This window comes from Idiomarina sp. (assembly GCF_048265525.1).
Classification (GTDB): domain Bacteria; phylum Pseudomonadota; class Gammaproteobacteria; order Enterobacterales; family Alteromonadaceae; genus Idiomarina.
Map to the genome: position 1 here is coordinate 400,123 of NZ_JBLXBI010000002.1, position 56,977 is coordinate 457,099.

Annotated in this window: 50 protein-coding genes and 1 tRNA gene (1 of these 51 cut by a window edge); 32 read left to right on the forward strand and 19 right to left on the reverse strand. The window is 47.1% G+C overall.

The genetic code is table 11. The features are described 5' to 3' along the window. From ACN0TF_RS07390 to ACN0TF_RS07405, 4 genes are all read left to right on the forward strand, one after another. Window positions 1-728: the 3' portion of a metallophosphoesterase family protein gene (locus ACN0TF_RS07390; RefSeq protein ID WP_417441388.1), read on the forward strand. It extends 118 nt beyond the left edge of the window; 728 of the gene's 846 nt are visible here — the last part of the coding sequence; the start codon falls outside the window, past its left edge; its stop codon occupies window positions 726-728. Between the two features lie 185 nt (window positions 729-913). Further along, the gene (locus ACN0TF_RS07395; protein ID WP_417441389.1) at window positions 914-1,318 is read left to right on the forward strand and encodes a hypothetical protein; all 405 of its coding nucleotides are present in this window, start codon (window positions 914-916) and stop codon (window positions 1,316-1,318) included. A gap of 39 nt (window positions 1,319-1,357) precedes the next feature. Continuing rightward, window positions 1,358-1,768: a nucleotide triphosphate diphosphatase NUDT15 gene (locus ACN0TF_RS07400; protein ID WP_417441390.1), complete on the forward strand. Its 411-nt coding sequence runs from the start codon at window positions 1,358-1,360 to the stop codon at window positions 1,766-1,768. A gap of 33 nt (window positions 1,769-1,801) precedes the next feature. Next, entirely contained in the window at window positions 1,802-2,323 is a 522-nt protein-coding gene (locus ACN0TF_RS07405; protein WP_417441391.1) for a GrpB family protein, read from the forward strand. 72 nt (window positions 2,324-2,395) lie between these two features. Here ACN0TF_RS07405 and ACN0TF_RS07410 read toward each other — a convergent pair whose 3' ends face one another. The 3 genes from ACN0TF_RS07410 to ACN0TF_RS07420 form a co-directional block, all read right to left on the reverse strand. Next, window positions 2,396-5,239 (reverse strand): TonB-dependent receptor, encoded by a 2,844-nt coding sequence (locus ACN0TF_RS07410; RefSeq protein ID WP_417441392.1) that lies wholly within the window; start codon window positions 5,237-5,239, stop codon window positions 2,396-2,398. A 106-nt stretch (window positions 5,240-5,345) separates the two neighbouring features. Beyond that, window positions 5,346-7,115, reverse strand: coding sequence for a family 43 glycosylhydrolase (locus ACN0TF_RS07415; RefSeq protein ID WP_417441393.1), 1,770 nt, complete (start codon window positions 7,113-7,115; stop codon window positions 5,346-5,348). 252 nt (window positions 7,116-7,367) lie between these two features. After that, window positions 7,368-8,402, reverse strand: a complete 1,035-nt coding sequence (locus ACN0TF_RS07420) for an arabinan endo-1,5-alpha-L-arabinosidase (protein ID WP_417441394.1) — start codon at window positions 8,400-8,402, stop codon at window positions 7,368-7,370. A 173-nt stretch (window positions 8,403-8,575) separates the two neighbouring features. Between ACN0TF_RS07420 and ACN0TF_RS07425 the strand changes: the two genes are divergently transcribed. The 3 genes from ACN0TF_RS07425 (at window position 8,576) to ACN0TF_RS07435 (ending at window position 13,349) form a co-directional block, all read left to right on the forward strand. After that, window positions 8,576-9,952: an MFS transporter gene (locus ACN0TF_RS07425; RefSeq protein WP_417441395.1), complete on the forward strand. Its 1,377-nt coding sequence runs from the start codon at window positions 8,576-8,578 to the stop codon at window positions 9,950-9,952. Between the two features lie 27 nt (window positions 9,953-9,979). Beyond that, the gene (locus ACN0TF_RS07430; RefSeq protein ID WP_417441396.1) at window positions 9,980-10,927 is read left to right on the forward strand and encodes a family 43 glycosylhydrolase; all 948 of its coding nucleotides are present in this window, start codon (window positions 9,980-9,982) and stop codon (window positions 10,925-10,927) included. A 61-nt stretch (window positions 10,928-10,988) separates the two neighbouring features. Continuing rightward, the gene (locus ACN0TF_RS07435; protein WP_417441397.1) at window positions 10,989-13,349 is read left to right on the forward strand and encodes a beta-L-arabinofuranosidase domain-containing protein; all 2,361 of its coding nucleotides are present in this window, start codon (window positions 10,989-10,991) and stop codon (window positions 13,347-13,349) included. Between the two features lie 10 nt (window positions 13,350-13,359). Here ACN0TF_RS07435 and ACN0TF_RS07440 read toward each other — a convergent pair whose 3' ends face one another. From ACN0TF_RS07440 to ACN0TF_RS07485, 10 genes are all read right to left on the reverse strand, one after another. Further along, the gene (locus ACN0TF_RS07440; RefSeq protein ID WP_417441398.1) at window positions 13,360-14,340 is read right to left on the reverse strand and encodes a family 43 glycosylhydrolase; all 981 of its coding nucleotides are present in this window, start codon (window positions 14,338-14,340) and stop codon (window positions 13,360-13,362) included. Further along, the gene (locus ACN0TF_RS07445) at window positions 14,333-15,214 is read right to left on the reverse strand and encodes an SMP-30/gluconolactonase/LRE family protein (RefSeq protein ID WP_417441399.1); all 882 of its coding nucleotides are present in this window, start codon (window positions 15,212-15,214) and stop codon (window positions 14,333-14,335) included. Before ACN0TF_RS07445 ends, ACN0TF_RS07440 begins: the two co-directional genes overlap by 8 nt. Next, window positions 15,207-16,166, reverse strand: a complete 960-nt coding sequence (gene yjfF, locus ACN0TF_RS07450; RefSeq protein ID WP_110014185.1) for a galactofuranose ABC transporter, permease protein YjfF — start codon at window positions 16,164-16,166, stop codon at window positions 15,207-15,209. The genes ACN0TF_RS07445 and yjfF overlap by 8 nt, the downstream gene beginning before the upstream one ends. Next, a complete protein-coding gene (locus ACN0TF_RS07455; RefSeq protein ID WP_417441400.1) occupies window positions 16,163-17,185 on the reverse strand; it encodes an ABC transporter permease in 1,023 nt (340 codons plus the stop codon). Before ACN0TF_RS07455 ends, yjfF begins: the two co-directional genes overlap by 4 nt. Before the next feature lie 4 nt (window positions 17,186-17,189). After that, window positions 17,190-18,701, reverse strand: coding sequence for a sugar ABC transporter ATP-binding protein (locus ACN0TF_RS07460; RefSeq protein WP_417441401.1), 1,512 nt, complete (start codon window positions 18,699-18,701; stop codon window positions 17,190-17,192). A gap of 26 nt (window positions 18,702-18,727) precedes the next feature. Next, window positions 18,728-19,660, reverse strand: a complete 933-nt coding sequence (locus tag ACN0TF_RS07465; protein WP_417441402.1) for an ABC transporter substrate-binding protein — start codon at window positions 19,658-19,660, stop codon at window positions 18,728-18,730. Window positions 19,661-19,733: 73 nt separating this feature from the next. Continuing rightward, on the reverse strand, window positions 19,734-20,774 hold the full coding sequence (locus ACN0TF_RS07470) for an aldose epimerase family protein (RefSeq protein WP_417441403.1): 1,041 nt from the start codon (window positions 20,772-20,774) through the stop codon (window positions 19,734-19,736). A gap of 3 nt (window positions 20,775-20,777) precedes the next feature. Continuing rightward, entirely contained in the window at window positions 20,778-22,379 is a 1,602-nt protein-coding gene (locus ACN0TF_RS07475) for an aldehyde dehydrogenase (NADP(+)) (RefSeq protein ID WP_417441404.1), read from the reverse strand. Window positions 22,380-22,437: 58 nt separating this feature from the next. Further along, window positions 22,438-23,220, reverse strand: a complete 783-nt coding sequence (locus ACN0TF_RS07480; RefSeq protein WP_417441405.1) for an SDR family NAD(P)-dependent oxidoreductase — start codon at window positions 23,218-23,220, stop codon at window positions 22,438-22,440. A gap of 11 nt (window positions 23,221-23,231) precedes the next feature. Then, a complete protein-coding gene (locus tag ACN0TF_RS07485; protein WP_417441406.1) occupies window positions 23,232-24,971 on the reverse strand; it encodes an IlvD/Edd family dehydratase in 1,740 nt (579 codons plus the stop codon). Window positions 24,972-25,164: 193 nt separating this feature from the next. Here ACN0TF_RS07485 and araD1 point away from each other — a divergent pair, with 193 nt between their 5' ends. Next, complete coding sequence (araD1, locus tag ACN0TF_RS07490) at window positions 25,165-26,160, forward strand: AraD1 family protein (protein WP_417441407.1); 996 nt, start codon at window positions 25,165-25,167, stop codon at window positions 26,158-26,160. Between the two features lie 2 nt (window positions 26,161-26,162). On the opposite strand, the gene ACN0TF_RS07495 is transcribed toward araD1, so the two are convergent. Next, on the reverse strand, window positions 26,163-26,894 hold the full coding sequence (locus ACN0TF_RS07495; RefSeq protein ID WP_417441408.1) for a FadR/GntR family transcriptional regulator: 732 nt from the start codon (window positions 26,892-26,894) through the stop codon (window positions 26,163-26,165). A 228-nt stretch (window positions 26,895-27,122) separates the two neighbouring features. On the opposite strand from ACN0TF_RS07495, the gene ACN0TF_RS07500 reads away from it, so the two are divergent. Further along, window positions 27,123-27,563 (forward strand): hypothetical protein, encoded by a 441-nt coding sequence (locus tag ACN0TF_RS07500; protein WP_417441409.1) that lies wholly within the window; start codon window positions 27,123-27,125, stop codon window positions 27,561-27,563. A gap of 337 nt (window positions 27,564-27,900) precedes the next feature. Continuing rightward, window positions 27,901-28,323 carry a DUF3617 domain-containing protein gene (locus tag ACN0TF_RS07505; RefSeq protein WP_417441410.1) on the forward strand — a complete coding sequence of 141 codons (423 nt, stop codon included), beginning with the start codon at window positions 27,901-27,903 and terminating at the stop codon, window positions 28,321-28,323. Between the two features lie 29 nt (window positions 28,324-28,352). Here ACN0TF_RS07505 and ACN0TF_RS07510 read toward each other — a convergent pair whose 3' ends face one another. Then, window positions 28,353-30,347 (reverse strand): methyl-accepting chemotaxis protein, encoded by a 1,995-nt coding sequence (locus ACN0TF_RS07510; RefSeq protein WP_417441411.1) that lies wholly within the window; start codon window positions 30,345-30,347, stop codon window positions 28,353-28,355. Between the two features lie 146 nt (window positions 30,348-30,493). On the opposite strand from ACN0TF_RS07510, the gene ybaK reads away from it, so the two are divergent. The 3 genes from ybaK (at window position 30,494) to ACN0TF_RS07525 (ending at window position 33,248) form a co-directional block, all read left to right on the forward strand. After that, a complete protein-coding gene (gene ybaK, locus ACN0TF_RS07515) occupies window positions 30,494-30,958 on the forward strand; it encodes a Cys-tRNA(Pro) deacylase (RefSeq protein ID WP_417441412.1) in 465 nt (154 codons plus the stop codon). 9 nt (window positions 30,959-30,967) lie between these two features. Then, the gene (locus tag ACN0TF_RS07520; RefSeq protein WP_417441413.1) at window positions 30,968-31,300 is read left to right on the forward strand and encodes a hypothetical protein; all 333 of its coding nucleotides are present in this window, start codon (window positions 30,968-30,970) and stop codon (window positions 31,298-31,300) included. A 100-nt stretch (window positions 31,301-31,400) separates the two neighbouring features. Then, complete coding sequence (locus ACN0TF_RS07525; protein ID WP_417441414.1) at window positions 31,401-33,248, forward strand: hypothetical protein; 1,848 nt, start codon at window positions 31,401-31,403, stop codon at window positions 33,246-33,248. 81 nt (window positions 33,249-33,329) lie between these two features. On the opposite strand, the gene ACN0TF_RS07530 is transcribed toward ACN0TF_RS07525, so the two are convergent. Continuing rightward, window positions 33,330-34,328: an NADP-dependent oxidoreductase gene (locus ACN0TF_RS07530; protein ID WP_110014166.1), complete on the reverse strand. Its 999-nt coding sequence runs from the start codon at window positions 34,326-34,328 to the stop codon at window positions 33,330-33,332. A gap of 255 nt (window positions 34,329-34,583) precedes the next feature. On the opposite strand from ACN0TF_RS07530, the gene ACN0TF_RS07535 reads away from it, so the two are divergent. From ACN0TF_RS07535 to envZ, 5 genes are all read left to right on the forward strand, one after another. After that, window positions 34,584-34,838, forward strand: coding sequence for a DUF4282 domain-containing protein (locus tag ACN0TF_RS07535; RefSeq protein WP_110014165.1), 255 nt, complete (start codon window positions 34,584-34,586; stop codon window positions 34,836-34,838). A gap of 155 nt (window positions 34,839-34,993) precedes the next feature. Beyond that, entirely contained in the window at window positions 34,994-37,546 is a 2,553-nt protein-coding gene (locus ACN0TF_RS07540; RefSeq protein ID WP_417441415.1) for an EAL domain-containing protein, read from the forward strand. A 3-nt stretch (window positions 37,547-37,549) separates the two neighbouring features. Further along, the gene (locus ACN0TF_RS07545) at window positions 37,550-37,972 is read left to right on the forward strand and encodes a potassium channel family protein (RefSeq protein ID WP_417441416.1); all 423 of its coding nucleotides are present in this window, start codon (window positions 37,550-37,552) and stop codon (window positions 37,970-37,972) included. Window positions 37,973-38,064: 92 nt separating this feature from the next. Further along, window positions 38,065-38,790 (forward strand): two-component system response regulator OmpR, encoded by a 726-nt coding sequence (gene ompR, locus ACN0TF_RS07550; RefSeq protein WP_146203639.1) that lies wholly within the window; start codon window positions 38,065-38,067, stop codon window positions 38,788-38,790. Next, on the forward strand, window positions 38,790-40,100 hold the full coding sequence (gene envZ, locus ACN0TF_RS07555; protein WP_417441417.1) for a two-component system sensor histidine kinase EnvZ: 1,311 nt from the start codon (window positions 38,790-38,792) through the stop codon (window positions 40,098-40,100). Before ompR ends, envZ begins: the two co-directional genes overlap by 1 nt. Window positions 40,101-40,106: 6 nt before the next feature. Here the strand turns inward: envZ and sthA are convergent, their stop codons facing one another. Continuing rightward, a complete protein-coding gene (sthA, locus tag ACN0TF_RS07560; RefSeq protein WP_417441418.1) occupies window positions 40,107-41,525 on the reverse strand; it encodes a Si-specific NAD(P)(+) transhydrogenase in 1,419 nt (472 codons plus the stop codon). A gap of 127 nt (window positions 41,526-41,652) precedes the next feature. Here sthA and nudE point away from each other — a divergent pair, with 127 nt between their 5' ends. Together nudE and cysQ are read left to right on the forward strand one after the other, a co-directional pair. Next, on the forward strand, window positions 41,653-42,210 hold the full coding sequence (nudE, locus tag ACN0TF_RS07565) for an ADP compounds hydrolase NudE (RefSeq protein WP_417441419.1): 558 nt from the start codon (window positions 41,653-41,655) through the stop codon (window positions 42,208-42,210). An 11-nt stretch (window positions 42,211-42,221) separates the two neighbouring features. Then, entirely contained in the window at window positions 42,222-43,034 is an 813-nt protein-coding gene (cysQ, locus tag ACN0TF_RS07570) for a 3'(2'),5'-bisphosphate nucleotidase CysQ (RefSeq protein WP_417441435.1), read from the forward strand. Here cysQ and ACN0TF_RS07575 read toward each other — a convergent pair. Both ACN0TF_RS07575 and abc-f read right to left on the reverse strand, forming a co-directional pair. Further along, entirely contained in the window at window positions 43,006-43,242 is a 237-nt protein-coding gene (locus ACN0TF_RS07575) for a YheU family protein (protein WP_417441420.1), read from the reverse strand. The genes cysQ and ACN0TF_RS07575 overlap by 29 nt on opposite strands. Beyond that, window positions 43,239-45,152 carry a ribosomal protection-like ABC-F family protein gene (abc-f, locus tag ACN0TF_RS07580; RefSeq protein ID WP_417441421.1) on the reverse strand — a complete coding sequence of 638 codons (1,914 nt, stop codon included), beginning with the start codon at window positions 45,150-45,152 and terminating at the stop codon, window positions 43,239-43,241. Before abc-f ends, ACN0TF_RS07575 begins: the two co-directional genes overlap by 4 nt. A gap of 81 nt (window positions 45,153-45,233) precedes the next feature. Here abc-f and ACN0TF_RS07585 point away from each other — a divergent pair, with 81 nt between their 5' ends. The 12 genes from ACN0TF_RS07585 (at window position 45,234) to ACN0TF_RS07640 (ending at window position 56,881) form a co-directional block, all read left to right on the forward strand. Next, complete coding sequence (locus tag ACN0TF_RS07585; RefSeq protein ID WP_011233589.1) at window positions 45,234-45,437, forward strand: YheV family putative zinc ribbon protein; 204 nt, start codon at window positions 45,234-45,236, stop codon at window positions 45,435-45,437. A 20-nt stretch (window positions 45,438-45,457) separates the two neighbouring features. After that, on the forward strand, window positions 45,458-46,978 hold the full coding sequence (locus tag ACN0TF_RS07590; RefSeq protein ID WP_417441422.1) for an NAD(P)H-hydrate dehydratase: 1,521 nt from the start codon (window positions 45,458-45,460) through the stop codon (window positions 46,976-46,978). Beyond that, window positions 46,971-47,429 (forward strand): tRNA (adenosine(37)-N6)-threonylcarbamoyltransferase complex ATPase subunit type 1 TsaE, encoded by a 459-nt coding sequence (gene tsaE, locus ACN0TF_RS07595; protein WP_417441436.1) that lies wholly within the window; start codon window positions 46,971-46,973, stop codon window positions 47,427-47,429. The genes ACN0TF_RS07590 and tsaE overlap by 8 nt, the downstream gene beginning before the upstream one ends. Next, a complete protein-coding gene (locus tag ACN0TF_RS07600) occupies window positions 47,426-48,736 on the forward strand; it encodes an N-acetylmuramoyl-L-alanine amidase (RefSeq protein WP_417441423.1) in 1,311 nt (436 codons plus the stop codon). Before tsaE ends, ACN0TF_RS07600 begins: the two co-directional genes overlap by 4 nt. Next, on the forward strand, window positions 48,736-50,469 hold the full coding sequence (gene mutL / locus ACN0TF_RS07605; protein WP_417441424.1) for a DNA mismatch repair endonuclease MutL: 1,734 nt from the start codon (window positions 48,736-48,738) through the stop codon (window positions 50,467-50,469). The genes ACN0TF_RS07600 and mutL overlap by 1 nt, the downstream gene beginning before the upstream one ends. Continuing rightward, window positions 50,462-51,412 (forward strand): tRNA (adenosine(37)-N6)-dimethylallyltransferase MiaA, encoded by a 951-nt coding sequence (gene miaA, locus ACN0TF_RS07610; protein ID WP_417441425.1) that lies wholly within the window; start codon window positions 50,462-50,464, stop codon window positions 51,410-51,412. The genes mutL and miaA overlap by 8 nt, the downstream gene beginning before the upstream one ends. Before the next feature lie 177 nt (window positions 51,413-51,589). Next, entirely contained in the window at window positions 51,590-51,847 is a 258-nt protein-coding gene (gene hfq, locus ACN0TF_RS07615) for an RNA chaperone Hfq (protein WP_011233595.1), read from the forward strand. Window positions 51,848-51,871: 24 nt separating this feature from the next. Further along, window positions 51,872-53,161, forward strand: a complete 1,290-nt coding sequence (hflX, locus tag ACN0TF_RS07620) for a ribosome rescue GTPase HflX (RefSeq protein WP_034818792.1) — start codon at window positions 51,872-51,874, stop codon at window positions 53,159-53,161. A gap of 44 nt (window positions 53,162-53,205) precedes the next feature. Beyond that, window positions 53,206-54,360 carry an FtsH protease activity modulator HflK gene (hflK, locus tag ACN0TF_RS07625; protein WP_417441426.1) on the forward strand — a complete coding sequence of 385 codons (1,155 nt, stop codon included), beginning with the start codon at window positions 53,206-53,208 and terminating at the stop codon, window positions 54,358-54,360. After that, window positions 54,360-55,253: a protease modulator HflC gene (hflC, locus tag ACN0TF_RS07630; protein ID WP_417441427.1), complete on the forward strand. Its 894-nt coding sequence runs from the start codon at window positions 54,360-54,362 to the stop codon at window positions 55,251-55,253. The genes hflK and hflC overlap by 1 nt, the downstream gene beginning before the upstream one ends. A gap of 102 nt (window positions 55,254-55,355) precedes the next feature. Next, window positions 55,356-56,654 carry an adenylosuccinate synthase gene (locus ACN0TF_RS07635; RefSeq protein ID WP_417441428.1) on the forward strand — a complete coding sequence of 433 codons (1,299 nt, stop codon included), beginning with the start codon at window positions 55,356-55,358 and terminating at the stop codon, window positions 56,652-56,654. Between the two features lie 151 nt (window positions 56,655-56,805). Then, a tRNA-Thr gene (locus ACN0TF_RS07640) sits at window positions 56,806-56,881 on the forward strand. Window positions 56,882-56,977 lie beyond the last annotated feature (96 nt).

The following is a 56,977-nucleotide window of genomic DNA, read 5'->3' on the forward strand; positions in this document are numbered from 1 at the left end:
GTGTGTCGGCCGCCGTTGATGATGTAAACAAATTGGCGGAAGACGGCACTATGGATTTTGTTGTTGGCGTGGGTGACATTGCGCATAAAGGCACGGTGATTCAATACGAAAATGTGACGCCGGTGCTGCAACGCCTGAGCCTGCCGTTCTATCCTATTATGGGCAACGAGGAGCATGGGGATACAGTAGAGCGCTACCTGAAATATGCGAACTTGTGGAATGACGGTAAAATTTCTATAGAGAAACCAAGCTACGTTCTGGAGCAGGACTCTGTTGCTTTGGTGTTCGCTTCTCCGGATTTCGGTCGGGATTTTGGCGACGAGGGTATTGCCTGGATGCGGAAGCAGGTGGAGCGCCTGGCTCCGAAACCGGTACTGTTAGTTGTTCACGGGGCACAAACGGGTGTGTATCCTGAAAATGCGGACAAAGGTATTACTCACAAGGGCTTTGAAGACATTGTTGCGCAACCGAATTTAGCAGCAGTGATATCGGGCGATTTGCATATGGATATGGAACGGGTTAACCACTCTAAGCAAATTGATGGTGTTCATTATTTACATATGCCCGCACTGGAACGTACAAAAATACCGGACGAAACTCGTCACACGCCAATGTTTCGTGTATTCAGTATTTTTGATGACGGACAGGTACTGGTAGAAACCTACCAGGTAGACGTTGGAAAGCCGCTGGCGCGTCACGAATATCGGTTTGAACTTCCTGGTAAATAATGTTTTCAAAAAGCCTGTCGGAATAACTACCGGCAGGTTTTTCTTCCTTGTTTCTGCATTGCCTCTGCCCATCAAATAGCGTTTCTGATAAGTTGTAAAGATAAAGCAAACCTTCTCAACAAGTGTTTGAAGTATCGATAATATAAACAGCTTCTACTATCTGATTAGACGTACAAGGGAATGTAATGACAGACTTCAAAACGGATGAAAATCTACCCAACTCTCTGCGATGGTTTTTGAGCCAAAACCTGCACAACTTTTCTCCCTGGACTCTGTTGGGCAGGAATTCCCAATACGAATTTATTACCGAAGGTGTTGGGGGAGGAGGAGCTGGCACTGGGAAAGTTTATGTTTTCGCTCGCCGAGAAGATAACGGCAATTTTGCGGGGTTAGAAATAGTCGGGAATAAAATTACTGATAGAGTGGTTTGTTTTCATCCATATGCTTTGGCCGGTGAATCGGAATTAAGCTGGAACGTTGTTAACGCAGTATACGAGGATGTATTCGTATTTGTGGGGAAGCAAGTTATGCCGGACATGCAAGCGATGGCCAGAGAGAAAGACGCCGCTGATTTATTCTGGAAAGAATAAAAATGAGCTAACGCATTAATCCACAAGGAGGTTTTATTTATGTCTTCACCGCAGGTTGGAGTGGGTGTTCTTATCATTCGAAATGATCGTGTACTTCTGGGCAAAAGGAAAGGCGCTCACGGTGCTGGTACCTGGTCTGCGCCAGGCGGACATCTTGAATTTGGCGAGTCGATTGAAGACTGTGCTCGACGCGAAGTTTTGGAAGAAACAGGGCTGGAACTCACAAATGTTCGGAACGGGCCTTTCACCAATAACGTGTTCCAGGCAGATAATAAGCACTATGTAACCATTTTTGCGCTGGCGGAGCCTTTGAGCGGCGAAGCTAAAGCTCTGGAGCCGGATAAGTGTGAAGGTTGGGACTGGTTTGACTGGAACGAGCTTCCGCAGCCGCTATTTCCGCCATTACAAACGCTTATCCGTCAGGGGTACACTCTTACCAACTGGCTTTGAACCTATAAGCTGTATACCGCTGAGGTTGAGTTTATGAAAATAGTAAAATATGAAAAAGTCCCCGCCGATTTTAAGCCATGGACGAGTACCTATTTATTAGTGGCCCGCGAGCTTATTCAATTAATTCAAACCGAAGATATTGACGTTATGCACTTTGGTTCAACGTCTGCGAAGGTCGGTGGAAAAGGTATTATCGATTTGTCGGTGCTTTACGAAAAAGGCCAAATTGATTTAGCGATAGACCGATTGAAGTCTTTAGGCTTTCAGGAGCAAATTGCAGCAAAGCCTTTTCCTCCTGAGCGCCCCCGAAAAGACGGTGCAGTAATTTATGAAGGCGAAAAGTACCTCGTTCATGCCCATGTGATTGAAAAAGGCTCTGAGGAACACGTTAGACAAAAAGACTATAGAGATTATTTGCTCTCCAACCCTTCGGCTCGAGAAGAGTATGAGCTGTCAAAAAAGTCGATTTTGGAGCAGGGCATTAAAGAACAAGACGCATACGGCAAGCTCAAATCACCCTTTGTTAAATCTGTGCTCAATAAGCTAAAGGCTTGATGACTCGAATAAAAAAAGCTACCAATAATTGGTAGCTTTTTTGTTTTAGTCTGACTTATTCTGTAATCTAAATTAGAACGAGTAACGCACGCCCAATGCGAATGTGCGAGAGTAAACACCGTTACTAAAGTTGAACAGATTATCGTTACCTTCGCCATAATAGCTTTGGAAAACGTCATCAAGAATGTTAGTAGCATCAAATGTAACTACAAAGTCATCAGTAACGTCGTAGCTAAACTGGAAGTCTAAACTTTGTTCTGGACGATTCCAGAATTGTAATGGGTTAGCAAATATAGCTGCTTCATTACCCGTGTAGAACTCTGAACGCCATACATACGATAAACGCATGTCGAATGAGTCACGCTCGTAAATACCGACAATGCTGTACGACTCATCAGAAACACCAGCCATGTTTGAATCAATATAATTAGAGATATTACCTTCTTCATCATAATCTGGGGTATTTTGTGATGAATCAAGTAAAGTGAAGCTGGCCTGCACGCCTAACCCGTCGAGCATAGATGGTAAGTTTTCAGGGAAGTAAACTGCCCCTAATTCAAAACCAGATAACTCGCCGTTAGACGCATTCACAGGTGCACTTAAGACATAAGGACGGGTTACACCATCATTGCCTTCACGAACAACGGTTTTACGACCCGGTACTACAAGCCCTTCGATTTCCCGCTTAAAGTAAGCACCATAAATTGAACTAGAGTCTGCAAAATACCACTCTAACGACAAGTCATAGTTTTTCGATTCAGTTGGTTCAAGATCTGGATTACCGCCGGTACCTTCACCATAAGTAGCACCTTCGGTGAGAGGGTCAGTCCAATATTGAAGTGCATTTAAGTCAGCAAAGGCAGGCATACGTAAGGTTTCTGTATAAGCAACACGCCCAACAACGTCATCAGTAATATTCCAATTTAACATTAAACTTGGCAGTACTTTGCTTGCGTCAGCTTTAGCTGAGCTTGACTCAAACACATTAGTATTTGTGCCTGTTTCAGCTGTAAATGCCATATCTTGTTTGTATTCAACGTAACGAACACCAAGTTCGCCACTGATATTCTCTGTTAAAAAGAAATTTGTTGTAGCGTATAACGCATAAGATTCCTCTTGAATATCAAAGGTTTTATATACATCTTCGGCTTCAAGGCCATAAATGTCGCGTATTACACTGGCATTGTTAAGTAAGTAGCCGCCGTCAGTAGTAATAAAGCTGTCAAATACATCTGCCCGACCATCGAGGTAGTCGTCAACTTGATACACTACGCCCGAACCATCATCCGATGCGCCGCCCTCCGCCAGTTGTTCAATTAAACTGGCTACGGATGTATTTGCAATACCGCTTTCTTGAGTACGAGTGAACGCTTCAGCGGTGCGGTCTTCATAACGCCCGCCAAACTTCACTTTGTTAATATAGGCATTACCAACTAAATACTCGGCATCAAAGGTAAATGCTAAAGAGTCACCCCGGTTACCGTCGCCGTTATCATACAGAGTGCCTGCGTTCCAGTTCTCAACCGCCGCCATATCGGCTTCGTTTACAGCAGTATCTGGGTCATCCCAAAATGAGATTCCAGGGATACCATCATTATTATTGAAATCAACATCCAGGCCCGGTGCTACACGGTCAAAACGCATAGCAAAAAAGTCACTTTCATATTCACTTTCTTGGTACACAACTTCAGTATTAATAGTCAAGTAATCATTAGGTAGCCACTCGGCACCTAAAGCATATAAGTAGCTATCAGTTTTTTCTGCGTTAGAATCACCACTTTGAAAACCTCCCGCACCAATCGCTTGCTTTTCTTTTACGACATTCGTGCCGTCGAAAATGACGGGCGCATCAATACTGCCATTGCCATTTTCAAAAGTGTTTGAAAACCATAAAGCATTTTGAGAGTTATTTTCATACCCTGTGTAAAAACCTTCGGCTGTAATTTCTAGTGTCTCATCAAGTGCCCACTGTAATGAAACAGAAGCTGCCGGACGTTTACGGAGACCTGTAAAAGAAGTGCCAAATATGGCATCACGGGCGACTAAATACTCTGTCGGTACGCCATCAACATTGAGCGTTGATCCCGGCTCTGTAGGCAATCCGTCTTCTCGACCTCCCTGCCAGATCAGATTCCCTTGTGAATCTCTATTTGGAATACGCGAGTAAGGTGAATAACCTGTTGCTGGTTGATCTGTAAAAAATGGAAATGCTGCTCCTGCAGTAATAGTATCATCGCGGTAATGAGTTTCTGCGTAAGACACATTAAGCAATGCCCCGAACTCTCCTGCACCATCGAGATCCCAGCGATTACTGACCAGCGCACTGATATTTGGATCTATTTCATCCGGTTGATCTGAATAAATACCACGAGCAGCTAAAACGACTTTCTCACCTTCGAAATTGAATGGGCGATGAGTTTTTATGTCGATTGAACCTGCAATACCACGTTCAACGTGATCAGCTGAACGAGTTTTATAAACGGTAACACCAGACAGTAAACTTGCTGGAATATCTTGCAGAGACACATCTCGACCAGAGCCTGTAAAGATATTACGTCCGTTCACTGTGGTATGCACATCTGTTAAACCGCGGATTGATACAGTGGTAACTTCACCTGCACCCCGTCCTGTAGTTTGCACCCCGGTTACGCGCTGTAATGCTTCAACCACGTTATTATCAGGGAACTTACCAATATCTTCAGCAATAATCGCATCGACAATTTGCACACTGCCGCGCTTTTCAGCTAGTCCCTTGTTTAAACTGCCGCGTATACCTGATACCTGAATAACTTCCATAGCATCGGAGGATTCTTCTTGTTGCGCCGCATTTTCGTCTTCAGCTTGTTGCTGGGCTAAAGCCATTCCTGGCATTAAAGCCAGCATAATTGACGTTGCTAGTAATTTTTTCTTAAACATGAAAATTTCCCTTCCTATCTTGCCGCTAACTTTTTTTGTTTTATTGATAGTGGCGTTTATTATTCGAATAAAACCCGAAGGTAACCTACTGCTATAAGTTATTGTTCTACTGCACTTGTCTTATAAAAAAATGCTGACATAAGGTGTCATTAGCGGGAGCCTGGTTAATGGACATCCCCTCCTTAAGTCCGCAGCTTGCTAAATCGAGCGTTAAGCCAGAATGACGTGAAATAATCTCCATGGCGCCGCTACTGTGAAGCTGTAATTGCCACTGACCGGCATCGCTAGCACATTCGCCTGTGGTTACAGTTGCGCCTGCGGCCAGTGAGTTATTTTCAATAGCCAGACACTTTTCGTTTGCTGTATTCACCAGGTTTACAAACCCATGTTCCGCGTTGCGAATATGCCAGTGCTGCGAAGCGTCATTGACCCAGTTCTGTTGTACTAGTTGGTTGTCTTCCAGGCTTGCGACTTTGCCGCTTTGACGACTCTGCATTACGACCGGCTCATTCGTGCTTAACTGCCACTGGCCCTGCAATGATTCGTTCGACTCAAGGTTAATAAAAGACAAGTAGCCGTTGTCGTCGGTGCTGACTTGCCATTTCTGGCAGCTTTTATTTTCCCAGGCGCTATTATCAGTGCCGCATGTGGCTGCTGTCAGGTACTCGCCCTCAGCATTAGCCAAACGAAATTCGCCATCACCAATTGGGTCTATAACCCACTGGTTGTCATTGGTGCATTCAGCGGTCGAGTCTGCATCAGCTAAACATTGATTGTCTGCGGCACTGCGAATAGCAAAAGACGCACCTTGTGGGGTAACCTTGAACGGACCGTCTTCGCCCGAAGGTACGTTTACGGGTTCTCCTTCCGGTACAGGCTCACCAAAGTTCGGGGTACCATCGTCGTTCCAGGTAAATGGTTGGGCTCGCAATGAACGAGTCGCGCTGCACCCATCCGTTTCTTTGCTATTGCCGTGATAAATGATCCAGTCTTCGGTACCGTCAGGAGAAGAAAAGAAGCCGTTATGTCCGGGACCATACACACCATTGCCGCGTTCAAAAACGGGCTCAGGATTTTTCTCCCAATGGTTCGGGTTAAGAGGGTCGTTCCCGGTTAGCTCAATAAGTCCCAATTTATAGTCCGGCGTGTCGCAATAACTGCCGGAATAAATAACAAAGGTTCTACCGTCTTTCTGTAAGGTTTCGGCTCCTTCAGTTACTGGGCGACCAGATCGCTCCCAGTCGTATTCGGGGCGGGTTAATACCTTGCGCTCGCCGGTTATGGTCCATGGGTTTTTCATTTCAGCAATCCAGTTCAACTGAGCTTCGTCTTCCTGACCGGCGTTTACCCATTCGGACCACAGTAAATACAGTTTGTCGTCGTACTGTAGATAGTTTCCGTCAATGTTCCAGCTGTCAGGCATAGGTGAGCCTTTAAGCGTGTAAGGACCCATAGGATCATCACCAGCACTTTCGAGTACCGTTAAGTGTTGTCCCCCAAGGTCTTCCTGACGGCCAGAAGTAAACATCATGTACCAACGGTAACCGTCGGGGCCCTTTAATCGATGAAATTCGTACGCCCAGAAGTTACAGCAACGCTCAGCGCTTGTTTCTGACCAAAGGTAAACTGGCTCGGCGTCGGCCAGACCAGCTAGAGTAGGGGACTTACGCATAACAAGCTGCGAGGTCCAGGTGGTCGTTGTCAGGTAGTAGTTACCATCAAAGTACTCCAGCCAGGGGTCTGCGCCGTTTTCGTAAATTGGGTTTGTAAAAGTGTCTTGCGTATTTTCTTCGGCGTAAGTGCCAAAAGCTGGCACCAGGAAACCTGCGATGACCAAAGCTTTTAATTTCAATGATGAAAACTTACCTAAAGCCATATTCTCGTCTGCCTTATTCTTATTCGTTTATTAACACTCGGCTAATGAGGTTGACGTTCACGTTAACTGTATTTGTATTACTATATTACGGTTGAGTGTATGACCAGTATTTGACCGTTGCAACCCTAAATTCAAAAAAACATTGGTTAACGTTTACGTTAACTGAGTTGTTGAGAGCAAAAATAAGGGAAGCTTTTTCAGAGTTGTGTCACTCCTCAAAATGCTTCCCTGTATAGGATGTCAGGCTGATTTTTAGTTCTTTTTTATGAGCTCACTTTGGTAGTTTTCAAGTATCGACTTATCGATTTCAGGCCACCCATCCGACCAGTTAACTGGTGCTATTTTTAGCTTTTGCAAGCCTTTGTCTGCGGCTTCATAGGCATGAAAAACTAAATAGTCAGTGTCCCCAAAGTTGTAAATGCTGTTATGACCAACGCCATACCAGTCGTCATTACCTTTAAGTACGATAGAGCCGCCACCTTTCGCCATATCGACACCGTCTTTATCAAGGTAAGGGCCTTTCACATCTTTTGAGCGACCAACGGCCATATGGTAGGTGCTGTCTGCTCCCCGGCAGCATTTGCCATAGGAAACGAATAAGTAGTAGTAATCTTTATGCTTGAAAATAAAGGGCGCTTCAATTTCAGCCGGTCCGGCTTCAGCGTCTGGTGTAAATGCGGGTCTGTCGAGCTTAGCCAGGGTATACCACTCTTCGGGCTGGGCAATCTCGGTCAGGTTATCTTTCATTTTTACCAGTTTCATACCAGCCCAGAAAGAGCCGAAACTCATCCAGGGTGTACCGTCGTCATCAATAATGATGTTCGGATCAATAGCATTCCAGAGGTCACGGTTAGGTACCGACTGAACGACAATGCCTTTGTCTTCCCATTCGTACTCAGAAGAGCCCTGGTCTAAAGTTTTATTCACTGTTACGCCAATAGCAGAAGTATTTTCGCCAAATTGTGAAACAGAATAATACAGGTAGTACTGATCATTATGGTGAAAAACATCCGGAGCCCATAAGTGACCTTCAAATTCTGGTGCAACTTCTTTAGCCCACTCGGGTTCGCCGGCAAAAACGCGTCCTTCATGTTGCCAGTTTTCCATATCGTCTGAGCTATAAAACGTAATACCAGGGCCGGTTGAAAAGAGGTAATAGGTATCCCCTTCTTTAGCCATGACCGGATCGTGAATACTCACTTGTTCTGCATTGGCGACGGAACTCAGACTGACAGAAGCTGAGATAGCCAGTGCACTAAGCCACTTAATTGAGTGATTTTTAGGCATAGGTGGAACCCCTTATTTATCTATGTACGTTTTAATTATAAAAAAATTATTTACGTTAACGTAAACTGAATTACCTACTATCAGGTATCTTGACACCCACTTATAAGTAATACAATATGACCAATCAAAAAATTCGATAACAAATTTATAATGATGTGCCGGACGGGGGATGTGTGAAAACACAAAAATTAACAACGCTGGAGAAAGTTGGTTTTGGTTCTGGGGACATGGCTGTAAACGTCGTCATTTCCTCCATGATGCTCATTATAACTTTCTTCTACACCGATATTTTCGGTCTAAAACCTGAAGATGTCGGGCTACTTTTACTTTTAGTCCGGTTTGTAGATGCTTTCACCGACCCGTTGATGGGTGTTATTACGGACAAAGTTGATACTCGCTGGGGACGTTATCGTCCTTATTTTTTATTCTTCTCTGTTCCCTTTGGCATTTCCGTTTTCCTTACATTTACAACTCCTGATTTAGAATACGCCAGCAAGTTAGTCTGGGCATATTCCACTTATATATTCATGACTATCATGACGACGGCGGTCACTATCCCTTACATTTCGCTTATTGGGGTGCTGACTAACGACCCTAAAGACCGCTTGTCTGCCAACGGCTATCGTCTGTTTTTTGCGAAAATAGCGGCTTTTCTGGTGACTATTATTGTACCTATTTTGGCGGCGCGTTGGGGCGAAGGACAGGAAGCTCAGGGCTATCAGTTTGCTATGGGGCTAATGGCTTTAATGGCAACCGTATTATTTCTGTTCTGTTTCTTTACAACAACAGAGCGGGTGCGTCATGAAATTAACCCTAAATCTTTGTGGCAGCAGTTCAAAATCCTGTTAAAAAATGACCAATGGCAAGTTCTTGTCGGTGCCTGCGTCCTGGGGACTATAGGTTATGTCATTCGTGGTTCCGTCGCGGCCTACTACGCTAAGTATTATCTGGGCGGAGGAAGTACTCTGTTATCAATGTTCCTGGCGACAGGAGTGATAGCGGCGTTACTCGCTATGATAGCGTCAACCTGGATCACTAAACGGTATTGCAAAGTGAAGCTATTTCGCTATAGCCAGGTAGCCGTTGGTGTATTGAGTGTCATGTTGTTCTTTTTCGTTAACCCTAACGACGTCGTCATGGCTTTCGTCTTGTACTTTCTTGTTTCTTTCGTGGTTGATTTGCATGCTCCTGTTTTTTGGTCAGCTATATCAGAGTCTGTAGATTACGGTCACCATGAAACCGGTGAACGAGTTTCTGGTCTTGCTTTTGGTGGTATTTCTTTTGCGCAAAAAGCGGGCATGGGGCTAGCTGGGTTTATTGTCGGGTCTCTTCTGACCTTTTTCGGTTACGTTCCAGATCAGGAGCAATCTGAATTTGCACTGTTCGGTATTGCTCTCATGCTTAGTGTAGTTCCCGGTTTATTTCATACGTTAACAGGACTGTTGATGTTTAAATATAAAATTACAGATACATACTTCAAGACCATCAAAGCGGATGGTTTAGAGGGCGAAGAAGTGGTTATTCCAACGTTAAAATCTGAGAAGAAATAAAGTATTAACAATAGCGATAGAGGGCATATGTCAATTTTAAAACCTTTAATAGAACAACGAGCTGATCCGTTTATTTATAAGCATAGCGATGGATTCTATTACTTTACTGCGTCGGTGCCCGCCTACGACAGAATAGAGTTAAGAAGAGCGCAGACTATAGAGGGACTTGCTTCTGCTGAAACGGTCTCGGTATGGCATAAGCCGGATACCGGCCCTTATTCTGAGCTTATCTGGGCTCCTGAAATTCATTTCAATGAAGGCGCCTGGTATGTGTATTTTGCCGCGGCTCCCAGTCGCGAAATTAAAGATGATTTGTTCCAGCATCGTATGTACGCCATTCGCTGTAAAGACGAAAATCCGCTAACTGGGGTGTGGGAATTTCTGGGGCAGATAGACACGGGTATTGATACCTTTTGTCTTGATGCAACCACCTTTACTCACAAGGGCCAGCTTTACTACATGTGGGCCCAAAAAGAGAAAGACATTCCGGGGAATTCTAACCTTCTGATCGCGACGATGGAGAACCCATGGACGCTGTCGTCAGAGCCTGTTCGCCTGACCATTCCTGAATTTGAGTGGGAGTGCCGAGGCTTTATGGTAAATGAAGGACCAGCGGTACTGCAGCGTAACGGTAAAGTATTCGTGACTTACTCTGCCAGCGCTACCGACGAAAACTACGCCATGGGACTACTGTGGGCGGATGAAGACGCCGATTTGATGGATCCGTCCAGCTGGCATAAGTCGACAAAACCTGTGTTAGTAAGCGAACCTAAAGATGAAGTTTTCGGTCCCGGACATAACAGTTTTACTGTCGCCGAAGACGATGAGTCTGTATTGCTGGTTTACCATGCACGCACTTACACTGAAATTGAAGGTGATCCATTGTGGGATCCAAACCGCCATACTTATGTGAAACATCTGCGCTGGGATGAAGATGGCATGCCCGTTTTTGGCAAAGCGTCCAGAGACGAGTAACAACGAAAACGAGTAGTGTCCCCTTGACCCCGCCCTAGCGGGGTCTTTTTTGGAGTTGACTATGAAATACCTTATTCCATTATTGCTTGCCCTTTCTTTTATTTCCCATGCCCAGAGTCAGTCGGTAGAGACTGTGCCTTTACAGAAGGTCAGTTTGTTACCCAGCCCTTTTAAACACGCTCAGGATACTAATCTAAACTACTTACTTGAGCTGGATGCTGATCGTTTGCTCGCACCTTATCGCCAGCAGGCAGGTATTGAGAGCCCAGAGCCAAGCTACGGTAACTGGGAAGGCGACGGTTTGGGTGGACACATAGGCGGACACTACCTAAGTGGGTTAGCACTTACTTATGCTGCAACCGGCAATGAAGAAATACACCAGCGTTTGCAGTATATGCTGAACTCACTGGCAGAAGTGCAGAAAGCCAATGGTAATGGGTATTTAGGTGGTATTCCAGGCGGTGAAGCCATGTGGGAAGAAATTCAGGCTGGTAATATTGATGCCGATCTTTTTGTGCTGAACGATAAATGGGTTCCCTGGTATAACCTGGATAAAGTGTATGCCGGACTGCGTGACGTTTATCGCTATACGGATAACGAGAAAGCGCTGCAGATGTTGCTGGCGCTGACAGACTGGACAATTGAATTAGTCAGTGAATTGTCTGATGAACAAATTCAGCAAATGTTGGTGAGTGAGCACGGTGGACTGAATATTGTATTTGCCGATGTCTATGAAATTACGGGCGAAGAGAAATACCTGCATCTGGCACGGCAATTTTCCCATCAGCAAATTTTACAGCCTTTAAGTCAGCATAAGGACCAACTAGACGGTTTGCATGCCAATACCCAAATCCCAAAAGTTGTAGGTTTTGAGCGTGTGCATGGTGTCGCGGGTGATGAGGCTTATGGTGAGGCCGCCGAGTATTTCTGGCGGAATGTTGTCAAAAAACGCACTGTTGCTATTGGTGGTAATAGTGTGCGTGAACACTTTCATGACAGTGACGATTTCAGCGACATGATTGAGGACGTTGAAGGGCCGGAAACCTGTAACAGTTATAACATGCTCAAGCTGTCCAGGTTGCTTTACCAGCGCGGTGCTGAAACCCGTTATATTGATTACTATGAGCGCACTCTGTACAACCATATTTTGTCTTCTCAGCACCCGCAAAGTGGCGGTCTGGTTTACTTCACGCCTATGCGACCGAATCACTACCGGGTTTATTCTGCAGTGCATGATGGCATGTGGTGCTGTGTTGGTTCGGGTATTGAAAGTCATGCCAAGTACGGACGCATGATTTATGCCAGTGACGAGCAGTCTCTATATGTGAATCTGTTTATTCCTTCGCGTCTGCAATGGCAGGAGCGGGGACTGGATTTAACGATGAACACCCGTTTTCCGGACGACGATTCCGTTAGCATTACCATTAACCAAAAAACGGATGTGGCTCTGAAGTTACGTTACCCCAAATGGGTGGAATCGGGTCAGGCCAGTCTTAGCGTGAATGGTGAAGCGCGGGAAGTGATCGCGTCACCCGGAGAGTACATTAGCATTCAACGCAACTGGAAACCGGGTGATAAGGTTGAGCTGCAGCTTCCTATGCAGCTTTCCCTAGAACAAATGCCGGATAAAAGTGACTACTATGCGGTGTTATTCGGGCCTATTGTTTTGGCCGCAAAAACCGACCCGATGCCGGGCGAGCAGCTTAATTTTGTCGCCGACGACAGCCGCATGGGACACATTGCTCAGGGAGAGCAATGTCCGCTTGAATCAGTGCCTATGTTTGTCGCGGACAGTCCGGATTTTCTGGATAAAATAAAGCCGGTAGCGGGCGAGCCGCTAACCTTTGAGGTTAAGGATCTGGTGCAGCCAGCACAGAGTGGTAGTACGCGTTTAATTCCATTCTTTAGACTACATGACTCGCGCTACATGCTCTACTGGCCTTATAGTCCGGAAGAAAAGGCCGACCAATTCCGCGCCGCTCAGTCGTCGTTGAGTGAAGAACGCCAACAGTTAGAAGAGTTGACGGTAGATAGCTTAATACCGGGCGAGCAGCAACCTGAGGCGGATCATTACTTCAAAGGTGAAGATACCCAGGCTGGGGTTAATAACGGCGACCACTGGCGTGACGCCTCTGGCTGGTTCAGGTATGAAATGAAAAACCCGAAAGGGCAGGCCAGAGTATTAAGACTTACCTACTTTGGTGGCGACAGCGATCGCCGATTCGATGTTCTGGTTAACGGTGAGCAATTGACCAGCGTGCATTTAAAGGGAGAGCAGGGGGCTAAGCTGTTTAGCCGCGAGTACGAGTTACCTGAAGAGTTGCACGATGAAAGTACGTTAACAGTACGTTTTGAAGCACATGAAGGCAGCATTGCTGGTGGCATCTACGGCGTTCGTTTGCTAAAACACGCCGCAGATTAACCACCTTAGCTTATTCGAGTTTCAGGTCGGGTTCCTGTTGAGCAAAATCAGGGAACCCGTCGTCACTCCACCTAAGTAACCGAACCCGGGTGTTGCGATTTGGATCATGTAAGGAGTTACCGTCAATTTCACGGTAGCTGCGCGCATGGTAAATCACTAAATCGCGACCATCTTGGTCAACGGTAAAGCTGCCATGTCCAGGTCCGTAACGTTTTAGTTCTGGGTTAGTATAAAATACTGGCTCTTCTGACTTTTGCCAGGTATTTGCATCCAGTAAGTCTGCATCGGCGTCAGCCCATAACAGTCCGGTGGCATAGTTTTCGTCGGTTGCGCTGGATGAAAAGCTCAGGAAGATCCGGCCATTTCGAATTAACGCCGAAGCACCTTCATTCACCGCGTATCCTTTCGTTTCCCATTCAAACTCAGGCTCCGAAATTTTGGTTTGTGGGCCCACTTTTGTCGGACTGAGCAGTTCAGCTATGAAAAGGGCTGAGTTGTAATCATGCTCTGGATGATGCTGAGCCCAGACAAGATAATTGGTGCCCTTATGACGAAAGTGAGTGGTATCCAGAGTAAAAGTATCCCAGGCGGTCTGTAATTGTCCGAGCTCTTTCCACTCACCAGTAAGTGGGTCTTCACTTTTGTTTTCCAGAACGTAGGTTCTTATATCAAAAGGAGCATCGGCGCGGCCTGCGGCAAAATAAATGTACCAGGCGCCATCAATGCGATGTATTTCCGGAGCCCAGATATTGGCGCTCATATCACCTTGTTCGCGTTGCTGCCATATGGTTTTAACGTCAGCTTCGGCTAAACCTGCTACCGACTCTGCTCGTCGCAGTTCGATACGATCAAACTCTGGTACTGAAGCGGTAAAATAGTAGTTGTCGTCAACTTTGAGCACCCAGGGGTCGGCACGCTGTGGAATTAACACGTCGGCCGCGGCGAATAAAGGAAAGAAAAGTAAACTGAGTAAGGCCAGATAGTTAGTCATAATAATTTACTTTAGGTTCTGGCAGGCCGCGAGAGCCTGTCTGGTAAATAAGAACAGAGCCGGCTAAAGGCTCCCTGATTTTTTGCTCTGACGTAAGCCCTTCGGTGGCAGAGGTTACAAAGAGTATGTCCATATTGGGACCGCCAAGAGCAACACAAGTCGGTTGGGACACGGGCAGTTCGAGAATGCCGTCGAGTTTCCCGTCTGAACTGAAGCGCGCTACGCCATTACCACCCCAAAGAGCAACCCACAGACAGCCTTGCGCATCGACAATTGCCCCATCGGGCTCGCCCTGTGGAACCGAAGCAAATACTTGAGAGTTTGAAGGAACCCCGTTTAATGGATCAAAGTCATACTGACGAATAGTCCCTGTTGGCGTATCTGCGTGATACATACGCGTGCCTTCCTGGTTCCAACACAGTGCGTTAGGAATTTGGAAACCTCCAAGCACCGCATGGCAGCCAGTTACATCAACACGATAGAGGCTACCTTTTAGGCCTTCGTCCTGTTCGACCATAGTGGCTGACCAAAAACGTCCCTGGCGATCAGTGCGACCGTCGTTAAAACGGTGCCCGTTAAGCTCTTGTTCTGGTCGGGCTATCCATTCAACCTGCTGTGTTTCGGGTTCGTAAGTGGCGAAACCTGAAGCAAAACTGACCATCATTTTTACGGGCTCTGTGCCGATGATAGAAAACGCAGTCAGGCGTTCTGGTGTGCTCCAGGTTTCCAATTCTTTAGTGTGCCAGTGGTAACAATGGAGTTGGCAACCGTGAATGTCTGTCCACCACAGGGTATTGGTTAATGAATGCCAGACAATGCCTTCACCAAGTCGGTTAGTCACATCAATGCTGGTTATAAAATGACAATTATCCACGTTGAGAACTCCGGTTGAGAACTTTTTGCAAGGCAATGAAAACGAACAACAGTAAGCCTATAGCAATGCGCGCCCACCAGCTATTTAAGGTGCCTTCAAAGATAATATAGGTCTGGATAATGCCCATAAGCATCACCCCTAATAATGTCCCTAAAATATACCCACTACCGCCGGTTAACAGCGTACCACCAATAACCACCGCGGCGATGGCGTCGAGCTCCATGCCAATACCGGTTAAGGCATAGCCGGAAAAGGTATAAAAGGTATAGAGAATGCCTGCAAAAGCAGCCAGGAAACTGGACATGGCGTAAATGCCAATAGTACTTCGTGCTATAGGCACGCCCATTAGTGCTGCTGACTGGCTATTGCCACCAATAGCGTAAATGTAGCCGCCAAAACGACTGTAGTGAGTGAGCAAAAAAAGCCCGGCTAATACCGCAATAACAATAATAGCGTAACTCGGGAGCCAGGCATTGCCGGGAAGTGCAATGCCGGAATCAGCAACGGCATAATATAAAGGATGATCAATGCCTACGGACTCTTCACTAATGGTGGTTGCCAGCCCTCGCGCAAAAAACATACCCGCCAGGGTTACAATAAAAGGTTGAAGCTTGTAAAAGTAAATCAGGCTGCCCATTAGAGTACCGAACAGCGTCCCGATAACCAGTACCAAAGGAAAGACCAGCAGCGGATGCCATTGATACTCGCTTATGAGCACAGCGCACAGTACACCACTTAGTGCGACCACTGCACCAACAGATAAATCAATGCCGCCGGAGAGAATAACCAGCGTCATGCCTAAGGCGACGACTAATAAAAACGCATTATCAGTCAGTAAGTTAGTAACGACCTGCAAACTGGCGAAACCTTCAAACTGAAAGCCGCCAATAATAAACATGACCACCAATAAAGAGAATGTGGCGAGCAGGGGAACAAATCGACGTGCAATCATGAGTGTCTCCATTTGCCGGCCAGTCCGCTAATTTGCTTGCGGAAAATATCGGACTGCAGTAGCAATACCAGCACCACTGCCAGTGCTTTTATCAATAAATTAAGTTTAGAGGGCATCCCGCTGACCATAATGGTTGTGTTCAGCGTTTGAATAATGAGTACGCCAAGCAACGACAAGGGAATAGAAAAGCGCCCGCCGCTTAACGCAGCACCGCCGAGTACCACCGCCAGGATGGCATCAAGCTCGAGCCATAGGCCGACATTATTCGCGTCTGAGCCGTTGATATCGGCGGCGCTTATAATGCCAGCCAGAGCGGCGCAAAAGCCTGTTAACAGGTAGGCCATCAGTTTTACGGTGCGGTCATTAATTCCGAGATAACGGCTGGCGCTTGAATTGCAGCCAACGGCTTCGACAAAAAGCCCCAATGCAGTGCGCCGCAGCATTAACTGACTGATGACAAAAACCAGCAGCACCAGCCATATAGTGACGGGAATGCCAAGCAGAGTGCCGCTTCCCAACCAGCTGAACCCTGCATGCTGAAAGGTAACTATCTGACCGTCGTTAAGGAGCTGGGCGATGCCGCGACCGGTCACCATTAATAGCAGCGTCGCTATAATAGGCTGAATGCCCATATAACTGACCAGAGCGCCGTTGATTAAGCCGCATAACAAACCACTGGCGATACCGGCCACGAGAACCGTAAACAGACTGACGTCCGTGGCCACCAGTAAATTGGCACAAACTGCTCCGGCAATGGCCATCACGGCACCTACCGACAGGTCAATTCCGCCGGTGGCAATTACAACTGTCATGCCAATGGCTAACAACGCGACCGGAGCACTGCGGTGGAGAATATCAATCGGATTACCGTAGAAACGGCCGTTATCAAAATGAATGTCTAAGAATGAGGCGTCCAGCAGCAAATTAAATATTAACATTAACAGCAGGGCGGCCAGGGGCCAGATGTAGCGTGATTTAAGCAGCCGCTCTGCAAAAGAATGTGATGTTTCTGTGTTCATTGATTTACACCTCGGCTATCGAATGCATTATGGATTGAGAGGTTAATTCTGCGCCTTGTAGCTCCGCGACTTTGCGGTGGTCACGCATAACGACAACACGGTTAGCAAAGGCGACCAGCTCATCCAGTTCGGATGACGCTACCAGTAACGACATGCCTTCATCGCATAGAGATTTAATTAACTTTATGATTTCGGCGTGTGCACCAATATCGATACCGCGAGTGGGTTCGTCTAAAATCAATAGCTGCGGGCTAATAGCCAGCCAGCGGGCAAGAATGACTTTTTGCTGATTACCGCCGCTGAGTTCTTCAATCGGTTTTTCTGCGTCGGGAGTGGCGATATTAAATGATTCAATGTACTGGCTGGCCAGGACTCTCTGTTTTTCCGGAGAGATATAGCGCCACCAGCCAGCCTGAACCTGAAGGGCCAGAGCGATATTTTCGCGGATGGAAAGTGGGCCAATAATACCGTCAGTTTTACGATCTTCAGGGCAGAGTGCGATGCCTTGCTGCATAGCATCTGCGGGCTGGTTCAGGGTAACGGACTGTTGGCGTATTTTAATTTCTCCACTTTTCAGTGTGTCGATGCCAAATAACGCGCGACATACTTCAGTACGGCCAGACCCCAGTAAACCGGCCATGCCCACGGCCTCGCCTTTGTTGACTGTCAGTGATACATCATCGACTGAGTGCGGCACAGTGGCGTTTGACACCGTCAGTAAAGGTTCACGTTTTGTCGGCTCGGTGGCCTCTGTTTGTTCTCCGGTAACCTGTTGCAGTTCCTGACCCAGCATGGCTTCAATTAAGCGGTTGCGCGGCAGGTCAGCAATGGGGTATTCACCTATTAATTTGCCGGAACGTAAGACGGTGATGCGATCAGAGATTTGATAGACCTGTTCCAGAAAGTGAGTAATAAACAAAATGGCGATGCCTTCACTCTTCAGCTGGCGCAGAATATCAAACAGGATATCTACTTCGCTGTTGTCGAGGCTGGCGGTGGGCTCATCCAGTACCAGAACTTTGGCGTTCATGGCTACGCCACGGGCAATAGCAACTAATTGTTGTATGGCCACAGAGTAGTGAGATAAAGACTCTGTGACATCAATATCCATTTTGAAACGCTTTAGTAGCTGGCGGGCGTCTTCCGCCATTTTTTGCCAGCGAATGCAGCCGAAACGCGTAGGCTCGCGCCCAAGGAACAAGTTATGGGCGACGCTTAAGTTAGGCAGTAAATTCACCTCCTGATACACAGGTGCAATACCCAGCTTCTGGGCTTCGGCGGTATTGGCCGGGCTTATTTCCTGTTGCTGCAGCTGAATGCTTCCGCTGTCTTTGGGCAATACGCCGGTCATTATTTTTACCAACGTGGATTTGCCTGCGCCATTTTCCCCCAGCAGCGCGTGAACTTCGCCCGGGAATAAGCGGAAGTTAACGGCGTCTAATGCTTTTACTCCAGGAAATTGCTTACTGATATTACTGAGTTCAAATAGTGCTTTTTCTGATTGTTCTTGTTGCATGATTTTCTCCCAACGACAAAGGCGGCCTATTGGCTTCGCTTTTGATATTCCTCAGCTGCAGTGGCTTGAGTGTAAACATCGCCAGTGGTACGGATCAGTTTTGGTATATCGGTATCGCCCTTCAAATAGCGTTGAATTACGTCATAAGTAGGTGCACCCAAATGCGGGTCTAACTCAACGGTGACATTCGCCAGACCGTTCGCCATAGCCAGGAAGTAGTCCGGAATGCCGTCTACGGAAATCACTTTGATATCTTTTCCGGGAGCAAGGCCGGACTCTTTAATTGCCTGAATGGCACCTAACGCCATCTCATCGTTATGCGCCCAAAGGGCACAGATGCTGTATGGGTCTTCAGCTCTGAGGAAGTTTTCCATTACTTCTTTACCACGGTTGCGGGTGAACTCCGCGGTCTGACTCCGTACTATGGTAATGTTGTCGTGTTTATCGATAACGCGGTTGAAGCCCGTTCCCCGGTCAATAGCGGCAGTGGAACCAACGGTTCCCTGCAGCTCAACCACACGGCATTCGCCCTGCTCGTTTTCAACTAACCACTGAGCCGCTTTCACTCCCTCCTCAACAAAGTCTGAGGCAATGCGGGTAAGGTATAGGTCTTCGTCTGCCCGAATGTTGCGGTCCAGAATAATGACAGGAATGTCGGAGCGTTGTGCCTGACGAAGAATGGGTGTCCAGCCGGTTTCCACTACCGGGGCGACGACAATGGCGTCTACTCGCATGGCAATAAAGGTACGTACCGCCCGAATTTGATTCGCTTGTTGCTGTTGAGAGTCTGCAAATTTCAGCGTGATACCGCGTTGTTTAGCTTCTTCTCGCATGTCGTTACTAAAGTTAGTCCGCCAGCCGCTTTCTGAGCCAACTTGAGCAAAACCTACCACGATTTCAGCCACTGCGTTCTGGCTGAGCAGGAGTAACGACATCATTGCTAATGTCTTTATGTTCATGTTTTTCGCCTTTTATCTTATTGTTTACTTATTATTTTGGGCAAATTCATGTTGCTGTGCTTCCAGCAGCCGGTTAGCTGCTGGAAAACTTATAGAGACTGCTTTGTTGATACTTCTGCCCCGGGGACAGAATGACCGAAGGGAATGAGGACTGATTTACCGCATCGGGGTGAATATGAGGTTCGAGGCATAGTCCTCCATACTGTGGTAACGGTTTACCAGAAGAGCCGGGTATCGAGGAGTCCAGGAAGTTGCCACTGTAAAATTGAACGCCTGGCTCTGTGCTGAACAGCTCCATTGTACGTCCGGAAACCGGATCCCGTAATTTCGCCAGTTTTTGCAAGGCACGGATTTTTTCGTCTCGCGCTACCCAAAAATGGTCATAGCCCTGTTCGGTTTTCGCAATATCCTGCCCTATGGTTTTGGCCTGCTGGAAATCCATAGGTGAACCTGCTGTACCAATTAAGCGACCAGTAGGAATCAGTTCTGCGTTAACTTCTACGTAGCGGTCGGCATGAAGAGTGAGTTCATGATCGAGTATGGACCCCTTGCCTGCCAAATTAAAATACATATGACTGGTCATATTGACCGGACATGTTTTATCTGTGGTGGCCTGGTAGTCGATAAGCAGCTCGTTCTCTTCATTCAGTGAATAAGTTACCGCGGCTTTAAAGTTACCAGGGTAGCCCTGGTCACCATCTGCACTAAAAATATGGAATGTAACACTAACGTTATCAGCTGCTTCCTTGCTCTCTGTTTCCCAGAAGCGAAAAGATAACCCTTCCGGACCGCCATGCAGTTGATTTTCGCCTTCATTACTGACCAGATTAATGCTCCGATCATCTACTGAAAACTGACTCTGGCCTATACGGTTAGCGCAACGGCCAACAATAACGCCAAAGTAGTAAGGGTTTTTCAACCACTGGGTCGGGTCCTGATAATTAAGGGTAACTTCTTGAACGCCTTGGTTGCCTGGGACCTTGAGTGAACGGACGCTGGCTCCAAAGTTAGCCAGAGTAATTTCCATACCCTGGCTGTTATGTAACGTAAAAAAGCGCAGAGGCTGGCTAAAGCCAGCGTGCACTTCTTTACTTTCTGTAATGAACAAAGCCATGGCTTAGTTCTCAACAGCCTTGTTAGTGCGTTCGCCATTAATCCAACGGCTGATGCCCCATGGGTTTTCGTTCTTCAGAGCGTCCGGCAGTAAGTCATGCGGATAGTTCTGGAAGCAAATAGGGCGTACAAAACGGTCAATTGCTTTAGTACCGACGGAGGTAAAGCGGCTGTCTGTTGATGCCGGAGAAGGACCACCGTGCATCATTGCGTCACATACTTCTACGCCAGTAGGGAAGTTGTTCACAACCATACGACCCACTTTATCCTGTAACAGGCTTAGCAGTTCAGAGTAGTTCTTCAGTTCACTTTCTGTAGCCTGCAGCGTGCCAGTTAACTGGCCGCCTAAATGGCTGACAACGGTATTCAGTTCTTCAGCATTTTTACATTTAATGACTAAAGAACTGGGACCGAAGTTTTCTGCCTGAAGTTCTGGGTTTTCGACGAAGTCAGATGCTGAAACCGTAAATAATTCAGCCTGTCCACAGAAGCCTTTTTCACCTTCTTTCACTGGCTGGCCTGTTGCAACCGATTTAACACCTGGCTGGCCTGACAGCTTTTGACGGCCTGACTGATAAGTTTCTGCAATGCCTTGGTTCAACATAACACCAGCGTTTACATCAGCTAATGCTTTGGCAGTAGAATCAATAAAGGTATCCAGCTCGTCGCCTTCAATACCTAATACTAAGCCTGGGTTTACACAGAACTGACCCACACCCAGTGTCAAAGAGCCGACAAAGCCTTCAGCAATGCTTGGTGCTGAATTTTTTAATGCTTCTGGCAAGACAACAATTGGGTTGATGCTGCCCATTTCGGCAAATACTGGAATTGGGTTTTTGCGTTCGCTGGCCAGTTTGTAAAGTGCCATACCGCCTGAGTGAGAGCCGGTAAAGCCAACCGCTTTAACTTGTTCCGCTTTGACTAATGCCGCGCCGACATCTTTGCCAGGACCAGTTACGTAGGAGAACGTCCCTTTAGGCATTTGGCATTTGTCTGCCGCTTTTTGTACTGCCTGAGCAACTAATTCTGCCGAGCCAGCGTGAGAGTTGTGACCTTTAACAATAACCGGACAGCCTGCCGCTAATGCGGACGCTGTGTCACCGCCGGCAGTAGAGAAGGCCATTGGAAAGTTAGAAGCGCCAAACACAGCAACTGGACCAAGCGCTTGTTTGTAAAAGCGAATGTCAGCGCGAGGCATAGGCTGACGATCTGGCATTGCTTTATCAATACGCGCATCCAGAAACTCACCACTTTGAATGGTATTAGCGAAGAGTTTTAACTGGTTGCAAGTACGACCGCGCTCGCCTTCAACACGAGCCTGAGGGTAGCCGGTTTCAGCTTTTAAACGATCTAATAATTCATCGCCTAAGGCCATAATTTCATCGGCACAAGCTTGTAAAAACTCGCCGCGTTGCTTCAGTGAGGTTGCAGCGTAAACAGGAGCTGCTTTCGCTGCGCCTTCAACCGCTGCGTCAACCTGGCTGCCGTCAGCATGGTTTATTGTTGGCTCCAGCGCTTCACCTGTAGCTGGATTGACCGCCTGGTAAGAGGCACCTTTGCCTGCTTGCCATTCGCCTTGAATAAGTTGTTTACCTGTAATAGTCATAATAAATCCTGTTACTTAGAGGTACTCTGCCGCGCGTCGCGCGACCCGAAATATCCTGTTACACCCACCCGGCATCGACAATAAAGTCTTGAGCAGTACACATGCTGCTATCGTCTGACGCTAAAAATAACGCCATTGCTGCGATGCTTTCGGGCATTAGTGGTGCGTTAATGCATTGATTCTTAGCTATGTCTTTTTTCGTTTCGTCCGTAACCCACAAGGACAGTTGACGCTCCGTCATAACCCACCCCGGGGTTAGCGTATTGACCCGGATATTATCCTCGCCCATATCACGGGCCAGGCCACGGGTCAGGCCTAGTACGGCCGATTTTGCGCTGGTATACCCAGGCATATTGCCCTGGCTTTCGTGCCAGCTCATTGAGCCAAAGTTAATAATGGAACCGCCACCCAGCTCTTTCATTTGCGAGTACACTGCCTGCGCTGCAAAAAACTGAGGGCGCAGATTAATATGCATGCGCTCATCCCAATATTCCGGGGTCACATCACGGAAGTCGTGACGAGTATCACTGGCAGCGTTGTTTATCAGTACGCCAATGGCACCAAGTTCACTTTTTACTTGCTCAACAACTTTGCGTAAGTGCTCAATATCAACCAGGTTACAAGGATAAAAATGTGCCTTACCTGAGCCAGAATGTTCATTAACTTTCTCGACCAGCGCTTTTGATTCATTTTCCAGAATATCGACGAAAGCCACCTGGCTTCCCTGCGCGACAAAGGCTTCTACTAATGCCGCGCCAATACCAGAGCCGCCGCCGGTAATAAATACCGTACGGCCTTTGAGGCTAGGATATTGGTTCGTTAATGTCTTTTGCTCTGCCATTGAACACCTGTTTAATGTGAATGTTTTGGTACGGCGGCACCGCGGCAACCCACCAGAAAGTCCAGATCACAGCCTTCATCGGCTTGTAAAACCCGTTCCCGGTAAATTTCTAAATAACCACCAGATTTTACGATTACCTGAGTTGCTTTGAGTTTCTCCAGGCGTGCTTTCAATTCTTCGTCGCTGACTTCTAATTGAAGAACCCCGGCATCCGCATCTAACTGAATGTAATCGCCTTCCTCGACCGCAGCCAGAGGACCAAGTTCCATAGCCTCGGGAGCAACGTGCAGGACAACGGTACCAAATGCTGTGCCGCTCATGCGGGCATCAGAAATGCGAACCATGTCTTTTACCCCTTTCTTCAAAACTTTAGGAGGTAAGCCCATATTGCCTACTTCTGCCATTCCCGGGTAACCTTTCGGCCCACAGTTTTTGAGTACCATGACGCTGTTTTCATCAATATCCAGATCTGGATCGGCAATACGTGCTTTATAGTCTTCGAAGCTCTCGAACACTACCGCTCGACCGCGATGTTTCATTAAATGAGGGCTAGCCGCTGACGGCTTAAGTACCGCGCCGCGTGGCGCCAGATTGCCGCGTAATACGCAGATTCCGCCATGTTTTAACAATGGTTCATCAAAGGTACGGATTACATCATCGTTGTAGCAAGGCGCTTCTTCTACGTTTTTCCAGATAGACTTGCCATTAACTGTTAAAGCGTCTTTGGCCAGTATGCCTTCCTCGCCTAAACGGCGCAGCACAACCGGTAGTCCGCCGGAGTAGTAGAAGTCTTCCATCAAATAGCGACCCGAGGGCTGCAAGTTAACAATGGTCGGAACTTCTTTGCCTTCCAGCCAGTCATCCAGATCCAGATCGACGCCCATACGGCCAGCGATGGCTTTAAGGTGAATCACCGCATTGGTTGAACCGCCGATTGCAGCATTGGTTTTAATCGCATTTAAGAACGCGTCACGGGTTAACACTTTAGACAACTTCAAGTCTTCATGAACCATTTCCACAGCGCGCATGCCCGACATATGAGCCAAGACATATCGACGCGAATCCACGGCTGGAATAGCGGCGTTATGTGGCAGGCTCACGCCCAGTGATTCTGCCATAGAAGCCATGGTAGAAGCCGTTCCCATGGTGTTACAGGTGCCGGCTGAACGAGACATGCTGGCTTCGGCATCCATAAATTCTTGTAGAGAAATATTACCGGCTTTGTATTCTTCGTGCATTTTCCATACAAGGGTGCCAGAGCCTACATCTTTGCCTTGGTGCTTACCGTTAAGCATAGGGCCGCCGCTGACTACAATCGTTGGTAGGTCGCAACTTGCTGCACCCATTAACAAGGCTGGCGTGGTCTTATCGCAGCCGACCATTAGAACGACACCATCAATTGGGTTGCCGCGAATCGCTTCTTCTGTGTCCATGGCCGCCAGGTTACGGGTTAACATAGCCGTTGGTCGTAGGTTTGACTCACCGTTAGAAAACACGGGGAATTCCACCGGAATACCACCAGCTTCGCGAATGCCGTTTTTAACACGCTCGGCTAAGTCGCGAAAATGAGCGTTACAAGGGGTCAGTTCCGACCATGTGTTACAAATTCCAATAACGGGCTTGTTGTCAAAGTGATGATCAGGAATTCCCTGGTTTTTCATCCAGCTACGATACATAAAACCGTTTTTGTCTGCGGTCCCAAACCACTGGGCGGAGCGCAGTTTAGATTTATTTTTGTCGTCGTTGTTCAAGGCTACACCTGTTAATTAGTAATACAATACTACGTTATGGTCGCGATTCTTCCTTCGAATGTCAATCGCTGACTCAATTCTGTACAGGATTAACCAAAATTTATAGCGGGCTCGATCATTGCTCAAGCCTAAAAGGTAATATAGTATTACTTTTTAAATTTTGTAGTATAAATTCATAGCAGGAGCCTATCTAATGCGTCTGATTCAATACGTCACAGAGGCTGGCACGCAACAGGCCGGTGTCGTTAACGGTGAGCATATTCGCCCTTTAAAGGAAGTTGTCAGTGTTTATAAGCTTGCGGAAAAAGCTCTGCAGGAGAAAACCGGTTTAGAGTCGTTAATAGAAAAACTGCAAAGCGATGAGCAAATTTCTTACGCTGAATTAATTAACGAGAACCGCTTACTCAGCCCGTTTCATCATGAAGATCCTGCGCATCTGTTCGTAACTGGCACAGGTCTGACGCATTTAGGCAGTGCTGACACGCGCGCAAATATGCATGCACAAGGCTCGGACAGTTCAAACGCCGAACTGACAGACTCTATGAAAATGTTTAAAGCCGGAGTACAAAACGGCAAGCCTAAATCTGGTGAGCAGGGCGCTCAACCTGAGTGGTTCTATAAAGGTGATGGCAGTATCGTGGTTGCGCCAGGCCAGGCCCTGACTTCTCCGCATTTTGCTCTGGACGCTGGCGAAGAACCAGAAATTGCAGGCTTATATATAAATGATAAAGACGGTCAGCCGCACCGCATTGGTTTTGCTTTGGGTAACGAATTTTCTGACCATATTACGGAAAAAGAAAACTACCTGTTATTAGCCCACTCTAAATTGCGTCAATGCTCAATTGGACCTGAAATTCTCATCGGTGATTTACCAGCGAATATTAAAGGTCATTCTCGTATCATCCGCGACAATGAAGTGCTGTGGGAAAAAGAGTTTTTGAGTGGTGAAGAGAATATGTCTCACACTATTGAGAACCTGGAAAATCACCACTTTAAGTATCCTATTTTCCGCCAACCGGGTGACGCGCATATACATTTTTATGGCACTGCAACCTTAAGTTTTGGTGACAACATTCGCACTCAGGCGGGTGATGTTTTTGAAATTGCGGCGGATACCTTTGGTAAACCGTTGCGCAATGAATTGCAGATAGAGAAAGAAAGCCCGGTTCAAAAGGTTACCAAGCTGTAACCTTAAACCGGTGTTTTGTGCAGTTCCGCCAGTGTGTGCTCCAGAGCATGCCTGGCGTTGACTAAAAGCGTCTGCATTTCTTCACGGGCGACTACCGGGTTCTGCTCTTTAATGGCCATAAACACCGCTTTGTGACCGGGGAGTGAATCGACATACTCTTCCGCTATAGCACTGCTTAAGCGAAATGAGTTTTCCAGAGCGGTCTCAATGGTTACACCTAACGATGCCATAAACTCGTTATTAGTAGCTTCCAGTAAGGCTAAGTGAAACTCTAAGTCGCTTTTGTATACAGCGTCAGTACCAATTTGAGCTTCTTCCATTGCCTGATAAGCTTCAGTTAATGCCGATAACTGGTCGTCAGTACGATGCATGGCTGCCAGACTGGCCGCATTAGGCTCGATAATTTCCCGCATTTCATACAGTGACATGTAAAACTTAGTGTCCGGATTACTGCTGAAACACCAACGCAAAACTTCCGCGTCAAACATATTCCAGTTTTTACGCGGACGGACTCTGGTGCCCAATTTTGGACGGGATTCGATTAACCCTTTAGCGGTTAACAGCTTAAAAGCTTCACGTAATGCTGTGCGTGATACGCCCAGCTCTTCACCAATGTCATTTTCATTCGGGATATATTGACCAGGCAAATAGACGCCACCCACGATTCGAGAACCCAGTTCCTGAGCAACCCAGGAGTGGATACTTTGTGGTCTGTTTCGGGTTGCGCTTTTCATGTGTCTTCCCTTGCATGTGGTGATGGTGCGATTTTGTTCATATTAGCGTTTTTTCGCCGTAAGCGTAACCCGCCTCAAATCAATAATATCTTGGTTTTCTGTTTTGGCACCAGAGTATAAAGTATCTTTATTGTCATATTTGTAGCATATTTTCCGGTTTTTTGACTTATTCCGGTCTGGTTTGGCACATATGATTGTTCATCTTACGATGTTTACTGGAGAAGCTTTATGAGCCCAAGAATTGTCGGCCTGATTGATGGAGTCGTCTTTTTAGGTTTTTGGTCGTTGATTGGTTTAGCTCAACCTTCATTGCAGGGAGAGGCTTTACTGATAGTTTGGGTTTTATTGCTCATCGCTTCTGTTTTGGTGTGGTGGCGAGGTTCGGTGATAGCGAGTTTATTTGTTGAAGACAGAACCTCGCTAGTGGGGCATGTTTTAGATGGCGTAAAATGGGGCGCGCTTACTGGCTTGGGAATTTTGATTTGGGGTGTTTCATCGCAAGTTCTTGCGGCAGGAGGGCCTTTGGATAACGCCAGTTTCTTTAGTGTTGAGACCGCGATCTACTTATTGTTTATGGGAGCTTATTTGAGTGCTACCGGTGCTGTTGTAGGTGGGGTTCATGGTGCTGTATTTTTCTATTTTAACCGCTGGCTTTTAAGACGCGGGTAAGCCAAACCATATATCCATTAAGAGGGCTGAGCGCGCCAACACGCAGTATTAGTATTAAACAGAGGTTTTTGCTTTGGCTACAGAATTCCTGCCCGAGAAATACGAACAAAGGTTCGAAGACATATGCAGAGAAGTTCGAAAAGCTGACCCGAATGTTTAGTAAAGCGCTCGTTGCCTGATCGGGCAGAGCTTTCTGAGTCAATATTTTGCCAGAAATGTAAATAAGTGTAATTTTCGTGCCTAAAGCTGGTGCGATGCATGCAAGTTAGTCTAAATACTCTAAGCTTTATTCAAAAAATGACTAACGGGCCTGCGCGCCCACTTAAAGGAGAAAATTATGTCACGGTTTTTATTGTCAGGTATGCTGTTTTTAGCCTGCTCTTCCGCGGTTTTGGCTAATGATCTGAAGCCGGGGTTATGGGAAATTACTTCTTCCATGGAAGGAGAGGGAATTCCTAAGCAGCTTACGCGAGAACAAAGTTCGCAGGAGTGTCTCACTGCTGAGGACGGTAGCGATATGGTCGCTACTATGCGCAAACGTTGGAATGAGACGGGGTGTCAGGATATGGATATCTCCCGGGATGGCGATAAAATTGAAGTTGCGGCGTCGTGCGAAGCAGGCGGACGAACAACAGACGTCGATGCGCTGATTACGGTACACAGCAACGAACATTATTCCAGTGAGGTTACAACTACTAACGATAGCTCAGTAACGACCTATCGCGAGGCTTCCTGGGTATCGTCGGAGTGCGAGGAGTAAGAGGATGCAATGACGTCAGAGGGGCTTCTCTAATTCATTGCATTTAACCTCTTGGCAATGGCATCAATTTTTTCGCTCATTTGACTTAAGTGATTTGAATCATCGGCATTACTGGCTGTAAGTGCTTGCAGACGATTAACAAACTGGCTCAATTCGTTCGACACTTTTTGTTGTTCGGCAGAAGCCTCTGCTATCTGGGTGGCTTTTTCGGTTATTTGAGAGAAGGCCTCAACCACTTGCTGCAAGTGTGCCGACGTGGATTCAGTCGACTCAACGGCATTCTTGGTTTGGTTCTGCCCGTGCTCCATGGAAGCGACCGACTCTTTGGAACCTAATTGCAGCTGATTAAGCACGGCTTCTATTTCTACCGCTGAGCTTTGGCTTTTTGCTGCCAGGTTACGGACTTCATCGGCAACAACCGCGAAACCCCGACCACTTTCTCCGGCACGAGCGGCTTCAATTGCGGCGTTTAGCGCTAATAGATTCGTTTGCTCAGAAATATCACGAATCACGCTCAACATGCCGTTAGCCTGTTTGCTATTCTCATCCAGTTTCAGAATGTTCCGCTGCGCGTCCGCAATGGCTTTGGCCAGAGTTTGCATGGTCGTTGTTGCGCGCGCCATTTCCTGACCACTATTCAGTACATCCTGATGAATTCTTTCAACGGTAACTTTGGTTTCATCGGCGAAGTTAGCGACATCCTGTGAGCTGGCGCCTAGCTCCTCAGTTGCCGCCGCCAGCGTGTGGTTTTCATCACTCAGGCTGTTGGCTTTATCCAGAAACTCATTGCTGAATATCTTCAGTTTATCGGCATCATGAACCAGATTGTTCGATTCATTATGAATTTCGTCGAGTATCGATTTCAGCTTATTGCCATAAGCATTTACTGCCTGTCGCAGTTCGCCTATTTCGTTCATGGTACCAACGTCAAGAGCCTGAGCGGTACCGCCGCTGATAAGCCCTTGAATCTGTTTGGTCGTTTGCTGAATTTTTGCCAGTAGGTTACGGAAAAAGAATGCCGCCAGAATGCCAACGGCCAATAGCAGAGCGCCAATAGCCAGCATCAGGAAAAGTCCCATATCCTGAGCCACTGCGGTCATTCGGTCTTTCGGTACAATTAATCCAATTGTCCAACCAGTTTGCGGATGCTTTATCAGGTCAACGTGTGCGGCTTCATCTAAAATAGCGTCTTCTTCCAGTTCGATTGTTTCGGTTTCCTGAAGGTTGACCGCAGTATTGAGAGTCTCCTCTAGCCAAGCCGCTTTATTCGCCAGTTCACTGGCTGTCATTAGGGAGTCGTCGTCTTTTACAATCTGAACTGAAGATTGTGGAAAGCTAATCATTTGGCCCGCGGAATCAACTGCAAAGACATAACCCTCATTATCTTCTCCGTACTGTTCAAATATCTCAGTGATGCCGTCAAGCATCATGTCCACTGTAGCAACCCCAGCGAAGCGACTGTTTTCTTGAATGGGAATAGTACAAGTTACCATAGGCGTTTGAGTAAAAGGGTCGATGTAAGCTTCTGACCAGGTACAGCGGTCTGAAGGCGCTCCTTTTCCTGCCTGATACCAACTCTCATTGTGATAGCCAGAGCCGCCGGGTACGTTATAGTCATCCAGATATTCTATGCCATTGTCGGTGCGCCCCCAGAAAAAGCTACGACGTTGAACACCGTCGGTAAAGGCGTTGGGTTCGGGCCAGATACCGCCGCCGGAAATAGCCGAGTCGCCGTGGTTATCAATAATGGATGGGAAAAGCTGTTTAAATAAGTCTTCATCTTTAGGAAGTTCTGATGCAGCCAGGGCTAACGTACTTGTCAGCAGTTCAATTTGACCGAGTCGAGCGGTAAGCAAGTCAGACAGCCCGGCTTGATTGACCGATATCTGTTGTTGCTGCTGGGAAATTAAATCAGGTTTTACCTTCATTTCGACAACGGCAACAATAACAGCCAAAGCCAATACCAAGACGATTACAAACCCAAGATTGATCTGCTGGCGAATCATTAGCGCTGTCTTGGTCATAGAAGCCAATCCTGAAAATAAGGTAAACTTTATAAGGAAGTATTAACATAGATAACAGAAAGTTCAATTTTTTGAAGTTGGATAAGTAATTAGTAACCTATACCTTTTAAAGAAAATACGTAGTGGCGAATAGAGAGTAAACCGAAATGACTCCCGCAATTGATGTAGCCAAAAAGAATAAAATTTCTTTTAAAGTACACGAATATTCTCATGATCCGGCCAGTGAATCTTATGGTGAAGAAGCTGCTGAGAAGTTAGCTGTTCCGCAGGAGCAAGTATTCAAAACCTTAGTTGTCAGCCTTGATGGTAAAGAATTGGCTGTAGGCATCATTCCGGTTTCGTCACGGTTAAGCCTTAAGTTGATAGCAAAAGCTTTGGGTGCAAAGAAGGCTACAATGGTAACTAAAAGTGATGTCGAACGTGCTACGGGTTATGTTCTGGGAGGCGTTAGTCCGCTTGGCCAGAAAAAGCAGCTCAGAACCATAATTGATACCTCTGCAACTTATAACTCCACCGTATTCATAAGCGCCGGGCGTAGGGGGCTAGATATGGAGTTGAATCCCGAGGATTTAAAAACTATGGTGAGCGGGGAGTTTGTTAATATTACTTAATGGAACAGCATGTTCAAAAGGATTCAGCAGCAAAGCCATCAGGTGGCAGATACGCGAATATTGGTATCCTACGATCGCCTGACTAGCCGGTTTAAAATTTCTAATGGAGATGATGTGATATACAGCCGCTCTCTGCTGCTGTTGCCATTTATCCGCTCAAATATCGTTATTTTCAACAGTACCTATTCTTTAAAGGTGATTTCTTTTATTTTCTGGCGCGCAAAGTTGGAGCAAGGCGGTAATGTCGTTATTTCTGAGTTACTCCGGCCCCGACGCGCCAAATCCATAGCTTCAATTGCGTACAGCACAGTAATGAGTGCACTACGGTTTTTGGCGGGTTAAGCCACTTACTTGGCAGCGTTAAAGTTCTGTAAAAATAGATGAGGCTTCATATATTTCGGTACACTTTAAAAAGCGTTGGTGGTTAGGGAACAATAAGCGGATGAAAAGCATAGGCATGAAAGGAGTCGGTGTCGCCGTAGTGTTCACAACATTGCTGTGGCACATGGATGCGAAACCAAAGGAAAAGGTATCTATGCAGCAACAGATAGAGCAGCGAAAACAACTCAATACCGCACGCTACAAGCAACTCCGTACTCTTGATGACAAAGCATTGGCTAAGTTCTTATGGATGGAAGAAGAGTCTAATTATTATGGAGTGATGGAATCACTCTCATTAGATATGAAGCCTTACGAAATTGAATACTCGACTTCTGTGCTGGCGCGTCTGAACGACTACGATGATAGCCAGACAATGAGTGATGCCTTCCTGAGTAGTCTTCTGGCAGTGAAACGTACGGATTTAATGGAGTGTAGGAGATACTCCGATGGGCACGGCTTTGCTTTGCGTAAAGGGTTTTCCTTTCCTTTTGCTCACGAACTGACGCTTGATACGCTGGTACTGGATAATGGCGAAAAGCTCCGTAGTCCGGACTTTACTAAAGGGGAAATGGAAACTAGAGACATTGTCCGCCGGGGGGAAGCCTATTGTGTGCCGGCTCTGGGTAATAAAAGTGCACCGCAGCCGACAGTGATTAAGGGAGAGTTCTCTACTGACTTACCGGAGAAGCTGATTCAGTTTGAGTTAACCGCAGATGATGTTGGAAAAACTCAAGATAAAGACGGTTACAGAGTCACCCTAGTTGAAATGAATGACTATTCTTATGTCATTGAAGTCGACGTTAAAACGAACTCTCAAACGACTTTGCGTAAGCAGGATATTATCGGCGAAGCGAAAGCTAAGAACGGACGATATATCCGGAACCGCATTACCGACAGAGTTCCGGTAAAAAACTATGAGCGTGTGGAGTCTCTGTTAGGCAAGCTAATTGATAAGGCTGCAAATGATAACCTCGATAAATCCGAGGCACAGAAAGCTCTTAATGATTTAAATGAGCGTATGGCCGAAGATGAAAGCTCGACGCTTTATAGTGCGTTTGCATTTCATGGTCCGGTTGAAACTGCCGAAGTAACGATACTAGCCGGTGGCGAGTCACGAAAAGAAGTTAAGCAGACACTTGAATTACCCGTATATTCGTTTGCACAAAAAGCTCCGGCGAAGCAGATTGATTTCGATGAATTACCGAAGGTTAAGGCAACATTGCCGATATACAACGGCGATTCAGAGGTGAATGCCAGCTATGTGGATTTGAGCGCAGAAGCAATGCATAACGAGATTGAAATTCGTCAGCGCAATATTACGCATGACCCCGGAATAAAACATCCGAAGCAAGTGTTTTTGCATTATCCGACAGTGCAAAGCGACTTATTTATTCATATATTTGAGCGCTACGATATAGCGGACAGTAGCTATGTGCAGTTTTTTGATGCCGACGGTAAACCAGTTACAGTAATTGATGACAAGAACAGCGCTTTTCGCTTCACCGTTAGTCGGCTGGAATATGATCCTGAACTTTTCACTGCGCCGCCAGCGCGCGTGAAAGCAAATATATCGGTGTTAACCGCGCCCAATATCATTAAAGAAAACTACGCAAAAAATGACCTCCCTGCAGGAGTGAGTCTTGAAGGGAATAAGCTAACTATTGATTATGCGGAGTTTACGCCGAGAGAAATTGAGGACGTTGACTCGCGGCGGGTACAGCGTCGCAATCACGTTTTTACCAAAGACTCTCAGGGTTACTTAGCTGAAATAAGTACATTAAGTTTACCGCGACAAGATGGCAAGCCAGTAGATGTCTATTACTTTTACGGGCAGCCCGAAAGCTTTGAAATCTGGTATAAGGGTGAAACTGAAGCAGTGGATTTTGAATTGGATGTTGAGCTTAAATGATGAGTATTTATCGAGTTCATTAGAAAGGCGGCTTTTCAGGGCTGTAACATAGCCTCATTGAAAAGCCGCATATAAAATGGCTTAAAGCTTCACAATCAATTTGCCTTTATTGTCGCCGGTAAAGAACATGTTCAGTCCCTCAATGGCTGATTCCAGCCCTTCAAGAATATGCGAACGGTGTTTTATTTTGCCGGACATAACGTAAGGCGTCAGTTGTTGCAGCAAGCTTGGAATTTGGTCGAAGTGATCTGGCATGGTAAAGCCCTGAATTGTCAGGCGCTTTTTAATAACAGGCACCCAGCTTGGTCCGGGGCTGGGCACTTCTTTATCGTAGTCGGCTATCATGCCGCAAACCACCACACGACCGTGCGCGTTCATACGTTCAACCACCAGGTTTTGAATGGGGCCGCCGGTATTTTCAAAGTATAAATCTACGCCATCAGGAGTCAGCTTAGTCAGTTGGTCGCGCAAATCATCAGTTTTATAATTAATCGCGCCGTCAAAACCAAGTTCGTTGACTATCCAGTTGGCTTTTTCGTCACTCCCGACAACACCTATCACGTTAAGGCCTTCGGCTTTTGCTATCTGACCGACAATTGAGCCGACTGAACCTGCAGCGCCTGTTACTACGATGGTTTCTCCATTTTTAGGTTTACCTACATTAAGTAACCCTTGCGTAGCAGTTAACCCGGGTAAGGCGAATACTGAGAGTACAGTTTCGTCAGGTACGTCGGCCTGAACCTTGTTAATACCTTTTCCGTCGCTCAGTGCATATTCCTGCCAGCCCATCATGCCCATAACCCGGTCGCCGACTTCAAAGTCAGGATGGTTACTCTCGACAACCTCACCAACACCTGAACTGCGCATTACCGTGTTTAATTCAACCGGCGGTATGTAGCTCTCGGTATCGGGGCTCATCCAGCCAAACATGGCAGGATCAAGCGACATTTGTCGTTGTTTAATCAATATTTCACCGGAGCCTGCTTTTGGAAGCTCTTTTTCTGTTACTTCAAAAATGTCCGCGGAGACAGGGCCCGGTTCCGGGCGCTTAATTAGTTTTATGGCTTTATAAGTCGTCATATAGTTCCCTCTTTATTAGGTTGCGCTTAAATCTATATGGTTACTACAGTCGGTTAATGAAAGGTCAACGCTGTGAGATTTATCACATTCTTTTGTAAACAGTAGTTGCCGGATATTGTTAACTTTACCTAAGTCGATTAACATCAAATAGATAGTTGTTGTTCTGAAAGGGATATCAGGCATTGCGTAAACTCTGTCGGCTTATTCTTTTCTTACTATAAAAACTGTTTACGCCTATATAACAAGGAGATAAAAATGAAAGACGTTCTATTTTTTAACAATATGCTGACGCCGAAGATTATTACTTTCGTATACTGGATTCTGCTTTTGGCCGCGGTCATTGGTGGCATAAGTACTATGTTTGCCGGATACGAAGGTTTTACCTTTGGTAGCTTTATTATGGGGTTACTTGCTGCCGCCGGTGGGGCACTTGGCGCCAGAATTTGGTGTGAGCTGCTTATTGTTCTGTTTAAAATGAACGAGGCTCTGCAGGATCTCCGTAAGAAGTAAGTGATAGAAATAAAGAGATGCAACACTTCTTAGTGAAGCATTTCATCAGTTGCGCGGCCCTCCTGTTGGAGGGCCTTTTATTTTAGGTCTTTTCTCAGGACTCAAATGAGCCTATTCTAGGGTTATACAACTCACTAACATCAGGTGTCACCCTCTTGCGAAACCTTCTTGCTATTGCTTTGTTGCTACTTGCTTCGGAGTCAATGGCTCAGGATGTAACACTGAAAGTGGGGGTTTACGACAACCCACCTAAAATCATGTTCGATGAATACGGCCAGTTAAGCGGTATTCATGGCCAGATCCTTATGACTATTGCACAGCGCCACAACTGGCAACTGGTGCCGGTAGAATGTGACTGGGATCAATGCTTAAAGCTTTTGCGCGAAGGGCGAATTGATATTTTCCCGGATGTCGTGAAAAACGATGAAAGAGAGACTTGGGCTAGTTTTCATAATGAGCCAGCTTTATTGAGTTGGTCACAGCTTTATGCGCCGAAAGAAGAGAAGATTACTAACCTTTTAGATTTGAACAACAAACGTGTGGCGGTACTGCGGGACTCTGTTCAGGAAGAGTATCTAAAACAATTAATTGAGAATTTTGATCTAAACAGTGAGCTTTATCCGGTGCAGAGCCTTGCTGAAGGGTTTGATGCTATTGTTGCAGGAAAGGTCAACGCCACTTCGGCAGATCAGCTTTTTGGCGATAAGCAGGTGGCAGAATATGACATTGAGATGACTCCCATCATGTTTCTTCCGAATGAGGTTTTCTTTGCTGTTCCTAAAGGCTTTCATTCAGATATTCTGACAACTCTCGACAGAGAACTAAAGCGCCTAAAAGCCAATGAAAACTCGGCTTACTATGAAATTATTGAACGCTGGAGTTCAGGACAAAGTCACTTAACAATCCCTGTTTACGTTTGGTGGTTAATTGCGGTATTGGCCTTGCTGTTTTTGACTGTTATTGGGTTTAATCTGCTTTTGCGTCGCAAGGTTGCTGAAAAAACAAAAGCGCTGGCTGAAAGTAAGTATCGTTTGAATACTATTTTAGACAGTGTTGAAGCTTATATTTTTATTAAAGATAAAGACCTGAAGTATCAGTATGCGAACCAACAGGTTTTAAAATTGTTTAAACTGAACCTTAATAGCGTCATCGGTAGAACGGACTACGACTTATTTGATAAGAGCACCGCCGATACGCTTAAAGCTTTTGACAACAAAGTGATAAAAAGCGGTAAACGGGCAGCTCAGGAAGAAACGAGTTTTTTGCCTGACAAAAAACAGCCGCTTCATTTTTGGTCTGTAAAAGTGCCGTTATATGATGCCAATAGAAACGTTATTGGTTTATGCGGAATTTGTACTGATATTTCAGAATACCAGAGTATGAAAGAGGAAATTCAGTCTCTTGCGTACTTCGACCCTTTAACCGGCCTGGCGAATCGACGGTTCATGCTGGAGCGTTTAAAAGACGAGTTTTATCGTTACCGGAATGGCGGAGATGATGGTGTGCTGGCAATGCTGGATATCGACCAGTTCAAGAAAGTTAATGACAGCGTAAGCCATGACGCAGGAGACGAGCTGCTGGTTTTATTTGGTCAGAGGCTGGAGTCTGAACTGCTTCAGACTGAAATTGCCGGACGTCTGGGCGCGGATGAATTTATGGTGCTGTTAAAGAGTAAAAGCGGTACTAATCTGCTGGAAGATAAGAATTTGCGTCAGCGCCTGCAGGTGTTGGTCGAGCGTTTAAGTGAACCTTACCAGTTAGGTGCAAAAATGGAGTCGGTCTCGGTTAGTATGGGTGTCACTTTGTTTTCCGATGCGCAAAACACTGGCGATCTACTTCAGGGAGCCGATCTGGCATTGTCGCAGGCAAAAGAGACCAGTGCATCGAAGCTGCAGTTTTTTAATACGGGCATACAGCGCGAGTTTAATTATCGGCAACAGATGATAGCCGGGTTGCGACAAGCAATAACTACGGAATCACTGGAAGTTTATTTACAACCTCAGTACCAACAGCTAGCGGATGAAGCCAGTCAGCGTTGTCTGGGGTTTGAAGCTTTACTCCGCTGGCACGACGAAGAACTTGGCTGGGTGTCTCCCGCAGAGTTTATTCCGTTAGCCGAAAGTCAGGGGCTCATGCCCGACCTGCATCGGCTGGTACTGAATCAAGTACTGGCAGCTATTCCCAAATTGCCACACGATTTAAGTGATAAAGGTGCACGTGTTGCGATAAACGTCAGTGCCAGCCAGTTTAAATACCCCGGGTTTGTAGAAGATATTGAAGCCCGGTTAACGGCGGCGGGTATCCCCGGAGAGTTGCTTGAGCTGGAAGTAACCGAGAGTTTACTCATTGATGATATTGAAGACACGGCTGCGAATATGGAAAGGCTAAAACGCCTGGGAGTGACTTTTGCGCTAGATGATTTTGGGACCGGTTACTCCTCTTTGGGTTATTTGAAGCGGTTACCCTTAAATTTGTTAAAGATAGATCAATCTTTTGTGCGAGACATGAAAAATGGTAACAGCGATGAAGCTATAGTAAGAACCGTTATAGCACTGGGCAAAAGTCTTGATTTAGCCATTATCGCGGAAGGCGTCGAAACGGAGGAGCACTTGCATAAACTACAGGAAATGGGGTGTTTTTGTTTTCAGGGTTACTATTTTGCCAGGCCAGAACCAAGCCATTTTTGGATGTCTGATGAGCGAGTTTAAGCAATGCTAATTTCCTTTATCTGTAACTCGATTATTGTCGGTTTAGCCGTTATTTTTCACTACGAAGCGCTTAACCGAATAGGTTGGCTGATTACTCACATGAGAATGTTCAGTCAAATTCGACTAATGTTTGGGGTTATGCTCGCAATCATCGCTCATACCGTCGAGGTCGCTATTTTTGCTCTTGCTTATTACTTTATGCATCACGAAGAAGGTTTTGGCACCTTAGTCGGTAATTTCGATGGAAGTTTTTTGGATGCTTTATACTTTTCTTTCACGGTTTTTAGTACGGTAGGTTTCGGCGATATAGTGCCTTCTGGGGCACTCCGTTTTTTAACTGGTGTGGAGAGCTTAACCGGTCTAGTTTTAATTACCTGGACGGCTTCGTTTCTGTACGTTGAAATGCAGCGTTACTGGCACCGTTAACTGAAACATTTGCTAACAGAAGCCTGCTTCTATAAAGCTGTCAGGCGGTGTATCTTTATGGCTGAGGCATACCAGCTTGGAAAACAAAACTGATGATGCAGGAAACATTAAAAATTTTAGTGGTAGATGATGACGCGCGGCTGCGAAGCTTACTGGAGCGTTATCTTACTGAGCAAAACTTTCAGGTACGGGTGGCGCAGGACTCTGAACAAATGGACCGCTTGCTGACCCGGGAAAATTTTAATTTATTAGTACTGGATTTAATGCTGCCGGGCGAAGACGGACTCTCCATTTGCAAGCGTTTGCGTAGCCAGGGAAATAATCTACCCGTCATTATGCTGACCGCAAAGGGCGACGAAGTTGACCGCATTATTGGCCTGGAACTCGGTGCTGATGACTATCTGGCCAAGCCTTTTAACCCTCGAGAACTGCTAGCACGCGTCAGAGCGGTGCTGCGCCGGCGGGGTACCGAAGCTCCTGGTGCTCCTTCGCAGGAAGATCAGGAAATAACCTTCGGTGAGTTCCGGCTGAATCTGGGGACTCGCGAAATGTTCCGGGGTGACACTCCTATGCCGCTAACCAGTGGTGAATTTGCGGTACTCAAGGCTCTTGTCAATAATGCACGGCAGCCACTTTCGCGCGATAAGTTAATGCATCTGGCTCGTGGTCGTGACTACAGTGCGCTTGAGCGCTCGATTGACGTTCAGGTCTCTCGTTTAAGACGTATGCTGGAAGCCGACCCGACGAAACCCCGCTATATTCAGACGGTGTGGGGTCTGGGCTACGTGTTTGTGCCGGATGGTCAACTGAAGTCCTGATGAAACTTTTTCCTAAGTCAGCGTTTGCCCGCACGGTTGCGCTGCTGGCTCTGGTGTTGCTTATCAACCAGCTCGTTTCTTACGTGATGGTCAGCAATTATGTTGTCAGGCCCTCCATAGAACAAATTAATGAACTGGTTGCGAAACACATCCGCACCATGTTTATCCCCCGTCAGCATTTAGCTGAAACCGAGCGGGAGCTCATGACCAATTATACTGAAGCCACCGGTATCGAAGTGTTTGATGATGAAGCAGCTGAAAAGCAGGGCTTAGGTAACTCAACCTATTATGGTTATTTATCGGATGACATGAGCGACATGCTGGGTGGCGAAGCCCAGGTGCGGGTAGCTCAGGGTAATAAATTCTATTTGTGGGTAAAACCTCCGCGTGCACCTGACTTCTGGATACGCGTGCCCCTGGATAGTATGCAGCAGGGACGCTTCTCGCCATTGGTGATGTACCTGGTACTCATTGGTTTGCTGAGCGTGTTCGGCGGTATGCTATTTGCCAACTGGTTAAACCGACCGTTAAAAGCTCTGGAGGATTCCGCCCGAAGAGTTGGACGAGGAGAATTCCCTGAGCAATTGTCTGAAAAAGGTGCCACAGAAATTGTGGCGGTGACCCGCGCTTTTAATCAAATGTCGCGCGGTATCCGAGAACTTGAAAATGACCGTAACCTTTTAATGGCCGGTGTTTCTCACGACTTAAGAACCCCTCTTACTCGCATTCGTCTGGCTGCGGAAATGATGCCGCAGGGCGAAGATTGTCTGGCTCAGGGCATTATTGAAGATATAGACGACATGAACGACATTATTGATCAGTTTATTGATTACGTTCGTCTTGACCAACAGGAGTCGAGCAGCAGAGAGTCGCTGAATGAGCTGATAGAGCAGACTGTGGCGAATGTTCCGGATAACTGGCAAAAGCAGTTTGAGCTGGATTTAGGCAAGTTGCCCAGAGTCTGGCTACGCCCCTTGTCTATGAAGCGAGTCATTATTAATTTGCTGGAAAACGCCGAACGATACGGTAAAAGTCAGGTAGTGGTCAGCTCCGGGCACGATAAGAAGCAAAAGCGTGTCTGGTTCAGGGTAACAGATGACGGACCGGGCATTCCCGAAGAGCAGCAGGCAACATTATTTGAACCCTTTACTCAGGGCGATAAAGCGCGTGGTGGTGTTGGTTCCGGTCTGGGGCTGGCTATTATTAAGCGCATTGTCGACCGGCACGACGGCAGTATAAAACTGCAAAACCGCCCGGAAGGCGGCTTGTGTGTACGTATTGAACTGCCGTTGAATCAGCAACGACAGTAATCTTGATTACAGCAACAGGCGGTTAATACCGTTAAGTGCCGCAACCCGGTAGGCTTCCGCCATGGTCGGGTAGTTAAAGGTGGTGTTGACGAAGTAGTCGATGGTGTTACCACCGTTTTTCTGCTCCATAATAGCCTGACCAATGTGGATGATTTCTGAAGCTCGCTCGCCAAAACAGTGAAGCCCCAGCAGTTCGCGCGTTTCACGGTGGAATAATAATTTCAGACAACCCACGTCGGCACCGGAGATTTGCGCCCGTGCAAGGTGCTTAAACTGCGCACGACCAACCTCATAAGGCACTTTCATTTCAGTCAGTTCTTCTTCGGTTTTGCCAACCGAGCTAATTTCCGGAATGGTATAAATGCCGGTAGGAATATCGCTGATAAGCGCTTTGTCGCAATTACCGTTAATAATAGCGGAAGCACAGATCCGCCCCTGATCGTATGCTGCGCTGGCTAAACTGGGGTAACCAATAATGTCGCCGACCGCATAGATATTATCGACACTGGTCTGGTAGTTTTCATTTACCTCCAATTGGCCGCGATAGTTGGGCTCAAGCCCCACCGTCTGGCAGCCAAGCTGTTCAATGTTACCGGAACGGCCATTCGCAAAAAGCAGGCAGTCGGCCGCCATGGTCTTACCGGACTTGGTTTTCAGCACCACTTTGTCATCATGCCCGGTAATGCTTTCGTACTCTTCATTGTGACGAATGACAACGCCACTGTTGCGCAAGTGATAACTCAACGCATCTGAAATTTCAGCGTCCAGAAAAGAAAGTAGTCGTTCACGTTGGTTTATTAAGTCCACTTTTACGCCCATACCCCGGAAAATACTGGCGTATTCACTGCCCACTACACCTGCTCCGTATATCAGAATGGTTTTGGGCTCATGAGACAAGGACAGTACTTTGTCTGAGTCGTAAATTCGCGGATGCGAAAAGTCGACGTCTTCCGGGTTGTACGGGCGAGAACCGGTGGCGATAACGACATGTTTTGTGATCAAATCATCGACAGAGCCGTCGAGTTTAGTGACCCTAATACGATTCTTATCTAAAAAAGAAGCTGTACCGTGCACCACAGTAACGCCGTTACGGTCGTAAAACGAACTACGCAATTTCACCTGTTTACGAATAACCGATTCTGCATAGTGCAATATGTGACTGAAAGTCATACCGCTCTGCCAGCCAGGCCCGGAAAACAATGGATTATTATTGTATTCAATTAGACGGCTGACGGAGTGTCGCAAAGCTTTGGATGGAATGGTTCCCCAATGCGTGCAACCGCCGCCAAGGGCTTTATGTTTCTCTACTATGGCAACGTTGTAGCCGCTTTTGGCCAATTGCATGGCAGCGCCTTCGCCGCCCGGGCCAGTACCGATGACAACAACATCGTATTCAGTTTCGGTTTCAGGCTTTATTGCAGTCATATTACTCGCTTCACTACCGGTGTACGGGCTTTAGATAGTAGCACTGTATAAGAAAAGCGTAAATTGACACTGTTTTCTGTGCGCAGAGTCGTTATAGTAAAGAGAGACAATGACTTGGAACCGTTGTATGAGTAAAGAAAAACAAGTCCCGCAAGTTCTGGCCCGTCGCGTCGTAGCGCAAAGCCGCTTAATGCGTATTGAAGCCGTCGATCTTAAATTTAGCAATGGTGAGCAGCGTCAGTTTGAGCGCATGAAAGGCAGCGGTCGCGGCGCAGTTATGATTGTTCCCTGCCTGGATGACGAGACCTTGTTACTTATTCGGGAATATGCGGCAGGCCTTCACGACTATCAATTAGGTTTCCCCAAAGGCCTGATTGACCCGGGGGAAACTCCGGAAGAAGCCGCTCAGCGCGAATTAAAAGAAGAAGTTGGTTACGGCAGCCGTCAACTTGAATTCTTAATGGAAGTTTCGCTCGCGCCTCAGTTTTTTTCCGCCAAAATGAGTGTTTTCGTAGCTCGCGACTTATACCCCGAAAGCTTGCCAGGCGACGAACCTGAGCGGCTGGAAAAAGTGACTTGGCCATTAGGCGATATTGACAACCTGCTGGCTCAACCCGATTTTTCTGAAGCGCGCAGTGTTGCTGCGCTGTTAATGCTTTTGCGTAATCTGAGTGAGGCACAGTAGTGGCAGAGACAATGCTGGAGAGACTGAAAGAGATAGCCTGCGAGGCAGGTGGCGTTATTTTGTCAATGTACGAGCGGCATGACTATAAAACGGCCGAGAAAAAAGACGATTCTCCAGTGACTACCGCAGATCTTGTTGCCAGCGAGCTAATAGAAGATCGACTCAAGCAGTCATTCCCTGATATTCCGGTTATTTCTGAAGAAAGCGAACATCAGGACTATAATGAGCGTCGTCAATGGAAGGCCTATTTTATTATCGACCCGATAGATGGTACTCAGGAGTTTATTTCCCGCTCCGGAGACTTTGCTGTCAACATTGCTTACGTAGAAAACAACGAGCCTGTCATTGGCGTTATTTTCTGGCCGGTCGGGGAAACGCTTTACTATGCTCGGAAAGGCGCTGGCGCCTTTAAGCAAAAAGAGAACGAAAAGCAGTCCATAAGCGTGCGCAAGTTTAGTGACCCTCAGGCTGACCCTATTATTATTGCAATAAGTCGCCAACAGGCACGAGAGCCTGTGTTTAATCGTTTGCAGACAAAGCGCGATATTCAGCCATTACCAACGGGGAGTTGTTCACTAAAAGCCTGTTTTATTGCCGAGGGCAAAGCTGATTGCTTTTTACGGCTGGGCCCTACTGGCGAATGGGATACCGCCGCATCGCAAGTTATTGTTGGGGAAGCTGGCGGTCGCATAGTGAATGAGAATTTTGAGCCCATTACCTACAACCGCACGGTTAGTCTGCTGAACCCGAACTTCTTAGTTCTGGGTGACCAGAACGTGCCCTGGGAAGAAATATTTATTGCCCGTCAGGCCCGTTTCCGGTAACACTGTCTTTGTCGACCACATCGACACTTTCGTGCAGTTCAGAGTAAACAATAACGGCTTCGCCGGACCTCAGGCGTTGCTTCAGTTGCTCCACTTTCGTTTCAAAGCTGAGCTCCTGACTGCCGTAATCGGTTCCTTCGCGCAGTACAATAGATTCCATTAAATTGTTTAGTGTTTCCTGATCAATTTCCTGCCAGGGAATAATCATTTATCCTCCGATTGCTGCAACTCTTCGGTTAATTCTGCCAGTTCTTCTTCTGCTGTCATCCAGAGGTTTTCTTGTTGTTGCAGGTCTTTTTGCGCTTGCGCCTGCTGGTCTAATAGCTTTTGTAATTTGGCTTTATTGGCATCGTCATACAGGCTGCTGTCACTCAGTTGCTCGTGGATATCGACTAGCTTCAGCTCCAGAGCATGAATATTCTTTTCTGCCTTCTCTATTTGCTGGCGTAAAGGCTTGGTTTTTTGTCGCGTCTCGGCTTCCTTACGTTTTTGCTGTTTGCGGTCATCGCGTTGGCGAGTAGCGGGTTGCTCGCTGCGTTTGTCATTAGCGGCCTGTAGCTGCAACCATTCGTGATAGGCATCTAAATCGCCGTCAAAAGTTTCTGCTTTGCCGTCGGCAACCAGACAAAATTCATCTACAGTGGTACGAAGCAAATGTCTGTCGTGCGAAACCACAATTAATGCGCCTTCGTACTCCTGTAAAGCCGCAACCAGGGCGTCCCGTAAACCGAGGTCCAGGTGGTTGGTTGGCTCATCCAGTAGTAACAGGTTAGGACGTTGGTAAATAATCAGGGCTAAAGCCAGACGCGCTTTCTCACCACCGGACATCGGCTCAACTGAACGAGTTGCCTGATCACCGGAAAAACCAAAGTTGCCTAAAAAGTCACGCAGCTTCTGTTCAGTCGCTTGTTTATCAATGCGCTGCAAATGCAACAGAGCAGATGCTGCCAAGTCCAGAGTTTCCAGCTGATGCTGAGCAAAATAACCAATGCTGAGACCCGGGTTAACCAGCCGCTCCCCCGCCATAGGCTCTAGCTCCCCGGCTAATAGTTTTATAAGTGTTGATTTACCAGCACCGTTACGGCCAAGTAAGCCGAGTCGGGTGCCGGGCACCAAATTTAGTTTAATCTGCTCAAGAATGGTGGTTTCGCCGTAACCGGCTTTGGCATCGCGCAGCGTCAACAAAGGATTGGGTAGTTTGTCGGGTGTCAGAAAATGAAAGTCGATACCGCTTTCTGCCCGTAGCGGTGCCTGGTTAGGCAGCTTTTCAATGGCTTTTAAACGGCTCTGTGCCTGTTTGGCTTTGCTCGCTTTATAGCGAAAACGGTCAACGTAAGCCTGTAAATGCTGACGCATAACCTGGGCTTTTTCGTACTCACTTTGTTGTTGAGCCATGTGCTCGGCACGCTGCCGTTCAAACTGCGAGTAATTACCGCGGTAGCTGTTCAGTTTTTTATGCTCAATATGCGTAATATCGGTGGTAACCGAGTCGAGAAAGTCACGGTCGTGCGATATCAATAACAGCGTTCCGTCGTATTGCTTTAGCCAGCTTTCCAGCCAGAATATCGCATCCACGTCGAGGTGGTTGGTTGGTTCATCCAGCAGCATTAAGTCAGCACGGGCAATCAATACCTGGGCCAGGTTAAGACGCATACGCCAACCACCGGAAAAGGCTTTTACCGGCTGTTGCAGTTGTTCTTGAGTAAACCCAAGACCGGCCATTAGGCTGGCGGTTCTGGGCTGAATATCGTAGGCGCCAATCGCAGCCAGCTTATCATGACAGTGCGCAATGGCTTCGCCATTGTTATCGCTCTCGGCTTGTGCGAGCTGTGCTTCCAGTTGGCGAAATTCGGTATCACCGTCCATTACGTAGTCGATAGCGGATTTGTCCAGGGCAGGAGTATCCTGTGCTACGCTGGCAATGCGCCAGTCTGCCGGTAGGTGAATATTACCGCTGTCGGCACTGAGTTCACCACGTAACAGGGCAAACAGCGAGGACTTGCCGCAGCCATTACGGCCTACTAAGCCAACGCGATGTCCCGGGAATACTTGTAAGTCACTGTCTTCAAATAAAACATCACCGCCACGCAGTAAGGTGATAGCTTCAGCACGGATCATAAACTACTCTTCATTTTGTACAGCTGTTCAGCTGCGGTATCATAGACGTGTTCTGCTCACAATTCTAACACAGGAGCTGTTGTGGCTAGAGAAAAGAAGCGATTTATTGCCGGGGCCGTTTGCCCCAAATGCGATGCCATGGATACGCTCATGCTCTTTATCGAAAACGATACCGAACAAGTTGAGTGCGTGCAATGTAAGCACCGGTTTAGTGAACCTAAAGAGCAAGGTGGTGGTAGTCAGCGTCAGTTTGATCAGGTCATTGGGGTGTTTAAGCCAGACTAAATAAATTGTAGGGAGCCATTATGACAGACACTGACGACAGCCGTTTTAGCAATTGTCTTTATCGCGTTGAGCAAGTACAGCAGGGCGAACAGAAAGCCGCTGAAGCCTGTTCAATGAACATGACTCAACTGATGTCGGCAGCCGGAAAAGCAGTTTTTCATCAGCTGCAGTCGTACTTTCCGGCACCGGCACGCATTGCGGTCTGTTGTGGTGAAGGGAATAACGGCGGCGATGGCTATATTGTCGCCCGGCTGGCTCAGAAAGCGGGCTACCAGGTGCAAGTTTTTGCGCTCAAACCCAACGTTGAATTGCCGGAACCAATGGAGTCTGACGCGCACAAAGCACGCGCTGCGTGGCGTGAACAAGGCGGGAGTGAAAAGCCCTTGTTGGATTGCTCGCCTGAACAATTTGATGTGTTGGTTGATGCTTTATTTGGTGTGGGCTTGAATCGTGCGCTTGAGGGCGACCCGGTAAGCTGGGTTCAGCGAGTGAATGGCAGCACGACGCCAGTGGTGTCAGTGGATGTGCCGTCGGGGCTGAATGCTGATACAGGTCATGTGCCCGGTGCTGCGGTTCGCGCTCATCTTACCGTCTGTCTGGTGGCGTTAAAGCGTGGTTTGCTTACCGGAAAGGCTCAAGAGCACACCGGTGAGTTAAAACTTGAAGATTTAGGCATTGGCAGCACGTTTAAACAGCAAAACGAAGCCGACTGGTTCAGAGTCAATGCAGGCCGGGTTGGCGGCTGGCTAGCACCGCGTTCACGCTGCACTCATAAAGGTGAACAGGGGCATGTGCTAATTGTCGGTGGCCAGCCGGGCATGTCCGGAGCAGTGATATTGGCAATGCAGTCGGCACTGCGTGCGGGAGCGGGCAAAGTGTCCGTGGCGTGTCATCCGCAGGTGCAGGCAATTGTTGCAGCAGCGCAGCCGGAAGCTATGGTGCATGGCATAAAAGAAACCGATGCTCTTAAGCCACTGCTGCGAGAGGCCTCTGCTGTTGCTTTGGGGCCCGGGCTGGGGCAAAGCTCCTGGAGTCAGGAGGTTTTTTCGCAGGTGATGGAAACTGATGTACTGAAAGTTATTGACGCCGATGGTTTAAACTTATTAGCGAGTAACCCTGTGCGTTCGCCCAAATTATTACTGACGCCGCACCCCGGTGAAGCTGCACGGTTACTGCAAATGACGACCGATGAAATAGCGTCGGACCGTTTTGCTGCGGCAACAAAGCTGCGCGAAAAATACTGTGCACAGGTATTATTGAAAGGTGCTGGGTCTTTGCTGGTAACTGACAGAGGACGTTGTTTGATTGACCGCGGTTCTCCGGCAATGGCCTCCGGCGGTATGGGCGACCTGTTAACCGGGCTAATCGCGGGTTTACTGGCACAAAGAATGGCTCCGGCACAAGCACTTATTGCGGGTAGCCTATGGCATGCTATAGCGGGCGAAGAGGCAGGAAAAGATGGTGAGAGGGGAACCTTAGCTTCGGATCTGTTGCCTTATATACGACAGTTGGTGAATGGATATGGAAGGGATGATGACTGAGGTACACCAATGTGAACTGGCTAACGAAGAGGAAACGTTAGCACTTGCGAAGAAATTTTCACAAGTTTTACAGACCCCTTTAGTAGTTTATCTGCAAGGTGAGTTAGGCGCCGGTAAAACGGCATTTTGTCGCGGTGTTATTCAGGCTTTGGGTCATTCAGGGGCGGTGAAAAGTCCGACCTATACTCTTGTCGAGCCCTATCAGCTGAAAGGCTGGCGTATTCATCATTTCGATTTATATCGATTGGCCGATCCGGAAGAGCTCGAATATATGGGAATTCGTGATTATTTTTCCGAGGATACGTTAAACTTTATCGAGTGGCCTGATAAAGGCTATGGTTGGCTTCCCGGTGCGGACATTGAGATAAGAATCGAGTATGCTGGCACGGGTCGTAAACTAACTTTCAGTGCGCTAACTGAAGCCGGACAAAAAATAATTAAAACATTATGATGAAGCGATTTTGGGTGTTTTTGTTTGCCTGTGCTCCTTTGTGGGTCTGGGCCGACAACAGTGTAGACAGTGTGCGTGTGTGGCCATCTCCGGATAAAACGCGGGTGGTTTTCGACTTGTCGGACACTCCCGACTATTCTTACTTTACTCTGTATCAGCAAAAGCCTTACCGACTGGTTATTGATTTTAACAACACCTCGTTAAAAGCTGGCCTGGAAAATTTGGGCAAAGAATCGCTGCTGGTCGATAAAATTCGTACAAGTTCTCCTAAAAGTGCCAACAGTACCCGTATCGTTATTGAGCTGGACTCCAAAAGCGATGCGAACTTGTTTACCCTGCCGGCTAATGAGTCATATAAAGATCGCCTGGTGATTGATTTACCCGGTAAGTCTATTGAGCGCAGCGGACCGGCTAAATCCGTTTCTGAATTAAAAGACAGGCGTGTGACTGTGGCTATTGATGCCGGTCACGGCGGCGATGACCCGGGTTCCATTGGTCCGCGCGGAACCTATGAAAAACATGTTGTCATTCGTATAGCTACTGCTCTGGCTAAGTTAATTAACGACGACCCGGGTATGCAGGCGTACTTGATTCGTACCGGTGACTACTATGTTGGCCTTAACGAGCGGCCGCAAAAAGCCTGGGATGCCAAAGCCGACTTTTTTGTTTCGATTCACGCGGATGCATTTCGAACACCACAGCCCAGCGGAGGTTCGGTCTGGGTGTTATCCAAACGTCGCGCAGACTCTGAAGTGGGTCGTTGGCTTGAGAACCGTGAGCAGCAATCTGAGTTGCTTGGCGGGGTCACCGATATTCTGAGTAAGAACGGGCATGAACCTTATTTAGCTGAAACTTTGTTAGACATGTCAATGGACAGTTCCATCGCAGGAGCTTACACGGCGGCAAAACATATTATCGATGAAATGTCGACGATAACTAAAATGCATAAAAAGACCCCCCAGGCGGCTAGTCTGGCGGTCTTGAAGTCACCAGATAAACCCTCTTTGTTGGTGGAAACCGGCTTTATTTCAAACCCGCGTGAAGAGCAGCTGTTAACCAGTAATGCTCATCAGCAAAAGCTGGCCCGGGCGCTTTATAATGGTATTCGCCGTTATTTTGTCAGTAACCCAATAGATAACACTTACCTGGCAAACCAAAGTAGCTTTAGCTACACAGTGAAGTCAGGCGATTCTTTGTCGGTACTGGCACAGCGATATAACACCACAGTGAAAGCCATAAAATCTGAAAATAAACTGACCAGCAACAGCCTGAAAATCGGTCAGAAACTGACGATTCCGAGTCGCTGATGGCCATTCAACAATTACCTATAGAACTCGCTAACCAAATTGCTGCGGGCGAAGTGGTTGAGCGCCCTTCGTCGGTGGTGAAAGAGCTGGTCGAGAACGCTTTAGACGCGGGGGCTACGCAGTTAACTCTGGATATAGAGCAGGGTGGTAGCAAGCGCATCCGAATTCGCGATAACGGCGGTGGTATTGTTAAGCAGGAGCTGACACTGGCACTGAGCCGCCACGCCACCAGTAAAATTCAGAGTCTGGACGATTTAGAGCATATTGGTAGCCTGGGGTTTCGGGGGGAAGCTCTGGCCAGTATCAGTTCGGTGTCGCGATTGCGCTTAATATCCAAGCCGCCGGAGCAGGAAGAGGCCTGGCAGGCGTGGGCCGAAGGTCGGGATATGCAAGTGACTGTCGAGCCAGCTGCGCATCCGGACGGCACAACCGTCGATATACAGGATCTCTTCTTTAATACGCCAGCCAGGCGTAAGTTTTTACGCACAGAAAAAACTGAATTCAGCCACATAGATGAAGTGATAAAACGGATTGCGCTTAGCCGTTTTGAAGTTGGATTCCAGCTTAATCATAACGGCAAGTCGGTAAGAGCGTTTCCTCCTGCTCAGACTGAAAAACAGCAGTTACAACGGTTGGCAAAAATTTGCGGCGGTGGATTTGCTGAGCAGGCTTCAGCAATTGACGCAGTTGATGGTGATTTCCACCTAAGCGGCTGGTTAGTCCCGCCGGAGCATTGCCGGCATCAGGGGGATATTCAGCATTTTTTTGTCAACGGCCGAATGATGCGCGATAAATTGTTGTCGCATGCGGTACGTCAGGCTTATGAAAAATATTTGCCGAACGAGCGTGTACCGACTTTTGTACTTTACTTTGAACTTCCTGCTGAGGAAGTTGATGTGAATGTGCATCCGGCAAAGCATGAAGTTCGTTTTCACCGCCAGCGACAAGTGCATGACTTTATTCTGACCCGCATTGAACAGGCTTTAAACCAGCTGGTTGCCATAGAAAATGAACAACCTGCGATGAGTCATCAGCATTCTTACAGCTCGCAAGAACGGTCATCAGGGGCCACGTCGGACTCCTACCGGGGCGAGTCAGGTGCGAGTTTCCTGGGCGAAAGAAAAGCGTCGGGCTCGTTGTTACCTAATGCCGCCCGGGTTCATCATAGTAATGATGTCACGCCGCCAAGAACTGAGCCAGGGGCAGAGTTAAAAGCGGAACAAAACTGGCGTGTACTGTCGGTGTTCAACGGTATTTATGCCCTTATTCGTAATGAGTACAGTCTGGCCTGGCTTAATCTGGCTAAAGTTCACACTGAATGTGTCAGCAGAAAACTTACTCAGCAATTGCAGGACGGACTGAACGGGCAGCCGTTACTGGTTCCAGTGGCAATCAGTCTGGCGAACCTGCCCGGACCCGCGAGCCAGTGGCCGCAGCAGCAATTAAACCAGTGCGGTGTGGTGTACACAATTCAGCGTGAGCAGGCAATTGTTGAGCAAATGCCGGAAATGTTACGTCAGGGCAATGTGGTGAGTGGTTTCACTGACTTATTAACCTTACTGACCGAAGGCGCTGAAACTGACCAACTGGCTCGTTGGTTGGCACAGTTTGCTGGTCTTGAGTCGTACAGTCTGACTCAGGCGGAGCACTGGCTTATTCAGTGGCGTTCGCAATTGGCTGAAAGTGCGGATGCGTTACAAAAGTTGCCGTTACCCGGAGAGAATAATGCATAGCAAGGACGCCGTTATTGCCATTTATGGGCCAACAGCTTCAGGGAAAACGGCATTATCGCTGACGCTTTGTGAGCAACTGGACTGTGAGATTATTTCTGTCGATTCCGCGTTAATTTATCGGGGAATGGATATTGGTACCGCGAAACCCAGCGCCGAAGAACAAAGCTTAGTTCCTCATCACCTGCTGGATATTCGCGATCCTGCTGAAACTTATTCGGCAGCCGATTTCCAAAAAGACGCTTTGGCTTTAATTGAAGACATTCAGCAACGCGGCAAAGTGCCTTTGTTGGTTGGTGGAACCATGCTGTACTTTAAGGCTTTGCTTGAAGGACTCTCCCATTTGCCCGAGTCTGATACCAGCGTGCGTGAGAAACTGACCGCCGAACTGCATGAGAAAGGTTTAGCCGAATTGCACAGTCGGCTGCAAAAGGTTGATCCCACAAGTGCGAAACGCATTCATCCAAATGATCCTCAAAGAATTTTGCGAGCTTTGGAGGTTTATGAAATTGCGGGCAAACCCCTGACAGAACTTACCAGGGAGCGTCATGGTAAGTTAACTAAACCCATTTACCAGTTTGCAGTGGCGCCAGTTGAACGGAAAGGTTTACATCAGCGTATAGAACAGCGTTTCGACCACATGCTGGCGCAACCTTTTAAAGAAGAAGTTGAAACCTTGTTTGCCAGGCCCGATTTGCATCCGGACCTTCCGTCTATACGCAGTGTTGGGTATCGGCAAATGTGGCAGCATCTCGCCGGAGAGCTAAGCTATGATGAAATGCGGGAGCGCGGAATTATTGCTACCCGACAGTTGGCGAAAAGACAAATGACGTGGCTTCGGGGCTGGCCGGGAGTGCACTGGCTGGAAACCGGCGACCTCAATATGCAGGCTAAAGTCATGACGGCAATGCAGCAGCCCGCAAAGATTTTTAATAGTAAGGATTGAAATTAGACGACCAAGGCCGCAGATCCAATTCTGGACTAAATGAGTAATTCTTAACGTTTTTCTTATTGCAAAAATTCTTTACTGGTCTAGTGTGTCTTTACAGGGAACTGCAAATTAGCAGTGCTGTAGCTTACTATTTACACATTGGATATTAATAACGATAAAAAGGAATCCAAGATGGCTAAGGGGCAAACTTTACAAGACCCATTCTTAAATGCGTTACGTCGTGAGCGCATACCAGTATCTATTTACTTAGTTAATGGCATTAAACTGCAGGGACAAATTGAGTCTTTTGATCAATTCGTTGTCTTATTAAAGAATACGGTTAGCCAAATGGTGTATAAGCATGCAATTTCAACAGTTGTACCTGCGCGTATTCCTCAAAATTATTTGCCGCAACAAGCTGGCGAAGATATGGCTGAAATAGAAGATTAATGGTGAAAGAGAGGTCTGAACAACTTGTTCGATAGGTATGAAGGTGGCGACTACGCAATATTGGTTCATGTGGATTTACCCGCGGAAGTTGACCGAGAAGATCTCTCCGAATTACAACTTTTAGCTGATTCTTCGGGCGTGAAAACTATGGGAGTGATGACCACAAGTCGTAACTCCCCAACCCCCAGATACTTTGTTGGTAGTGGTAAGGCAGAAGAAATTGCAGAGCAGGTAAAGCTGCTGGACGCTAACATTGTTATCTTTAATCACGCGTTATCACCAACGCAAGAGCGAAATCTGGAAGCCATTTGCAAATGTCGGGTGTTAGACCGTACGGGTCTTATTCTCGACATTTTTGCGCAGCGGGCACGAACCCACGAAGGTAAGTTGCAGGTTGAATTAGCACAGCTGCGTCATATATCGACACGATTAGTGCGGGGCTGGACTCACCTTGAGAGACAAAAAGGTGGTATTGGTTTACGTGGGCCGGGTGAAACCCAGCTTGAAACCGACAGGCGCTTAATTCGCGGGCGTATTAAAAATATCTTAAAACGCCTGGAAAAAGTCCAGAAGCAGCGCGAGCAGGGGCGTCGGGCTCGTAAAAAAGCGGATATTCCTACGGTATCGCTGGTGGGTTATACCAACGCAGGTAAGTCGACGTTATTTAATCGCCTGACGGAAGCTGGCGTTTATGCAGCGGATCAGCTATTTGCAACGCTTGATCCAACCCTTAGAAAGCTTGCTGTAGAAGATATTGGTGAAGTGATTCTGGCCGATACCGTTGGTTTTATTCGTCACTTACCTCATGACCTGGTCGCAGCTTTTAAAGCGACGCTTCAGGAAACTCAAGAGGCGGATTTATTATTACATGTGGTTGATGTCAGTGACGAACAACAGCAAAATAATATTGATCAGGTTGCTGAGGTTTTGGAAGAAATTGATGCTGGCGATGTACCACAGTTAATTATTTGTAATAAAATAGATCAAGTGGAAGGGGCGGAACCCCGAATTGATTACGATGACAACCAAAGGCCAATAAGGGTCTGGGTTTCAGCGCAGCAAGACCTTGGCATTGAGGAAGTACTGGAGGCTTTACGGCAGATACTTGGCCCGCAGATGGTCGAGCTGACTCTGAAAATCCCCCACTCAATGGGTAAATTACGTGGTACATTATACCGTTGGAATAGCGTGACATCGGAAGATGTTAACGAAAATGGTGAACTTGCGTTGCAAGTGCGCATGTCATCGGTAGACTGGCAGCGTTTACACAAGGCCTATGGCGATCAACTGGACGACTTAGTCGTGCAGCAATAGAATTTTTTATAGCAACAGTTTTCTTAAAAAACTTGGAGCACTCAATGGCTTGGAATCAACCGGGGAACGGTAATAACAATGACCGTGACCCATGGAAAAATCAAGGTGGCAAAGATCAAGGCCCGCCTGATCTCGACGAAGCAGTTCGCAAACTGTTTTCCAAATTCGGTTTTGGTGGGAAAAAAGGCGGCGGCTCGGGCGGCAGTTCAGGTATCCCGGCAAAAGGCGTCGGTATCATCGCAATTATCGCATTAATTGTTTGGTTTATTGCCGGTTTCTACACAGTAAAAGAAGCAGACCGCGGCGTTGTACTGCGTTTTGGTCAGTTTCATACTTTGGTTGAGTCGGGGTTGCATTGGCGCCCGGTATTTATCGACTCGGTAGAACATGTCGACGTAAACAATATCCGTTCGGACAAAACCGACGGCTACATGCTGACTCAGGATGAAAACGTGGTTCGTGTTGAGCTGGATGTTCAGTATCGCGTTGTTGATCCGCGTGCGTATTTATTTAACGTAGAAAATGCCGACGGTGTTTTATCACGAGCTACTGACAGCGCTTTACGTTATGTGGTGGGTCACACCACCATGGATGAAGTACTGACTCGTGGTCGTGAAGAAGTCAGAGCAAATACGCTGGAAATGCTTGAGAAAACGATGAACCCATACACGGTTGGTTTGCAGGTGGTTGATATTAACTTGCTGCCAGCGCGCCCACCGGAAGCGGTTAAAGACGCTTTTGATGATGCAATTTCCGCACAGGAAGATGAAGAGCGCTTCATTAGAGAAGCTGAAGCTTATGCCCGCGAAGTAGAACCGTTGGCACGAGGCCAGGTACGTCGTATGCTGCAGGAAGCGCAAGCTTATCGCGAACAGATCATTCTGGAAGCACAGGGTGAAGTTGCTCGCTTTGAAGAGTTGCTGCCTCAATATCAAAACGCGCCTGAAGTCACACGTCAGCGCATCTATCTTGATACTCTGCAGGAGCTTTATGCGAACACGCCTAAAGTACTGGTCGACGTGGAAGGTGGTAACAACATGATGTATTTGCCACTAGAGAAGCTTCTCGAAAAGCAAGGTCGTAATACGAATACATTCTCTCCGGCGCGTGTTCCTGAAAACGTTTCAGGTGGTTCCTCCAACAGCGGAACAGAGACACAAAATACGCGCAGCAGTAACCGTAGCGGAGGTCGAAACTAATGAAAAACCTAATCGCAATTATTGTTGTGGTCCTGGTCGTTCTGGGTCTTTCCTCCGTTTATGTGGTTAAGGAAGGCGAACGCGCTATCTTAATCCAGTTCGGTAAGGTCGAGCGCGATGCAGAAACCGGTGAAGCTATGGTTTTCGAACCAGGTTTACATCTTAAAATTCCTTTCATTGAACAAGTGAAAAGACTGGATGCACGTCTGCAGACGTTAGATGGCGATCCTGACCGTTTCGTTACCAGTGAAAAGAAAGATTTGATAGTTGATACTTACGTCATGTGGCGTATTAACGACTTTTCTACTTTTTACCTGAGTACTAATGGTGGTAACTACCTCCAGGCTGAAGCTCTGCTAACTCGTCGTATTAATAGCGGTCTGCGTAGCGAGTTTGGTAACCGGACTATTTCTGACATTGTTTCTGGTGAGCGTGATGAGTTAATGCGTGAAGCTTTAATACAAGGATCAGAAAGTGCTTCAGATTTAGGTGTTGAAGTGCTGGATGTTCGTGTTATGCAAATTAACTTGCCAACTGAAGTGAGTCAGTCCATTTATCAACGTATGCGTGCAGAGCGTAAAGCTGTGGCTACAGAACATCGTTCTGAAGGTAAAGAGCAGGCTGAGTTTATTCGTGCCGATGTCGACGCGCGTGTAACGGTAATGCTTGCTGATGCAAAACGTCAGTCACGTGAATTACGTGGTGAAGGTGATGCGCAGGCAGCGAAAATCTACGCTGATGCTTATCAGAAAGATGCAGAGTTCTTTGCATTTATTCGCAGCATGGAAGCTTATGGCAGTTCCTTTGGCTCTGGCAATGATATGTTAGTGCTTGATGCGAACAGTGACTTTTTCCGTTATTTACAAAATATGATGGGAAAAACCGAAGAGTAATCATGACCGAGCGTCTGATGTGACCATCAGGCGCTCACCTCCGATGTACAAACCCTCCGATTAAAGGTAAGATCGCTCCGATTTTTTTTACGCGGGGCAATCATGAGTCAGAACGTTGTAATTCTAGGCACCCAATGGGGTGACGAAGGCAAAGGTAAAATTGTTGACCTGTTAACCGATAAGGCCACTATGGTTGTGCGGTATCAGGGCGGACATAACGCTGGGCACACATTGGTTATTGACGGTGAAAAAACCGTTCTGCATTTAATTCCTTCAGGTATTTTGCGCAAAAATGTTCAATGCGTTATTGGCAACGGTGTGGTTTTATCACCCGAAGCACTGATGGAAGAAATGGCAATGCTGGAAGCTCGAAATGTTCCTGTTACTGACCGTTTGCGTATCAGTAAAGCTTGTCCATTAATCCTGCCATTCCATGTAGCTCTTGACCAGGCACGTGAACGTGCGCGCGGTAAAGAGGCCATTGGTACAACGGGGCGAGGTATTGGCCCTGCGTATGAAGACAAAGTTGCCCGTCGTGGTCTGCGTGTTGGTGACTTATTTGATATGAAACGCTTTGGTGAGAAGCTGAAAGAGTTGGTGGATTATCACAACTTCTCTTTAGTGGAATACTACAAAGCTGACGCAATTGATTTCGATACCGTACTTAAGCAATGTGAAGAGTTCGCGGAAGTATTAAAACCTATGGTGATTGATGTACCTGCTTTACTCGATAAAGCGCGTAAAAACGGTGAATCAATCATGTTTGAAGGTGCGCAGGGTACTTTGCTGGATATCGACCACGGTACATACCCTTATGTGACCTCTTCCAATACAACAGCTGGTGGTGTTGCAACCGGAGCCGGCTTTGGTCCTCGTTATATTGATTACGTGTTAGGCATTGTCAAAGCCTATACCACTCGCGTAGGTAGTGGCCCGTTCCCGACTGAACTTGATTGCGAAGTGGGGCAGTATTTAGGTGAAAAAGGCCATGAGTTTGGTGCAACGACCGGTCGTAAACGTCGTACTGGCTGGATAGATGCCGTGGCAATGCGACGTGCAGTACAAATCAACTCTATCAGTGGCTTCTGCTTAACTAAGTTAGATGTATTAGACGGTCTTGAAGAGTTAAAGATTTGTATTGGCTATCAGCTATCCGATGGCAGTGTGACAGAGCATCCGCCGCTGTCTGCAGAAGACTATGAAGTGGTAGAACCCATTTACGAAACAATGCCGGGCTGGCAGCAAAGCACTGTTGGCATAACAGAGCATAAAGAGTTACCGCCAGAAGCTTTAGCTTATATCGCTCGTATCGAGGCGTTAACCGGTGTACCGGTAGATATCATTTCGACCGGCCCTGATCGTAAAGAAACCATTGTTTTACGTCACCCATTTGGGCAGTAAGAAAAAGTAGTGTATGTTACTAAAAGACGGTCAGTTTTTATTCGATGTAGATAAAAACTGACCAGTCAGAACAAAAAAATTAAAAAAATTACGCGCACCTATTGCACTATCAAATCTAGTACCATAGAATGCGCTCCACCTAACCGGTGGTGCCGGCATAGCTCAGTTGGTAGAGCAACTGACTTGTAATCAGTAGGTCCCGAGTTCGACTCTTGGTGCCGGCACCAATTTAAATTGCAAGACACGGGAGGGGTTCCCGAGTGGCCAAAGGGATCAGACTGTAAATCTGACGGCTCAGCCTTCGCAGGTTCGAATCCTGCCCC

What these genes read in the sequence shown, in the direction of transcription:
- ACN0TF_RS07525 (WP_417441414.1), top strand. Translation starts at nt 31,401, where the DNA reads ATGAAAAGCATAGGCATGAAAGGAGTCGGTGTCGCCGTAGTGTTCACA.
- ACN0TF_RS07635 (WP_417441428.1), top strand. Translation starts at nt 55,356, where the DNA reads ATGAGTCAGAACGTTGTAATTCTAGGCACCCAATGGGGTGACGAAGGC.
- ACN0TF_RS07575 (WP_417441420.1), bottom strand. Translation starts at nt 43,242, where the DNA reads ATGATTATTCCCTGGCAGGAAATTGATCAGGAAACACTAAACAATTTA.
- ACN0TF_RS07460 (WP_417441401.1), bottom strand. Translation starts at nt 18,701, where the DNA reads ATGCAACAAGAACAATCAGAAAAAGCACTATTTGAACTCAGTAATATC.
- ACN0TF_RS07440 (WP_417441398.1), bottom strand. Translation starts at nt 14,340, where the DNA reads ATGACTAACTATCTGGCCTTACTCAGTTTACTTTTCTTTCCTTTATTC.
- ACN0TF_RS07395 (WP_417441389.1), top strand. Translation starts at nt 914, where the DNA reads ATGACAGACTTCAAAACGGATGAAAATCTACCCAACTCTCTGCGATGG.
- ACN0TF_RS07545 (WP_417441416.1), top strand. Translation starts at nt 37,550, where the DNA reads ATGCTAATTTCCTTTATCTGTAACTCGATTATTGTCGGTTTAGCCGTT.
- abc-f (WP_417441421.1), bottom strand. Translation starts at nt 45,152, where the DNA reads ATGATCCGTGCTGAAGCTATCACCTTACTGCGTGGCGGTGATGTTTTA.
- ACN0TF_RS07415 (WP_417441393.1), bottom strand. Translation starts at nt 7,115, where the DNA reads ATGGCTTTAGGTAAGTTTTCATCATTGAAATTAAAAGCTTTGGTCATC.
- sthA (WP_417441418.1), bottom strand. Translation starts at nt 41,525, where the DNA reads ATGACTGCAATAAAGCCTGAAACCGAAACTGAATACGATGTTGTTGTC.
- ybaK (WP_417441412.1), top strand. Translation starts at nt 30,494, where the DNA reads ATGACTCCCGCAATTGATGTAGCCAAAAAGAATAAAATTTCTTTTAAA.
- ACN0TF_RS07530 (WP_110014166.1), bottom strand. Translation starts at nt 34,328, where the DNA reads ATGACGACTTATAAAGCCATAAAACTAATTAAGCGCCCGGAACCGGGC.
- ACN0TF_RS07500 (WP_417441409.1), top strand. Translation starts at nt 27,123, where the DNA reads ATGAGCCCAAGAATTGTCGGCCTGATTGATGGAGTCGTCTTTTTAGGT.
- ACN0TF_RS07590 (WP_417441422.1), top strand. Translation starts at nt 45,458, where the DNA reads ATGACAGACACTGACGACAGCCGTTTTAGCAATTGTCTTTATCGCGTT.
- ACN0TF_RS07405 (WP_417441391.1), top strand. Translation starts at nt 1,802, where the DNA reads ATGAAAATAGTAAAATATGAAAAAGTCCCCGCCGATTTTAAGCCATGG.
- ACN0TF_RS07470 (WP_417441403.1), bottom strand. Translation starts at nt 20,774, where the DNA reads ATGGCTTTGTTCATTACAGAAAGTAAAGAAGTGCACGCTGGCTTTAGC.
- ACN0TF_RS07510 (WP_417441411.1), bottom strand. Translation starts at nt 30,347, where the DNA reads ATGACCAAGACAGCGCTAATGATTCGCCAGCAGATCAATCTTGGGTTT.
- ACN0TF_RS07505 (WP_417441410.1), top strand. Translation starts at nt 27,901, where the DNA reads ATGTCACGGTTTTTATTGTCAGGTATGCTGTTTTTAGCCTGCTCTTCC.
- ACN0TF_RS07600 (WP_417441423.1), top strand. Translation starts at nt 47,426, where the DNA reads ATGATGAAGCGATTTTGGGTGTTTTTGTTTGCCTGTGCTCCTTTGTGG.
- mutL (WP_417441424.1), top strand. Translation starts at nt 48,736, where the DNA reads ATGGCCATTCAACAATTACCTATAGAACTCGCTAACCAAATTGCTGCG.
- ACN0TF_RS07400 (WP_417441390.1), top strand. Translation starts at nt 1,358, where the DNA reads ATGTCTTCACCGCAGGTTGGAGTGGGTGTTCTTATCATTCGAAATGAT.
- ACN0TF_RS07455 (WP_417441400.1), bottom strand. Translation starts at nt 17,185, where the DNA reads ATGAACACAGAAACATCACATTCTTTTGCAGAGCGGCTGCTTAAATCA.
- miaA (WP_417441425.1), top strand. Translation starts at nt 50,462, where the DNA reads ATGCATAGCAAGGACGCCGTTATTGCCATTTATGGGCCAACAGCTTCA.
- ACN0TF_RS07475 (WP_417441404.1), bottom strand. Translation starts at nt 22,379, where the DNA reads ATGACTATTACAGGTAAACAACTTATTCAAGGCGAATGGCAAGCAGGC.
- ACN0TF_RS07420 (WP_417441394.1), bottom strand. Translation starts at nt 8,402, where the DNA reads ATGCCTAAAAATCACTCAATTAAGTGGCTTAGTGCACTGGCTATCTCA.
- ACN0TF_RS07520 (WP_417441413.1), top strand. Translation starts at nt 30,968, where the DNA reads ATGTTCAAAAGGATTCAGCAGCAAAGCCATCAGGTGGCAGATACGCGA.
- ACN0TF_RS07430 (WP_417441396.1), top strand. Translation starts at nt 9,980, where the DNA reads ATGTCAATTTTAAAACCTTTAATAGAACAACGAGCTGATCCGTTTATT.
- nudE (WP_417441419.1), top strand. Translation starts at nt 41,653, where the DNA reads ATGAGTAAAGAAAAACAAGTCCCGCAAGTTCTGGCCCGTCGCGTCGTA.
- cysQ (WP_417441435.1), top strand. Translation starts at nt 42,222, where the DNA reads ATGCTGGAGAGACTGAAAGAGATAGCCTGCGAGGCAGGTGGCGTTATT.
- ACN0TF_RS07465 (WP_417441402.1), bottom strand. Translation starts at nt 19,660, where the DNA reads ATGAACATAAAGACATTAGCAATGATGTCGTTACTCCTGCTCAGCCAG.
- ompR (WP_146203639.1), top strand. Translation starts at nt 38,065, where the DNA reads ATGATGCAGGAAACATTAAAAATTTTAGTGGTAGATGATGACGCGCGG.
- ACN0TF_RS07495 (WP_417441408.1), bottom strand. Translation starts at nt 26,894, where the DNA reads ATGAAAAGCGCAACCCGAAACAGACCACAAAGTATCCACTCCTGGGTT.
- hflK (WP_417441426.1), top strand. Translation starts at nt 53,206, where the DNA reads ATGGCTTGGAATCAACCGGGGAACGGTAATAACAATGACCGTGACCCA.
- tsaE (WP_417441436.1), top strand. Translation starts at nt 46,971, where the DNA reads ATGACTGAGGTACACCAATGTGAACTGGCTAACGAAGAGGAAACGTTA.
- ACN0TF_RS07435 (WP_417441397.1), top strand. Translation starts at nt 10,989, where the DNA reads ATGAAATACCTTATTCCATTATTGCTTGCCCTTTCTTTTATTTCCCAT.
- hflC (WP_417441427.1), top strand. Translation starts at nt 54,360, where the DNA reads ATGAAAAACCTAATCGCAATTATTGTTGTGGTCCTGGTCGTTCTGGGT.
- ACN0TF_RS07535 (WP_110014165.1), top strand. Translation starts at nt 34,584, where the DNA reads ATGAAAGACGTTCTATTTTTTAACAATATGCTGACGCCGAAGATTATT.
- ACN0TF_RS07410 (WP_417441392.1), bottom strand. Translation starts at nt 5,239, where the DNA reads ATGTTTAAGAAAAAATTACTAGCAACGTCAATTATGCTGGCTTTAATG.
- envZ (WP_417441417.1), top strand. Translation starts at nt 38,790, where the DNA reads ATGAAACTTTTTCCTAAGTCAGCGTTTGCCCGCACGGTTGCGCTGCTG.
- ACN0TF_RS07480 (WP_417441405.1), bottom strand. Translation starts at nt 23,220, where the DNA reads ATGGCAGAGCAAAAGACATTAACGAACCAATATCCTAGCCTCAAAGGC.
- araD1 (WP_417441407.1), top strand. Translation starts at nt 25,165, where the DNA reads ATGCGTCTGATTCAATACGTCACAGAGGCTGGCACGCAACAGGCCGGT.
- yjfF (WP_110014185.1), bottom strand. Translation starts at nt 16,166, where the DNA reads ATGATTGCACGTCGATTTGTTCCCCTGCTCGCCACATTCTCTTTATTG.
- hfq (WP_011233595.1), top strand. Translation starts at nt 51,590, where the DNA reads ATGGCTAAGGGGCAAACTTTACAAGACCCATTCTTAAATGCGTTACGT.